This is a genomic window from Streptococcus sp. Marseille-P7376 (genome assembly GCF_902460385.1).
In the GTDB taxonomy this organism is placed as follows: Bacteria; Bacillota; Bacilli; order Lactobacillales; family Streptococcaceae; genus Streptococcus; species Streptococcus sinensis.
The window spans coordinates 1-57,671 of record NZ_CABPTS010000001.1 but is presented as its reverse complement, the minus strand read 5'-3'; the positions used below and the strand labels follow the sequence as shown (position 1 = coordinate 57,671).

General features: G+C 40.1%; 49 protein-coding genes, 4 pseudogenes and 1 CRISPR repeat array (1 of these 54 running past the window's edge). Of the genes and pseudogenes, 37 read left to right on the top strand and 16 right to left on the bottom strand.

Translation table 11 applies throughout. The annotated features are described in order from the left end of the window. The 8 genes from FZ952_RS00265 to FZ952_RS00230 all read left to right on the top strand — a co-directional run. Nucleotides 1–205: the 3' portion of a sensor histidine kinase gene (locus tag FZ952_RS00265; RefSeq protein WP_148880163.1), read on the top strand. 1,499 nt of this gene lie to the left of the window's left edge; the window shows 205 of its 1,704 coding nt (coding positions 1,500–1,704); its start codon lies off the left edge, out of view; it ends in the stop codon at nucleotides 203–205. Nucleotides 206–590: 385 nt separating this feature from the next. Then, a CRISPR array of direct repeats spans nucleotides 591–1,250; the repeat unit is 29 nt; unit sequence GTTATACCTTACCTATAAGGAATTGAGAC. 227 nt (nucleotides 1,251–1,477) lie between these two features. Continuing rightward, complete coding sequence (locus tag FZ952_RS00260) at nucleotides 1,478–3,214, top strand: ABC transporter ATP-binding protein (protein ID WP_148880162.1); 1,737 nt, start codon at nucleotides 1,478–1,480, stop codon at nucleotides 3,212–3,214. 9 nt (nucleotides 3,215–3,223) lie between these two features. After that, nucleotides 3,224–4,996: an ABC transporter ATP-binding protein gene (locus FZ952_RS00255; protein ID WP_148880161.1), complete on the top strand. Its 1,773-nt coding sequence runs from the start codon at nucleotides 3,224–3,226 to the stop codon at nucleotides 4,994–4,996. 646 nt (nucleotides 4,997–5,642) lie between these two features. Further along, on the top strand, nucleotides 5,643–6,971 hold the full coding sequence (brnQ, locus tag FZ952_RS00250) for a branched-chain amino acid transport system II carrier protein (protein WP_148880160.1): 1,329 nt from the start codon (nucleotides 5,643–5,645) through the stop codon (nucleotides 6,969–6,971). Between the two features lie 337 nt (nucleotides 6,972–7,308). Beyond that, nucleotides 7,309–7,815, top strand: a complete 507-nt coding sequence (locus tag FZ952_RS00245; protein ID WP_262366303.1) for a GNAT family N-acetyltransferase — start codon at nucleotides 7,309–7,311, stop codon at nucleotides 7,813–7,815. 18 nt (nucleotides 7,816–7,833) lie between these two features. Next, nucleotides 7,834–8,172 (top strand): ATP cone domain-containing protein, encoded by a 339-nt coding sequence (locus tag FZ952_RS00240; RefSeq protein WP_037617483.1) that lies wholly within the window; start codon nucleotides 7,834–7,836, stop codon nucleotides 8,170–8,172. A gap of 315 nt (nucleotides 8,173–8,487) precedes the next feature. Then, entirely contained in the window at nucleotides 8,488–9,426 is a 939-nt protein-coding gene (locus FZ952_RS00235) for a metal ABC transporter solute-binding protein, Zn/Mn family (protein WP_148880159.1), read from the top strand. A 9-nt stretch (nucleotides 9,427–9,435) separates the two neighbouring features. Then, the gene (locus tag FZ952_RS00230) at nucleotides 9,436–12,711 is read left to right on the top strand and encodes a pneumococcal-type histidine triad protein (RefSeq protein WP_148880158.1); all 3,276 of its coding nucleotides are present in this window, start codon (nucleotides 9,436–9,438) and stop codon (nucleotides 12,709–12,711) included. 187 nt (nucleotides 12,712–12,898) lie between these two features. Here FZ952_RS00230 and pepT read toward each other — a convergent pair whose 3' ends face one another. Further along, the gene (gene pepT / locus FZ952_RS00225; RefSeq protein ID WP_148880157.1) at nucleotides 12,899–14,125 is read right to left on the bottom strand and encodes a peptidase T; all 1,227 of its coding nucleotides are present in this window, start codon (nucleotides 14,123–14,125) and stop codon (nucleotides 12,899–12,901) included. A 378-nt stretch (nucleotides 14,126–14,503) separates the two neighbouring features. Between pepT and hemH the strand changes: the two genes are divergently transcribed. Further along, nucleotides 14,504–15,598: a ferrochelatase gene (hemH, locus tag FZ952_RS00220; RefSeq protein ID WP_187423844.1), complete on the top strand. Its 1,095-nt coding sequence runs from the start codon at nucleotides 14,504–14,506 to the stop codon at nucleotides 15,596–15,598. 605 nt (nucleotides 15,599–16,203) lie between these two features. On the opposite strand, the gene FZ952_RS00215 is transcribed toward hemH, so the two are convergent. After that, nucleotides 16,204–17,019, bottom strand: coding sequence for a Cof-type HAD-IIB family hydrolase (locus FZ952_RS00215; RefSeq protein ID WP_062199252.1), 816 nt, complete (start codon nucleotides 17,017–17,019; stop codon nucleotides 16,204–16,206). A 136-nt stretch (nucleotides 17,020–17,155) separates the two neighbouring features. On the opposite strand from FZ952_RS00215, the gene lepA reads away from it, so the two are divergent. From lepA to FZ952_RS00175, 7 genes are all read left to right on the top strand, one after another. After that, entirely contained in the window at nucleotides 17,156–18,979 is a 1,824-nt protein-coding gene (gene lepA / locus FZ952_RS00210) for a translation elongation factor 4 (RefSeq protein ID WP_148880155.1), read from the top strand. 617 nt (nucleotides 18,980–19,596) lie between these two features. After that, nucleotides 19,597–20,235, top strand: coding sequence for a hypothetical protein (locus FZ952_RS00205; protein WP_148880154.1), 639 nt, complete (start codon nucleotides 19,597–19,599; stop codon nucleotides 20,233–20,235). Nucleotides 20,236–20,331: 96 nt separating this feature from the next. Next, the gene (locus FZ952_RS00200; protein WP_148880153.1) at nucleotides 20,332–20,826 is read left to right on the top strand and encodes a YkgJ family cysteine cluster protein; all 495 of its coding nucleotides are present in this window, start codon (nucleotides 20,332–20,334) and stop codon (nucleotides 20,824–20,826) included. A gap of 86 nt (nucleotides 20,827–20,912) precedes the next feature. Further along, nucleotides 20,913–21,746 carry an AraC family transcriptional regulator gene (locus FZ952_RS00195; RefSeq protein ID WP_148880152.1) on the top strand — a complete coding sequence of 278 codons (834 nt, stop codon included), beginning with the start codon at nucleotides 20,913–20,915 and terminating at the stop codon, nucleotides 21,744–21,746. A gap of 52 nt (nucleotides 21,747–21,798) precedes the next feature. Beyond that, a complete protein-coding gene (locus tag FZ952_RS00190; protein WP_148880151.1) occupies nucleotides 21,799–22,725 on the top strand; it encodes a DNA repair protein RadC in 927 nt (308 codons plus the stop codon). 626 nt (nucleotides 22,726–23,351) lie between these two features. Then, nucleotides 23,352–25,013, top strand: coding sequence for a hypothetical protein (locus FZ952_RS00180; RefSeq protein ID WP_148880150.1), 1,662 nt, complete (start codon nucleotides 23,352–23,354; stop codon nucleotides 25,011–25,013). A gap of 393 nt (nucleotides 25,014–25,406) precedes the next feature. Further along, nucleotides 25,407–25,943 (top strand): hypothetical protein, encoded by a 537-nt coding sequence (locus FZ952_RS00175; RefSeq protein ID WP_148880149.1) that lies wholly within the window; start codon nucleotides 25,407–25,409, stop codon nucleotides 25,941–25,943. A gap of 49 nt (nucleotides 25,944–25,992) precedes the next feature. On the opposite strand, the pseudogene FZ952_RS00170 reads toward FZ952_RS00175, so the two are convergent. Continuing rightward, nucleotides 25,993–26,175: pseudogene (locus FZ952_RS00170) on the bottom strand (DUF5960 family protein); the annotation flags it as partial. Nucleotides 26,176–26,207: 32 nt separating this feature from the next. On the opposite strand from FZ952_RS00170, the gene FZ952_RS00165 reads away from it, so the two are divergent. From FZ952_RS00165 to kphA, 4 genes are all read left to right on the top strand, one after another. Beyond that, entirely contained in the window at nucleotides 26,208–26,627 is a 420-nt protein-coding gene (locus FZ952_RS00165; protein WP_148880148.1) for a recombinase zinc beta ribbon domain-containing protein, read from the top strand. Nucleotides 26,628–27,087: 460 nt separating this feature from the next. Then, the gene (locus FZ952_RS00160; protein WP_148880147.1) at nucleotides 27,088–27,774 is read left to right on the top strand and encodes a YjjG family noncanonical pyrimidine nucleotidase; all 687 of its coding nucleotides are present in this window, start codon (nucleotides 27,088–27,090) and stop codon (nucleotides 27,772–27,774) included. Nucleotides 27,775–27,898: 124 nt separating this feature from the next. Next, nucleotides 27,899–28,171: a 30S ribosomal protein S16 gene (rpsP, locus tag FZ952_RS00155; protein ID WP_062199236.1), complete on the top strand. Its 273-nt coding sequence runs from the start codon at nucleotides 27,899–27,901 to the stop codon at nucleotides 28,169–28,171. 19 nt (nucleotides 28,172–28,190) lie between these two features. Beyond that, the gene (gene kphA, locus FZ952_RS00150) at nucleotides 28,191–28,430 is read left to right on the top strand and encodes an RNA-binding protein KphA (RefSeq protein WP_005590445.1); all 240 of its coding nucleotides are present in this window, start codon (nucleotides 28,191–28,193) and stop codon (nucleotides 28,428–28,430) included. A gap of 110 nt (nucleotides 28,431–28,540) precedes the next feature. Here the strand turns inward: kphA and FZ952_RS00145 are convergent, their stop codons facing one another. Further along, nucleotides 28,541–29,485: a polysaccharide deacetylase family protein gene (locus FZ952_RS00145; protein ID WP_148880146.1), complete on the bottom strand. Its 945-nt coding sequence runs from the start codon at nucleotides 29,483–29,485 to the stop codon at nucleotides 28,541–28,543. 133 nt (nucleotides 29,486–29,618) lie between these two features. Here FZ952_RS00145 and FZ952_RS00140 point away from each other — a divergent pair, with 133 nt between their 5' ends. From FZ952_RS00140 to FZ952_RS00075, 15 genes and pseudogenes are all read left to right on the top strand, one after another. Further along, nucleotides 29,619–30,905: a homoserine dehydrogenase gene (locus FZ952_RS00140; protein WP_148880145.1), complete on the top strand. Its 1,287-nt coding sequence runs from the start codon at nucleotides 29,619–29,621 to the stop codon at nucleotides 30,903–30,905. 1 nt (nucleotide 30,906) lies between these two features. Then, complete coding sequence (gene thrB / locus FZ952_RS00135; protein ID WP_062199231.1) at nucleotides 30,907–31,773, top strand: homoserine kinase; 867 nt, start codon at nucleotides 30,907–30,909, stop codon at nucleotides 31,771–31,773. A gap of 248 nt (nucleotides 31,774–32,021) precedes the next feature. Further along, on the top strand, nucleotides 32,022–32,822 hold the full coding sequence (ucpA, locus tag FZ952_RS00130) for an SDR family oxidoreductase UcpA (RefSeq protein WP_148880144.1): 801 nt from the start codon (nucleotides 32,022–32,024) through the stop codon (nucleotides 32,820–32,822). A 425-nt stretch (nucleotides 32,823–33,247) separates the two neighbouring features. Further along, on the top strand, nucleotides 33,248–33,802 hold the full coding sequence (locus FZ952_RS00125) for a GNAT family N-acetyltransferase (RefSeq protein ID WP_148880143.1): 555 nt from the start codon (nucleotides 33,248–33,250) through the stop codon (nucleotides 33,800–33,802). A 110-nt stretch (nucleotides 33,803–33,912) separates the two neighbouring features. Continuing rightward, complete coding sequence (locus tag FZ952_RS11885) at nucleotides 33,913–34,089, top strand: hypothetical protein (RefSeq protein ID WP_222861951.1); 177 nt, start codon at nucleotides 33,913–33,915, stop codon at nucleotides 34,087–34,089. A 91-nt stretch (nucleotides 34,090–34,180) separates the two neighbouring features. Continuing rightward, a complete protein-coding gene (locus FZ952_RS11880) occupies nucleotides 34,181–34,396 on the top strand; it encodes a hypothetical protein (protein ID WP_222861954.1) in 216 nt (71 codons plus the stop codon). Further along, on the top strand, nucleotides 34,393–35,742 hold the full coding sequence (locus tag FZ952_RS00115; protein ID WP_148880142.1) for a TrkH family potassium uptake protein: 1,350 nt from the start codon (nucleotides 34,393–34,395) through the stop codon (nucleotides 35,740–35,742). Before FZ952_RS11880 ends, FZ952_RS00115 begins: the two co-directional genes overlap by 4 nt. Nucleotides 35,743–35,752: 10 nt before the next feature. Continuing rightward, nucleotides 35,753–36,431: pseudogene (locus tag FZ952_RS00110) on the top strand (potassium channel family protein). 345 nt (nucleotides 36,432–36,776) lie between these two features. Further along, complete coding sequence (locus tag FZ952_RS00105; RefSeq protein WP_148880141.1) at nucleotides 36,777–37,949, top strand: IS110 family transposase; 1,173 nt, start codon at nucleotides 36,777–36,779, stop codon at nucleotides 37,947–37,949. Between the two features lie 284 nt (nucleotides 37,950–38,233). After that, nucleotides 38,234–38,620: pseudogene (locus FZ952_RS00100) on the top strand (GNAT family N-acetyltransferase); the annotation flags it as partial. Between the two features lie 39 nt (nucleotides 38,621–38,659). Further along, nucleotides 38,660–39,079 (top strand): YbgA family protein, encoded by a 420-nt coding sequence (locus FZ952_RS00095; RefSeq protein WP_148880140.1) that lies wholly within the window; start codon nucleotides 38,660–38,662, stop codon nucleotides 39,077–39,079. Next, nucleotides 39,048–39,410 (top strand): TIGR02328 family protein, encoded by a 363-nt coding sequence (locus FZ952_RS00090; RefSeq protein ID WP_148880139.1) that lies wholly within the window; start codon nucleotides 39,048–39,050, stop codon nucleotides 39,408–39,410. The genes FZ952_RS00095 and FZ952_RS00090 overlap by 32 nt, the downstream gene beginning before the upstream one ends. A gap of 94 nt (nucleotides 39,411–39,504) precedes the next feature. Continuing rightward, nucleotides 39,505–40,023: a ribosome maturation factor RimM gene (gene rimM, locus FZ952_RS00085; RefSeq protein WP_148880138.1), complete on the top strand. Its 519-nt coding sequence runs from the start codon at nucleotides 39,505–39,507 to the stop codon at nucleotides 40,021–40,023. Further along, a complete protein-coding gene (trmD, locus tag FZ952_RS00080; RefSeq protein WP_148880137.1) occupies nucleotides 40,013–40,744 on the top strand; it encodes a tRNA (guanosine(37)-N1)-methyltransferase TrmD in 732 nt (243 codons plus the stop codon). Before rimM ends, trmD begins: the two co-directional genes overlap by 11 nt. Before the next feature lie 168 nt (nucleotides 40,745–40,912). Beyond that, complete coding sequence (locus FZ952_RS00075) at nucleotides 40,913–43,348, top strand: CAP domain-containing protein (protein ID WP_148880136.1); 2,436 nt, start codon at nucleotides 40,913–40,915, stop codon at nucleotides 43,346–43,348. A 51-nt stretch (nucleotides 43,349–43,399) separates the two neighbouring features. Here the strand turns inward: FZ952_RS00075 and xerS are convergent, their stop codons facing one another. The 7 genes and pseudogenes from xerS to FZ952_RS00040 form a co-directional block, all read right to left on the bottom strand. Next, entirely contained in the window at nucleotides 43,400–44,470 is a 1,071-nt protein-coding gene (gene xerS / locus FZ952_RS00070) for a tyrosine recombinase XerS (RefSeq protein ID WP_148880135.1), read from the bottom strand. A gap of 195 nt (nucleotides 44,471–44,665) precedes the next feature. Next, nucleotides 44,666–44,794: pseudogene (locus FZ952_RS00065) on the bottom strand (acetylxylan esterase); the annotation flags it as partial. Nucleotides 44,795–44,885: 91 nt separating this feature from the next. Beyond that, complete coding sequence (locus tag FZ952_RS00060) at nucleotides 44,886–45,629, bottom strand: CPBP family intramembrane glutamic endopeptidase (protein ID WP_148880134.1); 744 nt, start codon at nucleotides 45,627–45,629, stop codon at nucleotides 44,886–44,888. Between the two features lie 84 nt (nucleotides 45,630–45,713). Further along, nucleotides 45,714–46,490 carry an alpha/beta hydrolase gene (locus FZ952_RS00055; protein ID WP_148880133.1) on the bottom strand — a complete coding sequence of 259 codons (777 nt, stop codon included), beginning with the start codon at nucleotides 46,488–46,490 and terminating at the stop codon, nucleotides 45,714–45,716. A gap of 78 nt (nucleotides 46,491–46,568) precedes the next feature. Next, nucleotides 46,569–48,137: a signal recognition particle protein gene (gene ffh / locus FZ952_RS00050; RefSeq protein ID WP_148880132.1), complete on the bottom strand. Its 1,569-nt coding sequence runs from the start codon at nucleotides 48,135–48,137 to the stop codon at nucleotides 46,569–46,571. A 55-nt stretch (nucleotides 48,138–48,192) separates the two neighbouring features. Further along, entirely contained in the window at nucleotides 48,193–48,525 is a 333-nt protein-coding gene (locus FZ952_RS00045; RefSeq protein WP_148880131.1) for a putative DNA-binding protein, read from the bottom strand. 117 nt (nucleotides 48,526–48,642) lie between these two features. Next, a complete protein-coding gene (locus tag FZ952_RS00040; RefSeq protein WP_148880130.1) occupies nucleotides 48,643–49,341 on the bottom strand; it encodes a GntR family transcriptional regulator in 699 nt (232 codons plus the stop codon). Nucleotides 49,342–49,592: 251 nt separating this feature from the next. Here FZ952_RS00040 and guaA point away from each other — a divergent pair, with 251 nt between their 5' ends. Next, nucleotides 49,593–51,152 (top strand): glutamine-hydrolyzing GMP synthase, encoded by a 1,560-nt coding sequence (gene guaA, locus FZ952_RS00035; RefSeq protein WP_148880129.1) that lies wholly within the window; start codon nucleotides 49,593–49,595, stop codon nucleotides 51,150–51,152. Nucleotides 51,153–51,304: 152 nt separating this feature from the next. Here the strand turns inward: guaA and FZ952_RS00030 are convergent, their stop codons facing one another. The 5 genes from FZ952_RS00030 to FZ952_RS00010 all read right to left on the bottom strand — a co-directional run bounded on the left by FZ952_RS00030 (nucleotide 51,305) and on the right by FZ952_RS00010 (nucleotide 57,178). Further along, on the bottom strand, nucleotides 51,305–52,513 hold the full coding sequence (locus FZ952_RS00030) for a tyrosine-type recombinase/integrase (protein ID WP_148880128.1): 1,209 nt from the start codon (nucleotides 52,511–52,513) through the stop codon (nucleotides 51,305–51,307). Nucleotides 52,514–52,519: 6 nt separating this feature from the next. After that, entirely contained in the window at nucleotides 52,520–52,705 is a 186-nt protein-coding gene (locus tag FZ952_RS00025) for a DUF3173 family protein (protein WP_148880127.1), read from the bottom strand. Nucleotides 52,706–52,710: 5 nt separating this feature from the next. Further along, nucleotides 52,711–55,485 carry a DUF927 domain-containing protein gene (locus FZ952_RS00020; protein WP_148880126.1) on the bottom strand — a complete coding sequence of 925 codons (2,775 nt, stop codon included), beginning with the start codon at nucleotides 55,483–55,485 and terminating at the stop codon, nucleotides 52,711–52,713. Nucleotides 55,486–55,618: 133 nt separating this feature from the next. Further along, nucleotides 55,619–56,536, bottom strand: a complete 918-nt coding sequence (locus FZ952_RS00015; RefSeq protein ID WP_262366302.1) for a hypothetical protein — start codon at nucleotides 56,534–56,536, stop codon at nucleotides 55,619–55,621. A 102-nt stretch (nucleotides 56,537–56,638) separates the two neighbouring features. Then, nucleotides 56,639–57,178 carry a DUF1643 domain-containing protein gene (locus tag FZ952_RS00010; RefSeq protein WP_148880125.1) on the bottom strand — a complete coding sequence of 180 codons (540 nt, stop codon included), beginning with the start codon at nucleotides 57,176–57,178 and terminating at the stop codon, nucleotides 56,639–56,641. 384 nt (nucleotides 57,179–57,562) lie between these two features. On the opposite strand from FZ952_RS00010, the gene FZ952_RS00005 reads away from it, so the two are divergent. Continuing rightward, nucleotides 57,563–57,671: transposase (locus tag FZ952_RS00005; RefSeq protein WP_026216338.1), on the top strand; the 109-nt coding region annotated here is incomplete at its 3' end.

Sequence of the window (57,671 nt, the reverse complement as noted above, 5' to 3'; positions counted from 1 at the left end):
ACTGTCTATCTATGATAACGGCCGAGGATTTGATGTTAACGCTCCTATGGATGCGACTCTCCTTCACTTAGGTGGTGTCGGTCTGAAAAATGTCGATCAACGCTTGAGATTGCAGTTCGGAGACGACTATCATATGGAAATCCAGTCTGAAGCAGATAAATTCACCCAGATTAGTCTTTATTTGCCGCTAGATTCAGATGATTAAGTTCGCTAATCTTCAATATTAAAGAGTCTGGGACAAAAGTCCTAGCCTCTCAATTGTCTTTGGATTGTCGAGCAAGACGCAGTGGTTGAGTGGGCCTACTACGCTGATTTCATCAGCTTTTACAGCCCTACTCAACTGTGCGGAGGTGGGACGACGAAATCGAATTCTAACGAATTACCGATTTCTGTCCCACTCTCGATTTTTCTGATTTTATCTTTCAAAAAGTCGGTCGATCTTTTCGATTTTTTGCCTCCTTTTCAAAAGCTGTCAACCAAGCGGTTTATAAGCGCTAGGACAAAAAAGATCGACCGACTTTTTTCATTGAAATCTTGAAAAAAGCCCTATTTTTTGATACAATCAATCTAGAAACAGCGAAAATGCTGTTGTTATACCTTACCTATAAGGAATTGAGACCTTCATACTGAGGCCTTTTGGCCTGTTCTTCAACAGTTTTGCGGGACGTTATACCTTACCTATAAGGAATTGAGACTTCTTTCCTCACCCGGATTGATCGTTATTACATCATCGTTATACCTTACCTATAAGGAATTGAGACCTTACCCCACAAGCCATTTGTTTCAGCGTCGAAACTGAATGTTATACCTTACCTATAAGGAATTGAGACAATTCATACTGAGGTCTTTTAGCTTGTGCCTCAGCAGTTTTTCTGCGTTATACCTTACCTATAAGGAATTGAGACAAAATATAGTTATTATTACTTACGAACCAGGAGACTGTTATACCTTACCTATAAGGAATTGAGACTCTTTTGGTTGCTCCTCGAGGCGATTGTTCGCGCAGAAAGTTATACCTTACCTATAAGGAATTGAGACGAGGTCTTTGTGTAGACCTTCTATAGTGTCTTTACCGGCACAATTTGTGTGTTATACCTTACCTATAAGGAATTGAGACAGACCCGGAATCATCCGCATCTTAATGATCGAGATGGTGTCATACCTTACCTATAAGGAATTGAGACTATTTGTCGTATACAACTTTATTTTCTTTGTGTACCGGTTATACCTTACCTATAGGGAATTGGCTGTGTGTCTTTGTCTGTCTCTAAGGCACCAAAAAAGCGAGCAAATTCATGTCTGCTGGGAAGCATGAGAATTTGTTCGCCTTTTGTTTGGTAGGAATATTTGAAATTTCTGTCATGATTTGCTATACTAGTAGCAGTTAGAGATTGTAGCGGAGCTGTTGCCCCCTACATGGATAATCAAGAAAAGTACTCTTCAGTGCTTTTTTATTGTTATAGAAAATGGAGGGATTATGCTTTACATTTGGTCTTATTTGAAACGCTATCCCAAGTGGTTGGTACTGGATTTTGTGTCGGCCATCTTTTTTGTAGTGGTCAATCTAGGGCTGCCAACGGTTTTGGCGCGCATGATTGACGAAGGGATTAACCAGGGCGATCAGGAACGCCTGTATTTCTGGGGCTTTATCATGCTGCTGGTTATTATCCTTGGGATTTTGGGGCGGATCGTCCTTTCCTATGCCGCTGGGAAACTAACGACCAGCATGGTGCGGGATATGCGGAATGATCTCTATGACAAGCTGCAGGAGTATTCCCATCATGAGTACGAGCAGATCGGCGTTTCTTCGCTGGTGACGCGGATTACCAGTGATGCCTTTGTCCTTATGCAGTTTGCTGAGCAAACACTCAAAATGGGAGCTATCACGCCTATCATGATGCTGTCTTCCATCCTCATGATTTTCCTGACCAGTCCGTCCATGGCTTGGATTGTGGCGATTTCAGTGCCTTTTTTGGCAATCGTAGTCTGGTATGTGGCGGTCAAGACGCGTCCCCTGTCTGAAAAGCAGCAGAAGACGCTGGACAAGATCAACCAGTATGCTCGGGAAAATCTGACCGGTCTGCGGGTTATTCGAGCCTTTGCTCGTGAGGAATTTCAGGAAGAGCGCTTCGCTAATGAAAATGAAATCTATGCGGACAATTCCAACCGTCTCTTTAAATTGACAGGTTTGACAGAGCCTCTCTTTGTGCAGATTATCATTGCCATGATTGTGGCTATTGTCTGGTTTGCCCTGAAACCACTAGGCAGCGGCGAGTTGAAAATCGGGGATTTGGTTGCCTTTATCGAGTACAGTTTCCATGCCCTTCTGTCCTTCCTTCTCCTGTCCAGTCTCTTTACCATGTATCCACGGACAGCGGTCTCTAGTGAACGGCTGAAGGAAGTCATGGATATGCCGATTTCCATCGATCCAAATGAGAATGGGATCACGGAAACTGCGACTCAGGGCTATTTGGAATTTGACAATGTAACCTTTGCCTATCCAGGTGAGACAGAAAATCCTGTCCTGCATAATATCTCCTTCCAAGCCAAACCGGGGGAAACGATCGCCTTTATCGGCTCAACAGGCTCTGGGAAGTCTTCCTTGGTTCAGCTGATTCCGCGTTTTTATGATGTGACCTTGGGCAAGATTTTGGTGGATGGTGTGGATGTCCGCGCCTATAAGCTCAAGGCTCTCCGTCAGAAGATTGGCTTTATTCCACAGAAAGCTCTGCTATTTACCGGGACGATCGCTGAAAATATCCGCTATGGTAAGGAAGATGCTAGCTCTGAAGAGCTCAATCAAGCAGCAGATGTGGCTCAGGCTCGCGACTTTATCGAGAGCAGAGAAGAACGCTACGAGACGCATTTGGCTGAAGGCGGTAGCAATCTATCGGGTGGCCAAAAGCAACGGCTGTCCATTGCGCGTGCGGTTGTCAAGGAGCCGGATATTTATATCTTTGATGATTCCTTTTCGGCGCTGGACTACAAGACGGATGCGACTTTGCGCCGCCGACTCAAGGAAGTGACACAGGATGCAACGGTTCTTATCGTGGCTCAGCGGGTCGGAACCATTATGGATGCGGATCAAATCATTGTCTTAGACAAGGGTGAAATCGTGGGTCGCGGCCGGCATGAGGAGCTGATGGAAAATAATGCCATCTATCGCGAAATCGCCAATTCCCAGCTCAATAGCCAATCATTAACAGAAGAATAGGAGGAAGAGATGAAAGAAAATAGTTTTGTCCGCTTATGGGGCTATCTAAAAGTCTATAAAGCAGCCGTGCTTCTTGCAGTCTTCCTCAAGATTGTCAGCGTGGTCATGAGTGTCTTAGAGCCTTTTGTCCTAGGGCTTGCTATCACAGAGCTGACGCAAAATTTGCTGGATATGGCCAAGGGAGTACCCGGTGCAGCCATCAATAGCAGCTATGTGGCTTGGATCATGCTGCTCTACTTCATTCGTGCCCTCTTTTATGAGATTGGTTCTTACTTTTCTAACTATTTCATGACCAATGCTGTGCAGAGCACTGTCCGCGACATGCGCAACGAGCTGAGTCATAAGATCAATCAAATTCCTGTTTCGTATTTTGACAAGCACCAGTTCGGTGATTTGATTGGGCGCTTCACTAGTGACGTGGAGACTGTCTCAAATGCTCTCCAACAAAGCTTTTTGCAGGTGGTCAATGCCGTCATGACCCTGATTTTGGTCATCGGGATGGTTCTTTATCTGAATGTCCAGCTGGCCTTGATCGTTATCGTCAGCATTCCTCTGACCTATATGGGAGCTAGATTTATCCTCAAAAAATCCCAGCCTTACTTTAAGAAGCAGGCAGATGCTTTGGGAGCCATGAATGGCTTCGTTCAGGAAAATCTGTCAGGTTTTAATGTTCTCAAGCTTTATGGTCGGGAAGAGACTTCGGCTGAGGATTTTCGAGCTATTACTCAAAATTTGCAGGAAGTCGGCTTTAAAGCCAGCTTTATCTCGGGGCTCATGATGCCCGTCCTTAATGCGATTTCTGATTTAACCTATCTCATCGTCGCTCTGGTAGGCGGTTTGCAGGTTATTGCTGGTCAGCTAACTATCGGGAATATGCAAGCCTTTGTCCAGTACGTCTGGCAGGTCAATCAACCTATCCAAAACCTTACCCAGCTGGCAGGTCAGCTCCAGAGTGCCAAGTCTTCGCTGGATCGGATTTTCCAGATTTTGGATGAGCCAGATGAAGTCATGGATAATACTATCCAGCTAGATAAGGACTTGACTGGTCAAGTCAGCTTCAAAGATGTAGACTTCCAATATGTGGCAGACAAGCCGCTGATTCGCAACTTTAATCTGGAAGTTCAGCCTGGTGAAATGGTGGCTATTGTCGGGCCGACTGGAGCTGGTAAGACGACCCTGATCAACCTGCTCATGCGTTTCTACGATGTGACCAAGGGCTCTATCAGCGTAGACGGCCACGATATTCGCCAGCTATCCCGTCAAGACTATCGCAAGCAATTTGGTATGGTCTTGCAGGACGCTTGGCTTTATGAAGGGACTATCAAGGAAAATCTTCGCTTTGGTAACCTTGAAGCTACCGATGAGGAGATTGTGGAAGCGGCCAAATCAGCTAATGTAGATTACTTTATCCGCACCTTACCAGGTGGCTACAATATGGAAATGAATCAGGAATCTAGCAATATCTCGCTAGGGCAAAAGCAGCTCCTGACGATTGCACGGGCTCTCTTGGCCGATCCTAAGATTCTAATTTTGGACGAGGCGACTTCTTCAGTTGATACTCGTTTGGAGCTGTTGATTCAGAAAGCCATGAAAACTCTCATGCAGGGGCGGACAAGCTTTGTCATTGCTCACCGCTTGTCCACTATCCAAGAAGCAGACAAGATTTTGGTGCTCAAGGATGGACAAATCATTGAGCAGGGCAATCACGAGTCGCTGCTGGCCGACAAGGGATTCTATCATGACTTGTATATGAGCCAATTTTCAGACAAGAAAGAAGCCTAGATATATATAAAAGGAAACTCAGCTGAGTTTCCTTTTAAAAATGACGAAAAATATTGAAGAATTTGACTGAGATTTGGGTGGGGAATGTTTAAGAAAACTCATATCTATCTGGTTTTACGATAGGACAGTTCCACGTCGTGTGGTGCCTAGAGCAATTGTCATATAAAAAAATTGATGATTAGCTATATATTTTAAATTTGTAAAAATAAGGGATTGACTCCTGAGCTGAACGAAAGCAGGAGTAAGAGTTCAAGGAATATGTAGACCAGTTGCAGTAGAGGATGAAAAGGTAGGTAATTTCTTGAACACAAGCAAATAAGTGTAGCAACAGAAAGTCTCCAGCGTAAAATTATGTTCCTAGTACATCATAAAAACATTTTGAACAAAGAAAACGATTCGATATAAAACGAACAAAAAGTTTTTAAAATTTAAAAGAGAAGTGCTATATCCTTGAAAAAGCTGCGATTATCAAAAAATGCTCTCTAAATATTCAATTTAAATCAAAATTAATTTCATGAAGTTCGTATTAAAACATATTTTGTATTATAAATCCCTTTTATTCAGTATAACTTATCCAAATATCTTGCAGAAAAGTGAGTTTATAGTTATAATGGAAAAGCATTTTAAAGTGGGAGAGGAGTTTCTAATGATTAAAAAGGGTGCTTTAACAGGCTTGCTTTTATTTGGAATGTTTTTTGGAGCTGGAAATCTAATTTTCCCCCCTCAGCTTGGGTTGGAATCGGGTCCTCAATTTTGGGTAGCGATTGCAGGGTTTGTTTTGTCTGGAGTTGGGATTGCCATCTTGACTTTGGTTGTCGGAACTTCGAATCCTAAAGGTTATATGGATGAAATTTCACAAAAAATTGCTCCTTGGTTTGCAATTGCTTATCTTGTGGTTCTCTACCTTTCGATTGGTCCTTTCTTCGCCATTCCACGGACCGCTACAACAGCTTTCTCTGTCGGAATTGAGCCAATGCTGCCGGCAGATTCTCATACGATTTGGCTTTTTATCTTCACCACAATTTATTTTGTGTTGGCGTATATCATCGCTCTTAATCCATCAAAGATTTTGGACAGTATCGGCCGCTATCTGACTCCAATTTTCGCGATTTTGATTGTCGTTTTGGTTGTTCTTGGGGCGTTCAGATATGGAGTGGCTGCTCCCCAGCCCGCTACTGCTGAGTATGCTGGATCTGCTTTTGGCGCAGGTTTCCTTCAAGGCTACAACACTCTAGATGCTCTGGCCTCAGTTGCTTTTAGTGTGGTTGCTGTAGCGACCCTAAACCAGCTCGGATTTAAAAATAGAAAAGAATATGTTTCAACAATCTGGGTGGTTGGTATCCTCGTAGCCATAGGCTTTAGCGTCCTGTATGTTGGCCTCGGATTTTTGGGGAATCATTTCCCGCTTGATACAGCTCAACTGCCTCAAGGGGCGAATATTGGAGCGTCTGTTCTTTCCTCAGCAACTCAGGCAATTTTTGGTCCAGCGGCTCAGATTTTCCTAGCGGTCATGGTAACGGTGACTTGCTTTACAACGACAGCTGGTCTCATTGTCTCAACTGGTGAGTTTTTCCATAATACTTTTCCTAAATTATCTTATAAAGTGTATGCGACTGTCTTTACTTTGATAGGCTTTGTTATAGCCAATCTTGGGCTCAATGCCATTATCCAGTATTCACTCCCAGTTCTGATGATTCTTTATCCAATTACGATTACCATTGTTATGATTATGATTGTTAATAAAATTTTGCCACTTTCGAAACCTGGGATGCAGTTTACGATTGCCATAGTTGCTTTGATTGCTGCGGCCAGCGTTTTGGCGCCCCAGTTTAAAATAAAGGGGCTAGAGAATATGATAAATTCTCTGCCTCTTGCCGGAGCCTCTCTTCCTTGGTTGCTCCCAGCCATAGCAGGTATTATTCTTTCACTTTTTCTGCCAAATAAACAAAAGAGTGAGCGTTTTGAGCTAGATTGATTCTGCAAAATCTAAGTTCTTAAAAAACCAGTGAAATTTCGATATTCGCTGGATTTTTCTTTTTCATTAAAAATAGCATAATATTAATGGCTTTTAGTGAATAGAGGTCAGCAATGAGGATAATCTGCATATGGGAAAATGGTTGTGAACTGGGGAGTTCTTCCAGTTTTTGTGCTGAATCAGTAAAATGGGGGAATTAAACTTGTTTATAAGAGCTAATGTTGCTGTGATTGTTTTTCATCATTTGGTTATTATGCAGATAGGGAGTTTCTTTTGAAAAATAATGAAAAAGATTGTATAATGAAAAGGTGATCATTAGCTTTGAGGTCTGGAGGTGATGGTGCTGCTTATACGTAAAGCCAGTGAAGAGGATTGGCAGATTATTCAGGACATTTGTACCGAAACTTGGCTGAGCACTTATCAAAAAATCTACTCATCTCAGTACATCCAGCGAGTTTTTGAAATATTTTACAGTCAAGAGCGCTTAGTAAAGGACTTGACCGAGCTCTCTCCTGAATGGAATGGCTACTGGCTGGCAGAAGTAGATGGTCAAGCTCTCGGATGCATTGGAGGCGGTATGGGGGAGGACGGTAGAGCTAATATCTATGTTCTCTATGTTTTGCCTCGAGCTCAACGATTGGGAGTTGGTCATGCCTTGGTCCGTACCTTAACGGATTATCAAAAATCGGAACATCAAGCTGTGGAACAAGCTGTCACAGTGACCGAAGGAAATACTCTCGGTATTTCTTTCTACGAAAAAGAAGGCTTTGGCTTTGAAAATGCTACTAAAAATTGGATTGATAGTAGTCAGGCCAGGGATTTACACTATTTCAGAAATATTTAAAAATAAAAAGGAGCATTTATGCAAGTTATTAAGCGTAGCGGTGAAGTTGTTGAATTTGACCCAGATAAGATTTATCAAGCTGTTTTGAAGGCAGCACAGACTGTGTATGTTCTGACGGACGATCTCCGTCAAAATCTGGCTTTGGTGACTAAAAAAGTTGTTTTAGATTTGGAAGAAGCCAAGGTAGAGCGCGCGACTATTAGCATGATTCAGTCCATGGTAGAGAATCGTCTTTTGGGAGCGGGCTACATTACCATTGCTGAGCATTACATTTCGTACCGCTTGCAGCGTGATTTGGAGCGTAGCGGCTACGGAGACCATATCGCTGTCCATCTGCATTTTGAGCAGATCCGATAAAAGTAGTTCCTCATACAACTGTATTGTGGGACGTAGGTGATGCTTGGTCTGAAATGAGGGTATCAACGCTATTTAGCTCGAATCTGAAAATATAGGAGCGAGGGAAGTGAGAATCGATGGGTTGTTGCACCTCATTGTCAACTGTAGCGATTAGAGAAAAGCTAAAATCTGGAGAGGATCAAACTGATCTTCTCTTTTTACTGTCCTTCTTCCTCTTTTTCTTGGATATTTTTCAAAAAAACTTGACAAAAATATTGACAAAGTGTATGATATTAACCAGTTAATTAACTGGTTAATGATAATCAAGGAGATTTTATGAAACAAAGTAAGAGAATTGCAACTTGGCTAAGTTTGCTGGCTCTGGCCCTATGTCTATTGGGCTGTCAGTCTCAGAAGGAGTCTGGCAACGCTAATCCATCCCAAGGCTTGAAGATTGTGACGAGTTTTTATCCTATCTATTCTATGGTCAAGGCTATATCGGGGGACCTGAATGATGTGCGCATGATTCAGTCTAGTAGCGGCATTCATGATTTTGAGCCTTCAGCTAATGACGTGGCAGCTATCTATGATGCAGATGTCTTTGTCTACCACTCCCGGACTTTGGAGTCTTGGGCAGGCGAGCTCAATCCGAGTTTGCAGCATTCTAAGGTTCAGGTCCTTGAGGCTTCTCAAGGTATGGAGCTGGATCGGGTCGTAGGCTTGGAAGATGTCCAAGCAGGGCAGGGAGTGGATGAGAAGTCGCTCTATGATCCCCATACTTGGTTGGATCCTCAGAAGGCTGCGGAGGAAGCTCAGATTATTGCCGACAAGCTGTCGGAGCTGGATAGCGACCATCGAGATACTTATCAGGCTAATGCTCGAAAATTTCAAGAACAGGCCAAGGAGCTGACCGAGCGTTACCAGAAGATTTTTGATAAGGTATCCAACAAGACCTTTGTCACCCAGCATACAGCCTTTTCTTATCTAGCCAAGCGTTTTGGGCTGACCCAGCTGGGCATTGCTGGTATCTCACCAGAGCAGGAGCCTAGTCCACGCCAGCTGACAGAGATGGAAGACTTTGTCAAGGAGCATAAGGTGCGGACCATTTTTGTGGAAAGCAATGCTTCCTCGAAAATCGCCCAGACTTTGGTCAAGGCGACTGGTGTAAAAATTAAGGAGCTGAATCCTCTGGAAGCAGACCCAACCAATCAACTGTCTTATTTAGAAAATTTAGAAGAAAATCTAGCTGTTTTAGCTAAAGATTTGAAAGAATAAAGGAGAATCATGAAAAAGAAATATTTTCTTGCTTCTGTCGCTGTCCTAGCTCTCGGATTCGGAACTTATGAGCTCATCCAATGGCAAGCTCAATCCCGACCCCAGACCAAAGATAACCAAGTAGCCTATATTGAGGACAAGACTTCGGGCGACAAGACGGATAAAAATAAAAATTTGACATCTGACCAAATCAATGACGAGGAAAGTATTGAAGCGGAGCAGATTGTCGTGAAAATCACAGATCAGGGCTATGTCACTTCCCACGGAGACCATTATCATTACTTTGATGGCAAGGTGCCTTTCGATGCTATTATCAGTGAAGAGCTGATTATCCGAGATCCTAACTATACATTGCAGGAGGCAGATATTGTCAATGAGGTCAAGGATGGTTATATCATCAAGGTGGAGGGGAAGTATTATCTCTACCTCAAGGATGCCAAACATACCAGCAATGTCCGTTCGGTGGAGGAGATTGCCCAGCAGAAGAAGCTGCATAAGACCAAGGAAGAAGGCGATAGTGGCAAATCCTCCACTACAAAATCAAGCAGGACTCGAGATTTCAGCCAGCCCAGCAAGTCCCTAGCTGCGGGAAAGACAGTCGCAGATCTTGCAGGAGTTTCTTACCAAGGTCAAGGGGGATATAGGACGGATGATGGTTATACTTTCAGTCCCTCTGACGTCATCGAGGATACTGGCGATGCTTTTATCGTGCCGCATGGCGGACATTTTCACTACATCCCGAAGAGCGAGCTGTCGCCAGCAGAATTAGCGGCGGCTCAGAGCTACTGGAATAGTAGACAGGCCGGCGGACGGGTGAATCCGCCTAACTACGCTTCTTCTAATAATTGGAATCAGAATAGTACTAGCAGTCAGGCTGGGGCTGTGTCAAATCCGAGTCCACAGTTGCCAAATCATTCAAAGATTGAGCAGCCAAGTCCTGGCTCAGCGATTACTCAGCCAAGTCCATCCAATCCGCTCCAGCCGTCTCAACCATCTCAGCCCTCCCTCCCTAGTTTGCTGCAGCAACTCTATGCCCTGCCCTTGTCTCAGCGCTATCATGAAGGGGATGGCCTAGTATTTGACCCGCTGAAAATCAGTCGCCGGACAGACAAGGGGGTTGTTATTCCACACGGAGACCACCATCATTTCATTCCTTATGACAAACTGTCAGACTTGGAAGGGCGGATTGCCCGCTTGATTCCTATAGGTTATACCTATCAGCCGCTGGGAGATCCTCTGCAAGCTTTGAAGCCTCAGCTACCGTCTCAGCCTGAGCACGACCATGGTTTTCATGCGGAAGCTGTCATCTCAAAAGATGAGGAAGGTTATGTTGTCCAACATGGAGGTCATGCTCATTACTTCTTTAAAAAGGATTTGACGGCAGATCAAATTGAAGCAGCAGAAGCTAACTTGGCTAAGCAAAAACATTCAAGCCAGTCCAGTCCAGTCAGCGCAGAATATGATCGCTATTCTCGCGATGCCAGTGATGAGGAAAAGATGGTTTATATCTCCAAGACTTATGGTGTTCCGCGCGAAGCGATTAAGATTTCCAAAGGCTTCTTCGTCTTTAACAATCCAGATCAAGCTTATGACCCGACTCATATCCACCCTTATGCTGTCAGAAAAGAGCATGTCCGTATTCCTTTAGAAACTGGGAATCCTGAGCTGGACTTTTTAAATGAGCTCTATACAACGGCTCTGCGTTCAGGTTTGTCGCCTTACAGCATTCAAGTAGAAAATGGTCAGTTTGTTATTCCCCATGGGGACCACAATCATTACATTCGTGTACAGTCTAAAGGTGTTGACTTAGGTCTAAAGAATAAACTGCCAGCCTTACAATCGGCTTATCAAGCCGGTGCTTATAGTGAAAAGCCTGTTTTAGAGAAAGTGGAAGCTCTGCTTACAGCGAGTCGAGCGATTTATGCTGACGATCTGTTGATGCAGCGTCGAATTGAGCTTGCTTTAGGAAACTTTGTAGAAACCATGAAGCAATTGCCAAGTAATTCGACAGCTGGCTATTTGGCTAGTTTGGAGCAGTTTGATAAGCACTATATTCACGTAGATAAGAGCGCTCAAACTGAGAAGCTGACGGAAGTAGATAAAAAATATCAGGAACTGGTCGATAAAATCAAACGTCTGGAAACAGACAGCTACAATGTCAATAAGACTTCCTTGCTCAGTGACTTACAGATGGCAAAGATTGAGAAAAATGAAGTTAAGATAAATGAAATCGATCAACTGCTGACCAGTCTTCAAGATTATCAAGACAGGACAGGGGTAACTTCTGTTGAATATCTAAAGGCCTTCTATCTAGCCGTCGATGATGCACGATTGCAGCCAGAGCTTCGTAAAAAAGTTGCAGACTTAGCTATGAAGCTCTACAAGTCACAAGCCTTTATCGAAGCGGTTGATTTGAAAGCCTTGTTCTTGGATCTCTATCAGACGAAGCTAGAAGTTGATAAAGCTCTTGCTAGTGGTGAGACGGCTCCAGCAAAGGGTAAAACAATTCTAGATACAGAAAAGACTGATGATCAAAACTACAAAACAGCTATCTATGGCTTCTTGAAAGAATTGTACGGTGAATTTGCACCGCAGCCAAAAGTAGAGATTCCGGATGAAACTTTTCAAGCTCTCTTCCAGCAAGGGCAAACGCTTTTAGAAAGAATCAAAGATTCTGCTAGTCAGGAAGATTATAAGAATCAATTAACGGTACTCCAAACTGATTTTCAAGCAGCTAGCAAGGATAGAGAAGCTATTTTAGCAGATGGCAAGATTCTATTGGCTAAGATGGTTGAGACCATCAAAGCTCAGCAAGCAGAAAGCAGTCCGAAAGACCAAGAGCTCTATAAGAAAATCTATGTCCTCCTTATGGCTGCCCATAAGTTGCTTGAGGAACAAAATGCTTCAGATGAAGTATTTACTAAGCTAGAAGCTTTATTTGATAAGCTTGCGGATAACAAGGTCAATAAAGAGGAATTGCTTACAGAAGTTCAGATTTTTATCGAAGGTCTTCAACATCCGGACAAAGCTGAAAAACCAGTCTCTGATGCGGGTAAATCTGAAGAGAAAGATTCCGAAGCAGGGAAATCTGCTGAAACATCTATGGAAGCTGCTTCTGCTAAGGTGTCAAGTGAGACTCAAGCTTCAGCAAGCATCAGTCCCAATCAAGCAGTCTCTGATAGCACTGCTCCAGAATCAAAAGATCAAGGGGGCAATACCGTGCAAGAAAAGTCGGATCAGTCTTCTGTTCAAGATCCTTCAACAAATGAAGTAGCAGGACAATAAGAGGTAGGCAGTTTAATCAATGCTGTCTCTCAGGAAAACTTCTGTGTTCCAGAATGTGTTGGAGTAGGTTCAACAAGGATAAATTTTACTCTGGAAATTGGATCAGAATTAGGAAAATAGAATGAAAAAGCGAACATACTAATTTCGTGGGAGATTAGCTGTGTTCGCTTTTTATATTCATTAAAGTTTATTTTTCTTGATAAGAGACGATGCCGATAATGGTATCGACAGCACGTTCCATTGTTTCTAGGCTGACATATTCGAAGCGACCGTGCATGTTTTCACCACCAGCAAAGAGGTTAGGTGTCGGAATGCCCATAAAGGAAATTTTTGAGCCATCAGTTCCACCACGAATCGGCTCAATAATCGGCTGGATGTCCAGACTTTCCATGACTGCCTTGGCGATATGGATCGGTGTCATGTCCTTTTCAATGATCTGCTTCATGTTGTAATACTGGTCTTTGAGGGTCAAGATGACGCGCTCGCTACCCAGCTCTTGGTTTATCTTATCAGCAATGACCTGCATAGCAGCTTTGCGATTTTCAAAAGCCTCTGTCTCAAAGTCGCGGACAATGTAGCTAGCCTGAGCTTCTTCGACAGTCCCGGTCAGGTTCATCAGGTGGTAGAAGCCTTGGTAGCCCTCAGTCTTCTCTGGTCGGTCGGCTTCTGGTAGCTGGTTGTGGAAGTCAATAGCCAGCTGAAGAGCGTTGACCATTTGGTCTTTGGCAGTTCCTGGATGGACATTGCGGCCTTGGAAGGTCAATTCTGCTCCAGCAGCACTAAAGGTTTCGTACTGGAGTTCTCCTAGAGGGCCACCATCTACTGTGTAGGCAAAGTCTACATCAAAGTCTTCTGCGTCAAACTTATCAGCACCGATACCGATTTCCTCATCTGGTCCAAAGCCAATTCGGATTTCTCCATGTTTGATTTCTGGATGGGCAGACAGGTATTCGATAGCGGTCATGATCTCAGCAATACCGGACTTGTCGTCTGCTCCCAAAAGGGTTGTTCCGTCAGTCGTAATTAAGGTTTGGCCCTTGTATTTATGGAGACTGGCAAAGTCAGCAGGATCTAGGTTAAAGCCGGATTGCCCAAGCGGAATCACACCGCCGTCATAATTCTCAATGACCTGTGGCTGGATGTTTTCTGCGTTGAAATCTGCAGTATCCATGTGAGAAATAAGACCGATTTTGCGCGTGAAACTTGGGTCATTTGCAGGAAGAGTACCGATGGCGTAGCCGTTAGGTAAGTAGTAGACATTTTCCAAGCCGACCCGCTTCATCTCAGGGATGAGGATATTAGTCGCAAAGTCCACTTGACTCTGGGTGCTGGGAGTAGTAGTGGAGGTCTCGTCTGAGCGTGTATTGACTTTAACATAAGTCAGAAAACGGTTTAAAAGATTAGGGTATTTCATAAAAACTCCTCTTTCATTTATTCAAATCTATTTTAGCATAATTGGGGAAAGGTGAGAAATATTTTTTACTGCTGTCGCTTCTAACTAACGTCTTAAAAACCATTTTATATAAGCGTTAAAAAATATGAATTTCACAGGGAAGGCTTTAAAAGATGAAGTCGCAAACTATTTTTCAGTTTTGGAGAGCAGCAGTCCGTTCTGTTTTATTTTTGTTTTTCAATTGTTAAAATGTCTGAATTATTAAATTTGTATTTTCTTCGTAGAGAATGGGATTTTAGGCTATTCAAGTCTTTTTTAAGATGTTAAAATGAAAGAAATTACAAGTAAACCATTGAAAGGCTAGTTTGGTTTTCACAAGGTGATTGAAGAGGAAAGATGATGAAGAAAGCAGTTCTAATGATGACTTTTGGCTCGCCAGAGGAGATTAGCTTTGAGGGAGTGGCTGAATTTTTTACCAATATTCGCCGCGGTGTCAGGCCGCAAGACCATGAGATTCAGACCCTCTATGATAACTATGTCCTCATTGGCGGAACGCCTCTGCAGCGTATCAGTCTAGAAGAGGTGGAAAAGGTCCGTCAGCGTTTATCTGGTGAGTATGCGGTTTATTTTGCCAATAAATTCTCACGTCCTTTTATCCCAGATGTGATTGAGCGGATGGAAGAGGATGGTATTGAGGATTGTATCTGTTTGATCCTAGAGCCGCATTTTTCTTACTATTCTGTTATGGGTTATGAGAAGTTTATCCAGAGTGACTCCATCCGCTTTAATATCATTAAGGAATGGTATCAAGAAGAAGCTATTCTTGATTATTGGGCAGAGGAACTGAGAAAGATTCTTACAGAAGAGGTTGGAGAGGAGACCTTCAAGATTTTCTTCTCAGCCCACAGTGTGCCTATTCTGGCCTTGGATTTCGGAGATCCTTACATTGATCAGATCTATGACAATGCCCGTTTGATTGCTGAAAGGTTAGGTCTGACAGAAGAGGATTATCTCAATGTTTGGCAAAGTGAGAGTGACATCGGACTCCCTTGGATCAAACCTGACGTGCTGGACTACATGCGCCAGCAAGAAACACATCCGCAGCATTATATTTTTGTGCCGATTAGCTTTATCAGTGAGCATATAGAGGTCCTTTTTGACAATGACGTGGAGTGTAAGGAACTTTGCGAAGATCTGGGTGTTGCCTATCATAGACCGCCTATGCCCAATGCAGATGACCGTCTAATTGACGCTCTGATTCAAAGTATCCACCGCCATAAGCATGAACCTTTCAAAGAATGTTTTCCAGAAGAAGAAACATTTGATGAATTGCAGCCGTCGGAGGAGAGCAGTCAGATTCTGGCAGAAGGTGCAGAGCTGAAAATGCCAGATTTTGTCAAGAAATTGATTGAGAAAAAAGGCCGCGAAAATGTTAAAATGCCATACTTTGTCAAGAAAATGCTGGAGAAAGCAGGAAAACTGCCTAAAAGCTGATTATGCATTTTCGTTGCTGACTTTATAACATGATTTCAGAAGGGAAATTCGCGATACTTTGGCACCAAGATTTGATCAGGGAACTGCTTTGCCAGTAGTCTTTGTGCCAGCACTAAGAATATGTAACTTTACATGGAGGAAAGCCGTTGCGATGGCCAATTATGTTTTTGGACATAATCCTTATCGGCTTTATGTTTATCATTTTCTAATTATGGAGGAGATGTAGCGGAGCACTCTGGTTGGATTAGGATCATTGTGTTAAGATCTGTTTACTGCACCGTATCAGCAGCTTTTTGACAGGAGCTAGGCACTCCCATCTTACCAGCCACCTGCAAGTATACTGGAAAATGTGAAAAAAGAAGGGAATAGAGATTTTCTAATCTCGATACTTTTTAGATTGCAACAAAAAAGGCTGAGACACTTTTGTTTCAGCCTCGCTTTGTTCTGATCAACAGTTTCCCAGACTGTTTAATCTAATAAGGTAATAAAAGATAAACTAAGTGATAACAAAATAATGTCTGAAAGATCCTTTTAATCTCAGTCTAGAGGCAAGAGGATGAAGTAAAATTTTAAAAAATTACTTCTGTCCCACCATCTTTTATATCTCATTGATTCAAAATAAACTTTTCAATAGCTGCGGCGACACCGTTCGCATCATTGGTATCTGTCACATAATTGGCTAGTTTTTTAACATAGTTGCTAGAATTGCCCATAGCCACGCCAAGACCTGCAAATTGGATCATTTCAATGTCGTTGTTGGCATCACCAAGTGCCATAATTTCTTGAGGTTCAATCTCTAAGTGTTGAGCTAATTGCTTAAGAGCTGTTGCTTTAGTAGTGCCCTTTGGCATGGCTTCGTAAATGACCGGTTGTGAGCGAACACCGCTGAAACGTTGAGAAATCTGCGAACCAAATTGTTTTTCAAAGGTATCTAACTCATTAGGCTGGGCTAAAAACATAGCTTGAAATATAATATTTTTACTGCTGATAGCTTCTTCGAGACTGATTTCTGTTGGGGTTGTGAAGACAAGGCTAGCATCATAGGTGACTAGGTCGCTTGGTTTTTCGTTAACTACTAAATAGCGTTCTTCGTCAAAAAGAGTCAGTTGGGCAGGAGTTTGCTTGGCGATTCTATCCAGATAAAGCATATCCTCTGCACTTAGCTCTTTCCAATTAACAAGCTTCCAATCCTTTGTTTGATGAGTGGAGCAGCCGTTATTGATAATGACATATTCATTATCTCCACTCAGTCCTAATTGTTCATAATAAGGTTTCACTCCGACTAGAGGGCGACCTGTACAAAGAACCAGCTTTACTCCATGTTCGACAGCTTGATGAATCGCTTGAATATGTGCTTGGGGAATTTCTTTTTGACTATTTAAAAGCGTACCGTCCATGTCTAATGCGATTAGTTTAATCATAGCATTCTCGTTTCTGTAAATGTATTTATTTTTATTATAGCATAAATGAAACGGAATATGGTATGCCTTTTCAGGACTGGTAAAAGTCACCTTTCTTATGTTATAATAAATAGAATACCCGAAAAGGAAGAGAAAAATGAATGTAGATGAATTAAAAAAGCGGCAGGAGCGGATTCGGAATTTCTCCATCATTGCTCACATTGACCACGGTAAGTCAACTTTGGCAGATCGAATTTTGGAAGCGACGGATACTGTATCCAGCCGGGAAATGCAAGCTCAACTTTTAGATAGTATGGATTTGGAAAGGGAGCGGGGCATTACTATTAAGCTCAATGCGATTGAACTTAATTATAGAGCTAAGAACGGTGAAACTTATATTTTTCATTTGATTGATACACCAGGGCATGTGGACTTTACTTATGAAGTATCGCGATCATTGGCAGCCTGTGAAGGGGCTATTCTGGTGGTCGATGCAGCACAAGGTATTGAAGCACAAACTTTAGCCAATGTTTATCTTGCTTTAGATAATGATTTGGAAATCTTACCAGTTATCAATAAAATTGACCTTCCAGCTGCTGATCCAGAGCGAGTTCGAACAGAGATTGAAGATGTCATTGGTTTGGATGCAAGCGAAGCTGTGTTGGCTTCGGCTAAAGCTGGTATCGGAATTGAAGAAATCCTCGAACAGATAGTGGAAAAAGTTCCAGCTCCGACTGGAAATGTTGAAGCACCGCTCAAGGCCTTGATTTTTGACTCAGTCTACGATGCCTATCGTGGGGTAATCCTGCAAGTGCGGGTGATGGACGGTGTGGTCAAGCCAGGAGATAGCATTCAGCTCATGAGTAATGGCAAGACCTTTGATGTAACTGAGGTCGGCATCTTTACGCCCAAGGCCGTTGGTCGTGATTTCTTGGCTACTGGGGATGTTGGTTATATCGCAGCCTCTATCAAGACGGTACAGGATACTCGGGTCGGAGATACAGTGACCTTGGCGGACAATCCAGCTGCAGAGCCACTAGCTGGCTACAAGCAGATGAATCCTATGGTCTTCGCTGGTCTCTATCCTATCGAGTCCAATAAATACAATGACCTGCGTGAGGCTCTCGAAAAACTCCAGCTAAACGATGCCAGTCTGCAGTTTGAACCAGAAACATCACAGGCATTAGGATTTGGTTTCCGTTGTGGATTCCTGGGCTTACTGCACATGGATGTCATTCAGGAGCGTTTGGAGCGTGAGTTTAATATCGATCTGATTATGACGGCGCCATCCGTTATCTATAAGGTCAATATGACAGATGGTACTTCGCTTGATGTGTCCAATCCGAGCGAGTTTCCGGACCCGACCAAGATTGATTCCATTGAGGAGCCTTATGTCAAGGCGCAGATTATGGTGCCACAGGAATTTGTCGGAGCGGTGATGGAGTTGGCTCAACGCAAGCGCGGTGACTTTGTGACCATGGACTATATCGATGATAATCGGGTCAATGTCATTTATCAAATCCCACTTGCTGAAATCGTCTTTGACTTCTTTGACAAGCTCAAGTCCTCTACTCGTGGCTATGCTAGCTTTGACTATGAAATTTCTGAGTATCGCTCGTCCAAGCTGGTGAAGATGGATATTCTCCTCAATGGCGACAAGGTTGATGCTCTCAGCTTTATCGTTCACAAAGAATTTGCCTATGAGCGCGGTAAGCTGATTGTGGACAAGCTCAAGAAAATCATCCCGCGCCAGCAGTTTGAAGTACCAATTCAGGCCGCTATCGGTCAGAAAATCGTGGCTCGGACAGATATCAAGGCCCTGCGTAAGAACGTCTTGGCTAAATGTTATGGTGGTGACGTTTCTCGTAAGCGCAAACTCCTAGAAAAACAAAAAGCTGGTAAAAAACGGATGAAAGCTATCGGATCTGTTGAAGTTCCGCAAGAAGCCTTCCTCAGTGTCTTGAGTATGGATGATGAATAACATCCAGTGGATGTTATTCACCCGATTCAAGAGATAAATTAAATGACAGTTTAAAATCCTAGCAAGCTAGGATTTTTTATGTATCGTGTAAAAATGAGCTAGAACAAGATGGAATGAAACTACTATGATGAACAGAAAAGTTGAAAGAAGGGCTTTTCTCACACAATCAATCCCTTACAAAAGAAAGATATACTAGAAAAATCGCTTGAATTTGTTCAAAACTTTTCGTTTCGAGGCTGTCGGAGATGGTTATATTACGTTGTATAGTGCCTCTGGGATGTGTGAGTTAAAAGTGAAACTTTCTTTTTAAAAAATCTTAAAAAGAAGCAGTCTATCAACTTGAGAATGTTCTAAAACAGTTTGTAACAAAAATACCAGAATCAAGCCAGAGTTGGTAGTTCTGACAAAAATTAAATCTTTAGTCAGGTCCAGAGGGGCTAAAATCGGAAGTGTAGCAATCAAATGGAGATATTATTTTTAACTTCGTATAGATTACACCACAATGACGCTCCTTGTCTTTAGTTATCAGATTAGACAGTAAATGTTTTTTGCAAATGGATAAATATGGTAAAATATAGTTATTGGTACAATTTACTCTTGTGGAAAGGAGTTTTTCTATGAAAAAGAAATGGATTTTATTGCTTATGATGGGCTTAATAGGCTTGACATTGAGTTCCTGTGTATTATTTCCTAGGAAAACGGGGAGAGTTAAGTCGTTTTCAACGAGTGAGACTTTCTCTTTAAGAGGTGATAGCAGCTCAAGCTCCAGTGCGGATGATAGTTTGGTCACTGCAGAAACCAAACGTGTCGGTTCAGATGACTATGGCTACATCAGCATTCCAAAGAACTGGGTTAAGTTTACTGATTTAGGTGGTGGAGACAGTATCCAGTATACAGATGGTTCCGGCTACAACATTGTCAGTATGAATGCCTATACGAAGGAAAAAGCTAATATTGGAGAAGGTGAGGATTTCACGGCCGAGACAATCGCAAATCGCATATATTATAATTGGAGCGAGAATAAAGAGGCTGAGAAATTTTGGGGAGCAAAAACGACTGTTTCAGGAAATGATGCTTATCAAGTAAATGTCAATATGAAATCTGGGCAATACCTCACTAGCTGGATTTTCAAACAAAAGGATAAGATCTATCTCATCTCCTTTGAAGGGGACTCAGATACTCTCGGTAAATTCGTTTATTATATTGAATACACTTGGGATGAAAAGCTAGAAGAGTCAGGAAAATCGAATATCTAAAAATGAAACAGCAGTTTTTATTAAAAGCTGCCGTTTTTTTATTTTATGGTATAATGCTAAGTGTCAAATGCCTATGAATAGAGAGAATGAGAGACCATGCCTCAAGAAATTGACCTTGAAAAGTACCACCAACTAGCCCTGCAAAAGCAGAAAGAACACCGAAAATTTTTAGCCAGTCTCAAGAAAAAGCCACCAAAAAACCTCGATAAGATTGCCCAGCAGATCCATGATGAGGTCTTTGAAGAGATTGACTGTACAGCCTGTGCTAATTGCTGTAAGACTTTAGGGCCAGACTTTAAGGAAGCTGATATTGTCCGTATTGCCAAGTATTTTAAGATGAAGCTGCCGGCTTTTGAAGAGGAATTTCTGCAGGTGGACGAAGACGGCGACAAGGTTTTCAAGGCGATGCCTTGTCCGTTTTTAGGCGGAGATAATCTCTGTTCTATCTATGATGTTCGTCCCAAAGCTTGTCGTGAATTCCCTCATACAGATCGTAAAAAGATCCACCAAATCAACCATCTGACCATTAAAAATACCCTGACCTGTCCAGCGGCTTATCTCTTTGTGGAGAAGCTGCGGGAGAGATTGTAGAAATCCCCTAAATCTTGTACAAAAATTCTGGGGCGAAAGTATCTTAGAACTGCTAGACTATAGTTAGGAGGTAGGCAGAAAAGAATATGATGCATCAATTCAATCGAACCATAGAATATCTGGAAAGTAAGTTGGACGCAGAAGTGGATTTGCAGAAATTCCAGCAGCTATCGGGCTATTCTTATGCTCTCTTTAGCAGGCTCTTTTCCATCCTAGCAGATACGACTTTAGCAGAATATTTGCGCAATCGCAGGCTGTCAGAAGCTGTGACAGACTTGCGGGAAAGCTCTGAGAAAGTTATTGATATAGCACTCAAATACGGCTATGAGTCTGCGGATGCCTTTAGCGCAGCTTTCAAGAAATTCCATGGTGTAACCCCCTCAGAAGTTAGGAATGGAAAACCTTATCGGGTCTTTCCTAGACTTCAATTATCCTTAAAGATTACAGGAGGAAAGAACATGGATATCAAGATTCAAAAAAAACCTGCTTTGACCGTGGCAGGCGTCCTATTGGAAGCTATCGACAATAGCCAGTGCCCATCTGATTGGGAGCAGCTCTATGCAAATCACAGCTTTGAAAGCTTAGAAAGTATGGGCAGTGGCCAATCCTTTGGCCTCTGCTCTGATGTCAAAGAGGGTGAAATCATTAACTACATGGCGGCTTATGATGTGACGGATAAAGCGAAAGCAGAAGCCCTAGGCCTTTCTATCAAGGAAATCCCAGCAGCTGAATATGCCATCGTACCAGTCAAGGGGGCTATACCTGCCAGCATCCACCATGCTTGGAAATATGTTTTGGAAGTCTTCTTCCCAGAAACAGGTTATCGCCACTCAGGAGCACCAGACTTTGAAGTTTACACCGAGGGAGACATGTCCTCGCCAGACTATCAAATGGAACTCTGGATACCTGTGGTGAAATAAAATGGTGATTGCAAGTCATTTTTTAGGTGTCAATTACAGAGGAGGAGATGCTATGCAAATGTATTTTGGGGACGTTTCTCTCTGTTATACATATTCACTTGCAATGGCGCTGCATTCGTATGGTTATGATGTTCGCCCTGAGTTTTTGGAAGCCATTATGGTGATGGGAAATGGTGCTAGTATTATAAAGGAAGATGAAAAGCACCCCTTAGTCTTCTTGGATAATGGGATGCCAGATAGTTCTATCAGCCATTCTTTAAACATTCTGGGCTTTACATATGATGAATACTATATAAAGGATTCAAATGCTGTGAATCATATCTCTATCAGAGAGAGCTTAAGTAAGTTCTTGCTCAGCGGACCAGTTGTTCTTGGCCCTTTGGACATGGGGTATCTGACTTATAATCCCAATCATATTCATTTGTATGGGGTGGACCATTTTGTTTCAGTTTATGATCTAGATGATGAGTTTATCTATTTCCATGATCCAGCAGGTTTTGCTTGTATGAAAATGACTTTCTCAGAATTTTCGAATGCCTGGGAAGCTAAAAATATCGACTATAAAAGAGGTTCTTTCTCCATGTGGGGAAACTTCCAAAAAATCAAATCTCCAACTTCCAAAGAGATTTACCAGAAAACATCTATACTGATGAAGCAACGATATGAGCACGGCGAGGAGAATGTGATAGCAAGATATGCCAAGTCGGTAGCGGACAATAGCTTGAATGAAGAACAAAAACATCTTCATCAATACTTTAGCTTCAAATTAGCTTCTATCAGAAATCTATACATGAGCAACTTCTTAAAAGACCACGATACGGTCAGATCTGAAATAAAAGAAAATTTAGCAAGATTATTCAGCCAAGCTCATCTATTTTGTATCAAGGAAGATTATCAGAAACTGTCAGAAGTCTTGTATGATATTGCAGCGTTAGATAATAAATTTAGAGATTTGTGTATTCACTATAAAGAAGAGTAGAAGAAGTTAGAAAAACGAAGATGCTGTTTGGGAAATAAAAGAATGTAATGCAGCAGGATCAAAACCAGAGTCACCAGACTATCAAATAAATCTCTGGATACCAGTGGTGAAATAGATTAGAAATCAGCCGTTTATTTTTGAGCGGCTGGTTTTTTATGTATTGTGGTATAATGAAGCTACTACAGTTACAGAAAGGATTTCGATTTTGTCATACAAATTTCTACTTTTTGAAATCAATAGTGATTAGCTGATACAACTAAATGATTAAAAAGCCTTGAAATAGCGTGGTTTCAGGGCTTTTTCTCGCATCTTAGAGGTTAATCAAGACTTTTCTAAATAGTAGTTTGGTAGAGCAGGAGCTAGTTTTCGATTGAAAATGAATAATCGTTTGGATAGTATCAAATCGTTAGAATGTAGGAGATACATTACCACTGACTTACCAGACGGAATGTGTGTTTCCATGCTCCTAAAAGCCCAGAAACCTTTGAACGAAAGGGGATAAGAAAAGCGATACTCTTTGTAGGGACTTCGGTAATATTATAAGAACAGCAACCTGATGAGGTTTGTTGTTTTTTAGTACCTTTAATGGTATAATAAATCAGAAAATAATTGTAGGAGTAACCATAATGGCCAGAGCAGATGTTGAGTGTAGATTGAAAAAGATATCTATAGAAGATGATGGAGTTTTATGCTACAATGGGAAGCAGTTTTTAACTGAAAATAGACTACCAGCTTTTCAAAATATAGAGTTTAAGCGGGTTTTATCTAATGGTGCGAACGGTATCACTTTCATTGTATTTCATAAGTATTTAAAAATTGAACAATTGGTTAAACTATACTTTATCACAGATGATAAATTTGAATTCAAAGCAATTGAGGAAACTAAGAAAAACAGCAATGTGAAACTTGGAGATACTATTGCAAGGGTATACGATAGTGGTAAATTGATTTTTCCAGTACCCGTATATTATTCGATAATGGAATTAGTAGAAAACTCTATAACATTAAAGGATTATTTGAAGGCCAGAGCAAGTCTTATATCAGTGTTACAAGAGATATCCCCATCTAGTAAGGAACTGAACAAAGACTCCGTATTTGATTTTATTCTTCAAGAGGGATTGAATCTGTGCATTTATTTCTTGAGAGATATTTCGTATTTGATAAAGTATAAGATTAGGCATGGAGATTTGAATCCAGGGAATATTATGATTGGAGGTTCAATATTAACTGAACATCTTATTAGATTACTTGATGAATATAACAAAATCAAGAAAAATAAAGAAAGTGATCCAGTTGAGTTTGAGAAAATCAAAAAGGAAATATTATTTTATAAAAAGAATTGCTTTCAAAAAATATCTGTCGGTGAAATCAGGCAAGATAGTTTACAGGTTAAATTAATCGATTTAGGTACTAGTCATGTAAATCCAAGTACTGTTAAAAAAACTAATCAGAGGGATTCATGGTTTATTTTCTCTACAATTCGAAAGATTTTATCACCGATATTTGATGAGTTGTCAATTGATTTTCATGATTATTTTTATTTGAAACAAGTTGGTGAAAGCCATGTGAAAAAATTAGAATATAATTTCAAACTAGAAGAGTATTCTGAATTAAGGGACTACTATGAATCTAATCTGTATCCTTTTGTTCAATTTCATGTTGAAAATGGTAAATTGGATTTATCAACTCTTTCTGTTGATGAAAAATCTAGTATTATACAGCAATGGAGCACTCACAATTCATTTTCTGATGAGTTAGATGTACTAATTCAAGAGTATACGAATAGTCCTCTATCAACAGTTTCAAAGGTTGATGATATAATTATTAAAATGTTAATCGAAGAAGGAGAAATTTTCAACAATTTACAAATCCTACCTCATAAATTGCAATTTAAACTGGTTTCGAAGGAATTGATGTTTGAGAGTAGTACTCAATATAATGGACAGATTCCTTATCAAATGTTAAGTTATGAAATGTTCAAGTTTGTAGCGGTTACGAACTTACTACTTGGCTTAATATTTCATCAAGGAAACTTTGATTCGTTAGGAGTCCAATCTAATCCAATTTATAGAGATCTAGCAAGTATTATTAATTATAATAATGTATCTTCAGTTGAAGATGTTTCACATAGATTTTTTATTTCAGATATTTTTGATTATAAATTTTATGAAACAGGTAGTATACTTTTAAATTTAAATGAAGATAAGAAGCTATGGTCTAACAATATTTTAATTGATTTCGATTCGTACATTAATGATTTTATACAAGCTGTTGAATTAGTCAAATAGTATGAAACCAACTTTTTTAAGACTATATTTCGACGTAGTATAGAAAAACTCTTATCACATGTGGAGTGTTAGTCTGCTCGTAAAAGTTTATTAACACTTGAACAAAATGGATTATGAAAAGTCTTGATACCAAGGCTTTTTGTCGTATAGGTTGTAAGTATCAGGGTAAAGACCAAAGGTGAGTGTCTAGGTCTGATAGTATAGTCACAGGGAGATTTATTCCCTTTTACACATGGGGTATGCTTTTGTTTCCATTGACAAGGGAAATATGTAAACGAACGTATCCTGATAAGTTCTTCAACCATAGTAGAGCAGTTTTTAGAACAATTTTTGATACAATATTCATTCTATGATATACTTTACTAAATATTGTAGGATACGAGGAGGCTAGATATGTTAAATTGGAATAGCGACGGTCAATATTATGATGTTACTGTGTTTCCGAGTGTGGATTATTCGGTTTTAAATGAGCCGAAATTTGAAGGTGACTCTTTACGGAAAGTGGTATTAAGAAAGATTCCCCTAAAAAATTATTTTGTAAACGTATTGCAGAATGTATTGCATGATACTAGACCTAAGATTGATGGTAAAGACCGTGGACACTTAATTGCAGATAGTTTTCAAAATTACCTACTCACTCAGCCCGAAATTGATGAACATCAAAGTGATGTAAATCAATTTTTTGGAAAAGGAAATAATGTGAATATAAGGGCACAGTCTCCTGAGTCAAATAGAAATTCAACAAAACTTGCTGGTCAATTAAGGTTTGAACAACTTGTCATCGATTACTTAAAAAAATCAAGCAAGGGTGAAGTGTATTTCGAAATTGAAGAGACTACCATTGATGAAATATTCGGTCGTCGCATCTTTATCAAATTCTTAAACTCTGATGAGAGTGATATTCACGTTTTTATTCCAGAGGAGAGATAATAGTGTTTTACTAATCTTTTAAAGTATCCATGATTAAAGGCATGAGGAGCTATCTCACGCTTGTTACAGTCTTCTGGTAACTGTACTTCTTAGTTAGCTTACTTTCTGTAAGTTCCTCAACGTCAAAGATGAAGTAGTGGTCACGGTTATCTTTAGCGTTCTCTTTATTGAGCTTGAAGTAGTTCTTTCGTGACTTGTGCATGGTAAGCATAATGTCATCTGTTAAAAAAGTACAAAGGAGATGCATTACTTCAAAAGACATTTGTGACGGATTTCCTGACTAAATCAAGCAAAGTCAATGAAGGGGAGTTACCCCAGTACTATGTTGAGAATAATCATGAAGCCATCATTGCAAAAGAAGTTTTTGAATTAGTACAAGCTGAGTTAAAAAAACAAACTTACAGGAAAAGTTCTAAGGCTGTTTTTTCAGGAAAACTTATATGTGAATCATGTGGATCAGCTTTCGGTAGTAAGGTTTGGCATTCGAATACAAAGTATCGACGTGTGATTTATTGTTGTAATCATAAATATGATGGGGAGAAAAAGTGTAGCACTCCACACGTCACTGAAGCTGAAGTCAAAGAGTGGTTTATTCAAGCATTGAATAAACTTATAACTAATAAACAGGAAATCATTAATAATATGAATGCCTTGCTTAACATAGAGAAGGAACCAGAAGATTAGATAGAGAGATTCTGATACTTGAAAAGAAACTAAATGCATTGGAGAGTGAGGTTGAACAATTCATTAGAAGTAACACCATAAAAGTTCAAGAGCAAACAAGCTTTCAAGAAAATTATCAGCATCTATGTGAACTGTACAATACATCAAAGGCGAACCTTGAGAAACTAACAGCTGAAAAGAATGATAAACAAAGTCGAGTGATGAAGCTCTCTAATTTTGTTAGTTCCCTCTTTCGGCAAGAAGAGCTTATAAATGAGTTTAATGAAAAAAATTGGCATACATTTCTCAAGCAAGTCTTCATCACAGACAATAAAACTGCAATCTTTACTTTCAAAAGTGGGCAGGAAATAGAATTATGATAGTAGTCAACTAGAGAGGTGACTGCTATTTTTATGGTATAATGTAAACATATTTGGACAAAATGTTAAATTTTGCCCCCCTAGAAAGGAAACTTCCCAAATTGTATTACAAATTTCTACTATTCGACCTTGATCACACGCTATTAGATTTTGATACGGCAGAAGACATCGCGCTGACTCAGTTTTTGGAGGAGCAGGGCGTGACGGAGATTCAGACCTACAAAGATTATTATATTCCCATGAACAAGGGGCTTTGGCGGGATCTGGAGCAGGGTAAAATCACCAAGCCAGAGCTGGTCAATACGCGCTTTTCTCGTCTTTTTGCTCATTTTGGCATTGAGAAAGATGGCGCCGAGTTAGCCCTTCTCTATCAGCAGCATATTGCTCAGCAAGGACAAACATATGCTGGTGCTAGCGAGCTTTTGGACAGTCTGACAGCAGCTGACTATGAGATTTACGGAGCGACCAATGGCATCACGGCTATTCAGACCGGCCGCATGGCCAATTCCGATATTTCTCCTTATTTTAATCATATTTTTATCTCGGAAAAGATGGGGACTCAGAAGCCTGAAGTTTTATTTTATGAAAAAATAGCAGAGCAGATACCAGATTTTGATCTGTCTCAGGCTTTGATGATTGGAGATTCCTTGACAGCAGATATTGCTGGCGCCAATAATGCAGGACTGGACTCTCTCTGGTACAATCCCAAGCGGTTGGTAAATGAAAGTCTTGCTCAACCGACTTATACCGCTTCCTCTTATGAAGAAATTAAAAAATTGCTGATTTGAAAAAATTTTTAACTCTGTCAAGAAAAAAACTTGACAGCTGTTTTTAATCTGCTATAATAGAACATGTGCTTAATAGCTCGGCTATTTCACCGAAATAAAAAATAAGAAAAGAGATATTTTAAAAATGGCAGTAAAAATCCGTTTGACTCGTATGGGTTCTAAGAAAAAACCTTTCTACCGTATCAATGTTGCAGACTCACGTTCACCTCGTGACGGACGTTTCATCGAAACAGTTGGAACTTACAACCCACTTGTAGCTGAAAACCAAGTGACTTTGAAAGAAGATCGCGTTCTTGCATGGTTGGCTGATGGAGCTCAACCTTCAGATACAGTTCGCAACATCCTTTCAAAAGAAGGCGTATTGAAGAAATTCCACGATTCAAAATACTCTAAATAATAGAAGTGCAGGTTGATATATGGACACGATTGAAAATCTCATTATTGCGATAGTGAAACCTTTGATTTCACAGCCAGATGCCTTAACTATCAAGATTGAAGATACACCTGAGTTTTTAGAGTATCATCTTGATCTTGATCCAAGTGATGTTGGACGTGTAATCGGTCGTAAGGGGCGTACTATCTCCGCTATAAGGACGATTGTTTACTCTGTCCCAACCGAGTACAAAAAAGTACGCATCGTCATTGATGAAAAGTAAAAGCAACGAATTTTCGTTGCTTTTTTAAGTGGGCAAAAGAGGATCTTCACTTATTGTTACTGTTGATAAAAGTTTTTTAAAAGCTGCTTCATATAGAGCAGCTTTTTAATCTAATTCGTTGCGATTTCATTTAATAAATCGTCAGCAGTGGTTGTTGGATTGATGCGAACACGATTGAGTGAGAGTAGACCATCAGCAAGTGAAGCAAGGCCGTGATTGGTTGTTACGCCCATCTTATAGCCGAGGCTTTCAGCTATTTGCAGAGTAGTATCGCTGTAGCGTCCGGATGGATAGGCAACAGTTGTGGTGTTTTGTGAGAGATTGTTATCCAAAAAGGCTTTTGAATCTCGTAATTCAGTGGTTTGCTGATCAGCTGATGTAGCAGAAAGGTCAGGGTGGTTGACAGTATGATCCTCAAAAGACATGCCTTGTGCTTTCATCTCTTTCATCTCTTCCAGAGTCAACATATCCTCTCGACCTGCTTCGACAAATCCAGTGATGACATTGTTGGTGGCCTTCATCTGGTACTTTTGAAGCAGCGGGAAGGCATTGGTGTAAAAGTCTTTTAAACTATCATCAAATGTCAGCCAGACTACTTTTTTATTTTCAGGCAGGACATTTTCTGTCAAGACCTTGTAGGCTTCATCGGGAGTTAAAGTATAATACCCAGCTTCTTTCAGAGCTTGCAAGTGGCTTTCAAAAGTGCTTGGATCTACAATTAAACCTGCATTTGTAGCCTCAGAGGGATCCATCACATGGATAGCATGATACATTAAAATTGGAATTTTGACTGGCTGATCCTGCTTTACCCATTTTACGGTTGAAGCCTTGCTCGAATCATCTTCATTTGTGACATTAGAAGCAGGTGTAGAGGTGGATTGCACTGTCTGACTACCTTCAGTGGTCTGTTTGTTGAAGGAGAATTTGGTATTCCAAAGATAAAATCCTCCTATGACCAAAACGAGGAGTAAGAAGAGGTTGAATATAGCTAAAAAGATAGCTCTTTTCTTAGCTTTGCGTCTTTGCATGCGATTTCCAGTGTGTTTACCTGCCATAATATCTCCTTCTAATCTTATGAACTTTTAAATTTTTACCTATATTATAACAAAACTACAAATAGATTTGTAGGCATTTCTATATAATTTTGTTATAATATTTTTTATATAAGAAATATTCAAGGAGTTCTTCATGTCTGTTAAAATTGCTTTACTTGGTTTTGGAACGGTTGCCAGCGGTGTTCCTTTCTTACTGAAAGAAAACGGAGAAAAGATTGTTCAGGCTGCCCATTCAGAGATTGAGGTAGCTAAGGTCCTAGTTAAGGATGATGCTGAAAAGGAACGTCTATTAGCTGCTGGGAATGATTTCAACTTTGTGACCAATGTGGATGAAATCTTAAATGACGACGAGATTGCTATTGTAGTGGAGCTGATGGGGCGGATTGAGCCAGCTAAAACCTTTATTACACGTGCGCTTGAGGCAGGTAAGAATGTGGTAACTGCCAATAAAGATTTACTGGCGGTTCATGGTTCGGAATTGTTAGATATTGCTCAGAAAAATGGCGTTGCTCTTTATTATGAAGCTGCTGTTGCAGGCGGTATTCCAATTTTGCGTACACTGGTCAATTCACTGGCATCTGATAAGATTACTCGCGTTCTGGGGGTAGTCAATGGAACTTCTAACTTCATGATGACCAAGATGGTAGAAGAAGGCTGGTCATACGAAGCTGCCCTTGCAGAAGCACAACGTCTAGGATTTGCTGAAAGTGATCCGACCAACGACGTTGATGGAATCGACGCAGCTTATAAAATGGTCATTCTCAGCCAATTTGCTTTCGGCATGAATATCAAGTTTGAAGATGTTGGCCACCAAGGCATTCGCAATATCACGCCTGAAGATGTCGCAGTTGCTCAGGAATTGGGCTATGTGGTTAAATTAGTCGGGTCTATCGAGGAAACACCATCCGGAATTGCTGCTGAGGTGACACCTACTTTCTTGCCTAAAGCACATCCCCTAGCTAGCGTAAATGGCGTAATGAATGCGGTCTTTGTCGAGTCAATCGGTATTGGAGAGTCTATGTATTATGGTCCAGGTGCGGGTCAGAAACCAACTGCTACCAGTGTTGTTGCAGATATCGTCCGTATTGTCCGCCGTCTAAACGAAGACACTGTCGGCAAAGCCTTCAATGAATTTAGTCGTGAGCTAGTTCTGGCTAAGCCTGAGGATGTGAAGAGCAGCTATTATTTCTCTATTTTGGCTCCAGATGCTAGAGGTCAAGTCTTGCATTTGGCTGAAATTTTCAATGCTGAGGAAGTATCATTTAAGCAGATTCTTCAAGAAAGCAGCGATGGCGAAACAGCTCGTGTGGTGATTATCACACACGCTGTTAGCAAAACTCAGCTAGAAAATGTAGTGGCTAAGTTGCGTGAGGTACCAGAGTTTGAATTGCTCAATACCTTTAAAGTATTAGGAGAATAAGATGAAAATTATTGTACCAGCAACTAGTGCCAATATTGGGCCTGGCTTTGACTCAGTTGGTGTCGCTGTCTCCAAATATTTGGAAATTGAAGTCTTGGAGGAGAGTCAGGAGTGGGTCATTGAGCATGACATCAATCCTAGAATCCCAACTGATAAACGTAATTTACTAATTAAGATTGCCCTGCAATTAGCCCCAGACCTTCATCCTCGCCGTCTGAAAATGACCAGTGACATTCCTTTGGCGCGTGGTCTTGGATCGTCCAGCTCCGTTATCGTTGCAGGAATTGAACTGGCCAATCAACTAGCAAATCTGAACTTATCTGATCATGAGAAGCTTAAGATTGCGACAAAAATCGAAGGTCATCCTGATAATGTTGCTCCTGCAATCTACGGGAACCTCGTGGTTGCCAGTTCCTTCCACAATCAGGTCTCAGCAGTTGTATCAGACTTTCCAGAGGCTAGCTTTATCGCTTTCATCCCTGATTATGAGTTAAGAACAGTTGAAAGCCGCCGTGTCTTGCCAAACCGTCTGTCTTATAAGGAAGCAGTTGCAGCGAGCTCCATAGCAAATGTGGCCATTGCAGCACTTTTAAAGGGAGATATGAAAACAGCTGGTCGTGCCATTGAATCAGATCGATTTCATGAAAGGTACCGTCAGCCGCTCATCAAAGAGTTTTCTGATATCAAGTTTTTAGCCAGAAAACAGGGCGCTTTTGCGACCTATATCTCTGGAGCTGGACCGACTGTTATGGTCTTATCTCCGCGAAATAAAGCTGAGCAGATTTACAAACTAATCAAGGAACAAGGTTTTGACGGTCAGGTTTTCCAGCTGCAAGTGGATACTCAAGGTGTACGTGTAGAAGAGTAAAAGCGATCTAGAGAATATTCATAGATTTTGTTGCTGTAATAGCTGACAAATTTTAACATTGAGAGAGAAGGCAGCTTCTCTCTTTTTTATAGTTCAATATGACTCATTTAAGTCCTTAACAAAGCTTTTATATGATAGTGTTCATTGAATATTTCATAGTCTATTAATATTTGACAAAGGTGTTTTTTTAGACTACACTTAGGTTGAAAACGTTTTTCTTATACTATTATTTAGAAAGGATGTTGAAAATGGCGAAATTAGATAATAAGGTAGCTTTAATCACAGGAGCTGCTGCTGGACTTGGAAAAGGGATTGCCCTTGTTTATGCTAAATATGGAGCGAAATGTTGCTTGATTGATCTTGATTCAATAGAGCTGGAAAAAACTGCTCAAGAACTTCGAGATTCTTATCAGGCAGAGGTCATTACTTTTGTCGGAGATGTATCGAAAAAAGAAGATATGGAAGCAGCGGTGAGAAAGATAGTGGAGCAATTCGGTTCTTTGGATATTGCATGTTGCAATGCCGGTGTTTGTCAGTTGGCTCCGTTTGAGGAAATGAGTGACCAAATGAGAGATTTCCATATTGATGTGAATATTAAGGGTGTTTGGAATACCTGTCAAGCTGTTATCCAACCTATGCTCAGACAAGGAAAAGGTGCGATTGTTATTGCTTCTTCAGTGACAGGAGACATTGTAGCTGATGCCGGAGAAGCGGCCTATGCTATGACTAAGGCAGCTCTTGTCGGTTTGACAAAATCCTTGGCTGTTGAATATGCTGATCGTAATATTCGGGTCAATTGCACTCAGCTCGGCTATGCTCGTACACCTATGGTGGAAAAGATGGCAAAAGAGTCAAATCCTGACGATCCAGAAAGTGTTATCAATGACATTGCCCGTGGTGTACCAATGAAACGTCTGGCAAAACCAAACGAGGTTGGTGAACTTTTTGCATTTCTAGGAAGCGATGAATCCTCTTATTTAACAGGTTCTCAAGTTGTTATTGATGGAGGTAGTACTTTGCCGGAAACCATGAGTATGGGGACAAATTAGAAAATTAAGAATTTGTATTTATGAAGGTAGCTTTAGCAGACGAAGGGTTATCAATCAAAAAATTCAAAAGGTGTTGGAATTGTTACTGCGGTTTCGATACCTTTTATTTTGTACAGAGGAAAGCGATAACCTAAATCCTGAGCATCCATGATTATGATTTCTTACTACTACAGAGTTGATGTTAAACAAATAACCCCCTTGTCCAGATAGTTACAGTAGAAAGCGGTGGACCCCCCAAGGATGAAATCAACAGACTAATGACCAATCAGGGAGGTTTCCAGTGCAGGTTAGTGTAGGCAAGTAAATAATCAATCAGCAAGCCAAGATGTTTCCCTTGATTTTCATGAACTCTTGCCAACTAGTTTGCTCGTTTTTGAAACCCTTTGCAAAATTTGTTATACTATCAATAGAAAAGGAGTGATTTTATGAGTTTAACCAGCCAGCTTATTACAGCAGATTTTCCGGATTTGGACAAAGTAGAAGCCTTGAATATTGAGGCTTTTCCGGAAGAGGAGAGGGTGTCGCTCAGTGAGTTTTTGCGTTATGAAGATCAGGAAGAGGCTAATTTTTTCGCTTTTTATCATGAAAATGAGTTTGTTGGATTTGCTTTTGCTATTTCCAATGAACAGGCTTTTTATGTCAGTTTTTTTGCCATTATGCCTCACCTGCGCAGCCATGGATATGGTGGGGAAATCATTGATAAGCTGGTAAATTTTTATCAGCGAACCATGCTCTTAGAGATTGAGCGTCTGGATGAGCTTTGTGACAATCCTGAGCAACGCCAGGCTCGCTGGGACTTTTATCAGCGTAAGGGATTCCGCTCAGCCAATGCTTTTTTGGAATATGACGAGCTTAGTTTTGAAATCCTTTATCGAGGAGAATCTTTTGATGAGGAAGCCTATCGAGATATCTTCCGCCGCCTTCAGGAGGAGCATTATTTCGACTTTGAAATCAAGCACAGACGTTTCAGCGACTACTAAAAATAGAGTTTATTGGTAGAAACTGTCGCCTTTGCTTAAGAAAAAGGATGAAAGTAAAGTTATAGTTCAGCTTATTTAGAAAAATAATCGAACAGCAAGGAAGAGATATAATGGATAAGGATATTAAACTAGTGGCAGTAGATGTAGATGGAACCTTTGTCCGTTCAGATTATACTTATGATGTGCCACTCTTTAAGCGAATTTTAGCTGCGATAGATAAAGAATGTCCTCTGCGGACTAGAAAGTGCCTATTGCGAGCGAGGGACAATCAGTCAAGATTTTTATGAGCTGACCAATCACTATTATCATCGCCTGCAATGGGTAGATGATTTCAAGGACGTACAAGATACTATTCTTAAGTTTTCCCCGACAGTTCCGGTGGATAAGACCTATGACTACTATGATCTCTTTCGAGAAAAGCTAGCTGGGAAGGTCGAGCCGACTACCAGTGGCCATGCTATTGTCGCAGTAGATTATGCCATCAAAGTTAGAAACTTGCAGAGTCCAGATGATTTGCAGCGGGCTGTCAAGGAAAGAGAAGGGCAGATAGAGCTAGCCTCTGCTTTTATTAGATCAGGAAAGGAAACTTTATGAAGCATTTATTTTCACGCTTGTCACCAGCGCAAAAGATTATCTTGTCTTTTCTTCTGGTGATATTCTGTGGCTCCTTGCTACTCAGTCTGCCTTGGGTGCAGACGGCAAGTTCCCAAGCGGGCTATCTGGATCATCTTTTTACAGCTGTCTCGATGGTCTGTGTGACAGGGCTTTTTACTCGATCGGTTGTGGATACATACAATGTCTGGGGCCAGCTCCTTTGTATGCTGCTTATTCAGATTGGTGGATTGGGAATCCTGACTTTTATCGGATTTTTCACCATGGAAAGTCGGAAAAAGCTCAGCCTCAAGGATCGCTGTATTCTGCGGGATAGTTTTAGTTATGGGCACAATCGTACCTTAGGTCAATTTGTCCGTTCGATTTTTATCACGACTTTTACTATCGAAGGACTGGGTGCGCTCCTTCTCATGATTCGCTTCATTCCCAAGTTTGGTCTGAGAAAAGGGATTTTTAATTCTATCTTTTTAGCCGTTTCTGCATTTTGTAATGCGGGCTTTGATAATTTTGGCAATGATAGTCTACTAGGCTTGCAGACAGATGTTTTGGTCAATATCACCTTGGCTCTCCTCATTATTACTGGAGGACTTGGCTTTATGGTTTGGTTTGACTTGGCGACTAAATTGGGAGGAAAACAGAAGGGGCTGCACTTTCATACTAAGGTAGTCTTGCTGCTGACTGCTGGTCTCCTCGTTTTTGGGACGGTCACGAGTCTCTGGACGGAGTACAATAATCCTGGAACGATTGGCAATCTTTCCTTTGGCGATAAGCTACTGGTTAGCTTTTTCCAGACAGTCAGTATGAGGACAGCTGGCTTTGCTTCCATAGATTATACGGCTGCTCGTCCAGTAACCCTGTTTATCTATCTGCTCCAGATGTTTCTAGGAGGGGCTCCGGGTGGTACAGCGGGCGGTCTGAAAATTACGACCTTCTTAGTTCTTTTGCTTTTTGCCCGAAAGGAAATTCTGGGCTTGCCTCATACCAATATGGGGCGGAGGACACTAGCTCCTCAGCTAGTGCAGAAGGCTTTTGGTGTGACAGTGATTTTTCAGCTGACATTTCTGCTTGGTCTTTTGGCTCTTGGGCTAGTGACCGATAGCAGTCATCGCTTTATTTACTTGATATTTGAGACTGTGTCGGCATTGGCTACAGTTGGTGTTACGGCCAATATCACTACCAGCCTCAATACAGCTGGTATGATTATGATTATGCTGCTGATGTTTATTGGCCGGGTGGGGCCGCTGACGCTTATGGTCAGTCTTAACCATTATCAACCGAAGAAGGCAGCTACCTTGCATTATAGCAAGGCGGACATTATGATTGGATAGGAGAAAAGAAATGGCAAATCAAACAGTTGGAATCCTCGGCTTGGGGATTTTTGGACAGAGTATCATTGAGGCCTTGATTTCTCAAGATGTAGAAATCATTGCGATTGATAATCACGAAGAGACAATCAATCAGTATGAAGACATGATTGCCGTCGGTGTGATCGGGGACATTACCGATATGGAGCTTTTGGAGGCGGCAGACGTCGGTTCCTGTGATACGGTGGTCGTAGCGACGGGAGAAAGTCTGGAATCCAGCGTCCTAGCGGTCATGCACTGCAAGGCATTGGGCGTAAAAAATGTCATTGCCAAGGTCAAGGATGAAGTAACCCAGCAGGTGCTGGAAAAGGTAGGAGCTGATCTAGTTATCCTGCCTGAAGTGGAGGCTGGTATTTCATTGGCCAAGACCATTCTCTTTAACCATTCTCTTTAACCATTCGATTGAGGTTTTCCAACTGGATGATGATGTAGTGGTGGCTGAGTTTGAACTGCCTGCTAACTGGGTCGGGAAAACGGTCCGTGAAGTAGATGCTCGTAGGCTTTATCATCTTAATATTATCGGCTATCGTCTGACAAAAAATCAGCCTTTGGAAAGCCAGTTTACTCCAGACTTTGTTTGGCCAGAAGGCGTCAGCATTATGGCTGTGACTGATAACCAGCATTTGGATAATTTACGTGAAATAGTGAAGTAGTAGCTAGAATAAGATCTCTTCGCTGGGAGTCCAACCGATTCTAACTAGGCATTCGGCACCTTTCTATTATATGAAGAAAATCGATACATAGAGAGTGGGACAGACAGCCATGACGACATAGCCGTCACCCACAGAAACACGAAAATAAAGAAAACAGCCCTCATTTAGAAGTATAATATAAGTGAGGGCTTTGTGGTTGATAATTTCTTGAATATCACTTTCGCGGGACAAACTGATCCACTCTACCGACGAGTACCCCAAAATATCGCCTTGAGCATGAGTATAAAAATACGACAATGTTATCGGTAGACAAGCTCTCTGACTTTATAAATGGAGGGAATCACAATGGATGTTCTCTATCAATCTTGTGCAGGTATTGATGTCCATCAAGCTACTGTTGTGGTTTGTATTCTACATGGGCCGCTCACTTCTACTCGTCCAAAGCGTGAAATGGCTCAGTTTGATACAACGACAAAAGGATTAAAAGCCTGTCATGATTTTCTCAGTCAATTTCATGTAGAAGCCGTCGGCATGGAAAGCACAGGAGTTTACTGGAGACCTGTCTGGCATGAACTCTGTGATGACTTTGAACTCATCCTAGCACAGCCTGCTCATATGAAAGCTATTCCAGGTCAAAAAACAGATAAGAAAGATGCTCACTGGATTGCCCAATTAACACGAATCGGCCTGCTTCCTCGCAGTTTCGTTCCTGATGAAACCATTCAAGAATTGAGAGAGCTAACACGACAACGGAAACACTATGTAGAGAGCCGTAATCGTGAGACCAATCGGATCCATAAAATCCTCCAATCAGGAGGTATTAAGCTGACAACCTACATAGAAGATATCATGGGTGCTTCTGGTCGAAACTTACTGCAACTGCTTATTGATGAGACGCCCGTTACCCCAAGAATGATCCATCAATCTGTTTATACCAGTTTGAAAAGAAAAGTTCCCCAACTCCTTGAGGCACTTGATGGGTACTTTTCGGCTCATCATCGTTTTATGTTAGGTCAGTCCTTGGAGATTTACGATTTTTATCAAAAACAAATCGATTGTTTGGAAGAGCGTATGAACGGCTATCTAAATCTCTATGAGAGACCAGTGGAAATCCTAGATTCTATTCCTGGTATTGATCTCATTACAGCCTCTGTGATCATATCGGAAATTGGGGTAGACATGAGCCAGTTTCCAACAGCTGGACATCTCGCTTCCTGGGCTGGTTTGTGTCCTGGAAATAATGAAAGTGCCGGTAAAAAGAGGAGCACAAAAATCAGACATGGCAATTCCTATTTAAAAAGGTGTCTCTGTCAAGCAGTTTTTGCTGCAAAAAGACAAAAAGGAAGTCCACTAGCAGAGCGTTATTACCAGATTCAAAGCAGGAGAGGACCGCAAAAAGCAACTATTGCACTCGCACATCAACTTCTTAAAATAGCTTATATCCTTTTGAAAGAAAATCTTACTTATCAGGAGTTTGTGCTACAAAAAAAGGCTACTAGAGACGAGCCAGTAGCCTAATACAATTTTTTCACTTTCATTATATCACAAGGGGAGTCTTTTTGCGCTCTTTTGAGTTTTCGTATAAAATCGGTAATTCGTTAGAATTCGATTTCGTCGTCCCACCTCCGCACAGTTGAGTAGGGCTGTAAAAGCTGATGAAATCAGCGTAGTAGAGCCCACTCAACCACTGCGTCTTGCTCGACAATCAAAAGACAATTGAGAGGCTAGGACTTTTGTCCCAGCCTCTTTTTTGAAACCAGTTGCAAAATTTGTTATACTATCAATAGAAAAGGAGTGATTTTATGAGCTTAACCAGCCAGCTTATTACAGCAGATTTTCCAGATTTGGACAAAGTAGAAGCCTTAAATATTGGGGCTTTTCCGGAAGAGGAGAGGGTACCGCTCAGTGAGTTTTTGCGTTATGAAGATCAGGAAGAGGCTAATTTTTTCGCTTTTTATCATGAAAATGAATTTGTTGGCTTTGCTTTTGCTATTTCCAATGAACAGGCTTTTTATGTCAGTTTTTTTGCCATTATGCCCCACCTACGTAGCCATGGCTATGGTGGAGAAATCATTGATAAGCTGGTAAATTTTTATCAGCGAACCATGCTCTTAGAGATTGAGCGTCTGGATGAGCCTTGTGACAATCCTGAGCAACGCCAGGCTCGCTGGGACTTTTATCAGAAACAGCATTAAAAAACTGGATGATTAAAAACTAGAAAGAAGAAAATGAGATTACGAAATGACCGCCATGAGTGTGAGCGACTATGGGCTCGACATAAATACTTGGTTTTGAGCCATTCGGCTGTGATTTATAAAGAAATACGTGAATATTTAAAGCAAGATACGGTTTTTGTAGAAGATATTCGGCATTATATTGAGCAGGCAGTAGCCTTACCAGAAAGCAGGGGCCAAGTTATCAATGCTTTTCAGCATGTCTGGGGGTATTTTAAGAAAAAGGCCAGCCAAAAAGAAAGCGAAGACTTCATGTATCTGCTTAGTCGATATGAGTATGGCAAAATTCCTCAAGATCAGCTGATTCTAGCAGTGCGAAATCTTTTAGAAAATTATCCGAATCCTTATTTGCAAAATTCATCTTTACTATATGGAGGTTACGATGAGACTCTGGCATCAAGAACTGATTCCTAAACTTCCCCGTCCACAACTGCTTGGGCAACATCGTGAATGCTGTGCTCTTCGTGGCAATGGTTGGGGGAAGAAACATGCGACCGTTGACTATGTTTTTACTCACTCTCCTTACTTGCTTTATCGCTACCATGAGCTGATTATGGAGGAGATGAGCAAGCGAGGTTATCGTGTATCGCCAGAATGGCTGGAGCGGGACTATCGTGGCAAGGCTTGTCCGGCTTATGTGCATCTGGAAGAAGTACCTGTCACAAGGCCTATTTACCCTGAGCATGATGCAGCATATTATGAGGAATGTCTGCAAAACCTCAAAGAAAAAGGTATTGCCTTATAGGCTTTTCTGTCGTCTGAGCCAACTGCCTGTCTTGAGAAAAAGCAAGCAAAATGATACAATAAAACGAATAGTAAAATGATTAACTGGAGCAAAAATGAATTATTTTAATGTTGGGAAAATCGTCAACACCCAGGGGCTGCAAGGTGAGATGCGGGTTTTGTCAGTGACGGATTTTGCAGAAGAGCGTTTTAAAAAAGGCAATAAACTGGCCCTTTTCGATAAGAAGGACCAGTTTGTCATGGACGTGGAAATTGCTAGCCACCGCAAGGTCAAGAACTTTGACATTATCAAGTTCAAGGGGATGTACCATATCAATGACATCGAGAAATTTCGTGATTTCACTCTGAAAGTCCGAGAAGAAGACTTGGCTGATTTGGAAGATGGGGAATTTTACTACCATGAGATTATCGGCCTTGAAGTCTATGAGAATGATGTTCTGCTAGGTACGATTAAGGAAATTCTCCAGCCAGGAGCCAATGATGTCTGGGTAGTCAAGCGTAAAGGTAAGCGCGACTTGCTTCTTCCTTATATTCCGCCAGTGGTGCTGGGGATTGACATTGAGCAAGGTCGGGTTGATGTAGAGATACCGGAAGGACTGGACGATGAAGATTGATATTTTGACCCTCTTTCCGGAGATGTTTGCGCCCTTGGAGCACTCGATTGTGGGTAAAGCTCGGGAAAAAGGCCTCTTAGAAATCAACTACCATAATTTTCGAGAACATGCGGAAAAATCTCGGCATGTGGATGACGAGCCCTATGGTGGAGGTCAGGGCATGCTGCTGCGGGCTCAGCCTATTTTTGATGCCTATGATGCCATTGAAAAGAAGCAGCCGCGCGTGATTTTGCTGGATCCTGCTGGTCGAACTTTTGACCAAGCCTACGCTGAGGAGCTGGCCAAGGAAGAGGAACTCATTTTCATTTGTGGTCACTATGAAGGCTATGATGAGCGGATCAAGACCTTGGTGACGGACGAGATTTCGCTAGGTGACTATGTCCTGACCGGAGGAGAATTGGCGGCTATGACCATGATTGATGCGACCGTTCGCCTGATTCCAGAGGTTATTGGCAAGGAAGTCAGTCATACAGATGATAGCTTTTCGTCTGGGCTCTTGGAGTATCCTCAGTACACTCGTCCCTACGACTATCGGGGCATGGTTGTTCCGGAAGTTCTCATGAGTGGGCACCACGAAAATATCCGCAAGTGGCGTCTCTATGAAAGTCTGAAAAAAACCTATGAGCGTCGTCCGGACTTGCTGGAAAACTATGAATGTACAGCCGAAGAAGCAAAAATGTTGGAAGAAATTCGTTTGGAACATTCATCAAAGAAGGGATAGAAGGTCAGCTGGTGACTAACTGTTTTCGTCATAAAACTGTAACAAAATTTCTATCAAAATGATATTGTTTTGACTGGTGAATCCGGCCATTTTATGTTAGTATTATAGCATACGATATTTGTGTCCGATATATGTAAGGGATACTACAAGAAGGAGAGAGTACGATATATGGAAAAAAGGATTGGGAAATCCGTTGTAGCAACTGGTATCGCAGCGACAACGATCATCTCTGGCGGACTCAGTCATCAGGTAAAAGCTGAAGAAATTGTTAAATCAACTACTGTAGAACCAAAATCAACAGCAGTTACAGAGAAGCCTATTACCACTGCAGATGTGGCAGAAGCTAAAGAGCAAGCTGACGCTGCTAAAGCAAATGCTGATCGACAACAAGAACAAGCTGATAAGGCTCAATCTGATGTTGAAGCGGCAAAAAATGCAGTTACAGAAGCCGAAAAATCTGTAGAAACAGCGACAGAGAATGAAAAAGAAGCTACAGACGAAGAAATTTCTCAAGCAGAAGAGCATGTAAAATCTACCGAGGAAGAAGCGGCAGCTAAAGCAGCAGCAGTAGAAAACGCTGAGACAGCTGTTGCTGACGCAAGTCAGGCTGTAAAAGATCAGGAAAATAAAATTGCAGCCCAACAATCATTGGTAGATGTAGCTGAGTCTGAACTCAATAAAGCTAAAGAACCAGTTCATGCAGAAGAAGAAGCTGTAGAAACAGCTAAAAATCAGCAAAATCAAGCACAGAACGCGTTAGAACATGCAAAGAATGAGTTAACAAAAGCGGAACAGGATGTGAAAGACTCGCCACAGGCTCAGTCAGACATCCAAAGTAAGATCAACAAAACACAGGCTGAGTTAAATCAGACTGAGCAATTGATTACTTCAACGAATACAGAGTTAGCTATTGAACAGAAAAATGCTGCAACAGCACCGGTTGATCTTCGAAATACTAATTATTCCCAATTCCTAGAGAATTTGCGAAATAATGCTCCGAGTCAAGCTGTAAGGGATGCAGCTACTAATGCTTTGGCAATGTATCAACGTGGTCAGCGAGAATATGGCATTACAGTTGGAACGGATCCAACTAGTCCGGCAAGCCTTGAGAACAACCTCCAAGCCCTTGAATTGGTTAAAGCTATCAACGCTTACCGACGTAACGCTGGTCTTCCAGAGCTATTAGTCGATCCTTATGCTAATGTAGCCAGCCAAATTCAAACAGTCTACTTTGAAAAAGCTAACTGGCACATGGGCAAACTAATTGGAAACGAAAATGTGGCCATCAGTTTCACCCCGCAAGGTGCTGTTAATTTCTGGCACAGTGAAAAGGCTTTGTACCAAAAAATTGCTGCCCAATATGGATTGCCAACGGATGAAAGACAGATTGATGCCAACGCAATTTATATGAAAGTTGGAGCAAGTGTATTTGCTCAAATTGGTCACTATGTTCAAATGATGGATAACAAGGCTAATGCAATCTCTGCAGCCTATGATACTCGTCCGAACCAGTGGGGAACTCCATATGGTACTTCAGAAGTAGGTTTCCACAATATTCGCAATTTCAATGAACGTGTGAATAATGGGACTTTGATGAGCGCTGATGCGCTAGCTCAATTACTTCGTAGCGGTGGTGGACGTTCTGCAGGTTCTAGTGCTAATGTTACTGCTTTGAAAAATCGTTTGGCAGGATTGCAAGCTCAAAAAGTTAGTCAAGAATCCACGATTAACATCCTAAATTCTCAGTTGGCTGATGTACGAAATAGCGAAGCTGCTCGCGCAACGGCACTAGCAAATGCGAGAAAACAAGTTGATGAAGCAGAAACAAATCTAGCTGTCACGAAACAAAATGTGGCTGATAAAAAAGCTGCTTTAGCTGCTGCTACAACCAGAATTTCTAATGCTCTAGCACCATATCAGGCAAAATTAGCAAAAGCCCAAACAGTTCTGGGAGAAGCCCAAACTCAGTTAGTTGCTTTGAAAGCTGCTGAACAAAAGTTGCAGAGTGGATTAGGCAAAATCAAGGAAGAATTAACTGCTGCTCAAGAGCGTGTGTTGGCTGCTCAACAAAGAGTGGTCAGCTTGAAAGAAGCTCCTCAGCAGTTAGCAAAAGCTAAACAAAATCTGGTTGCTGCAAAAGCTGATTTTGAAGCTAAAAAGTCTATCGCTGAAGAAGAAAATATGAAATTGCTCGGCTTACAAAGTATTTACACAGATCTTCAGGCGAAACATAGCCGCCTACAATCAAACCTCCTTAAAGAAGAAGGTAATAGAAATGCTAGTCAGCTCTCTTATAGAGGTGCTGCAGCTGGTGGCAAAGATACTTCTATTGAATATCGTTCAAATGCAGGAGCTCCGTCTACAAATGGACTTCCAACCGCAAGTTCAGATGAAGGAAATAATTTGGTAACGACTGGAACAAACACTCAGGGAGTAAAAACAGCAACTCAAGTTACTCCACTTGCTTCAGCTTCTGCGACGACGACAACTTTACCTAATACAGGTTCAGGTTCGGAAGCTGAGCGATTGGCTGTTCTTGGAATGGCAATCGGTGCAGCAACGCTCGTAGGAGCAAATAAACGACGTCGTAGAAATAGCAACTAAATATGATAATAAAATCCGTATCACTTAAAATGATACGGATTTTATTATCTATCATAAACTATCCAGAGCATTTTTTTGCTCGTCGTTGACAATATGAGTGTAGAGGTCTGTCACCTGAGTACTGGCATGACCTAGCTGGTGGCTGACGAGAACTTGAGATTTGGTTGCATCATATAAACGTGTAGCAAGTGTGTGGCGGAGCTTGTGAGGCGTCACTCGCACCTTGAAGTCCTCAGAATACTTGGCCACCATTTTTTCGACACTGGAAGCATCGATTCGATTCGGAGTACCACGGTATTCAGTCAAAAAGAAGGCTGTATCCGTCTTTTCGGCCTTGTACCGTTTATTCCGAATGCTCAGATATTCCTCTAAATAGGGCTTGGCAAAGGCAGCAACATTGACAGAGTCTCTTTTTCCGCCTTTTCTTGTTACCTCAATGACCATCATCTTGAGATTGATGTCTTTTAGATCCAGATTGACAGCTTCAGACAGACGCACACCAGAGGCAAGCAGCAAGGCAATGATGGCTAGATCACGTTCTTTGTTCTTGTTAAAGGAGGACAAAGCGCGATTAGAAAGCTTCTTAGGGTACTCCGTATTGATATATTGGAGAAAACCTTCTGTCTCATCTCCTAAAAAGAGCTTCTGTTTGATGTTCTCTGCACGAGCAGCTAAGGTTTCCTTTTTCTTCTTGGTAGCGACTTTCTTCATCACATTTCGATAGAAGTAGGGCTCCCCCTGCTCGTTTTCCACTTCCTCAGTCAAATATTTGTAGAGGCTGGACAAAGCCGAAAGAGTCCGGTTGATGGTTGTCTGGGAAACACCGTTTTGGGTCGTATTAGCATTGAGGAGCGGCCGCTCTCGCAAATAAAGAATGAAAGCTTCCATGTCTTTCTTGGTCATATTTTCCAATACCGAGAGAGGAATCTCAGCAATCTCTGAAGCGTCAGATATACCAGAGTCTAAAACCCAGCAAAAAAATCGATCGTATTCTTTAAGATATTCATACAAGGTCGTAAAACTATAAGGCACTGCCAGTTTGGACTGGTAGTATTCTAGAACGTACCAGGGCATAGTGGCTTTGAGTTTGTCAATTCTTTCTAACAGCAATTCACGTCTCATTACAATTCTCCGTTTTTTCTATAATAGTAGTATAGCATATCCAGCTATATTTTTCAAGAAAATTATAGTTTTTCGGAAAGATATCATAGGGGATATATAGGACTGTTTTGTTTTCCTTTCTATAATCTATATCTTTTAAAAATGATAAAATCAGCAAATCTTACGGATCTACTGATTGTTATTTTATTCTGTAACTTATTTTTCTACATATCGAAATGGAATTTTGCTACCACAGAGAAAATTATAGACTCGATCATTGACTTGAACATTCATAGCTTCGTGGGCATATTCTGGCATGATTAAATGCTCTTTTAGACACTCTAATATTTATGCTGCTTATTCAGATGTATCAATGGTTTAACTCTTATTGTGTCTATTGTATACATAAATATAATGTTTTAAATCATTTTAAGTACTAAGCTGTTTTATGTTTAACTTTGCTGGACTTGGCCAGATAACATGATGCAAGAATGACAATAATTCTGATTAGATAGATTTCGGAACGATCGTCACTGATAGTTAATTGAGAAAGAACATTTATAATTGAATGTGTCATAACACAAATCCAGAGATTTCCTGTTTTTAAATAAAGAGCTGAAAGCATGAAAGAATTTGTAAGCAATCCAAATAAAAAAGGAACAATCTGAAGACCGACTAGGGAACCATCTATATAAAAGAATAATAAATGCCAAGTTGACCAGATAAAAAATATTAAGATTGTTGCTTGAAAATATTGCAACTTTTCTTGTAAAATCGGCTGAAATACGTATCTCCAACCTATTTCTTCCAAACCACCATATAAAACAAATTTTAAAAACATCAGAAAAGGGAAAAACCAAATAAATTGTTTGATTTTTCCACCAAATAATAGAAAAGAGAAATCAAGAATAACTAGCAAAAATGCTAATAAATAATGTTTATAACTAGTATGAATGTTAAAAAAATCTTTTATTATTTTCTTTAAATTAATCTGATAATACCGAACGGCAACTATACTTCCCCATAAGGATGTCGAAATGCCACCTATCATAATTCCAAAAAAATTTACTAAATTTGAATGAAAACCGTAATAATTCAAAGAAAATACAACTAGGCAAACCGATAACAACTGGCTAAAAGTTCCTATCAAATAAACTAAAAGAGCCTTGTTTCTTTTCATTGGAACTCCTTTTAATAGCTTTAAAAACATTTTAAAAATTATACAAGTATATCAAAAAAATACATAACTTAAATTATGCGATATCTATAGATTTAAAAATTGACTTAATTGTTTCACCAATTCTGGATTGGTTGGCAAGGCTGAATGATGAGCCTTACGACCTTTTAGATTCACTTCTGAATAAGTTTGATTCTCAAAAATTGATTTTGCTGCTTGTGCACTAGAGAGAGGAACGATGCCGTCTGATTTTCCAGCAAAGCTACCGACAAAGTTAAGGACCTCTACTTCTTTTTCTAAGCGATGTTTCCACCTTTGAAAATCGTTATACATCTCTTGGTTGAATTTGTAAGGACTTCCAATAATGGCCATCTTGCTTGCGGCTAACTTCTTTTTCTCTAAAAAGCCACTTTCCAATAAACCAGTCAAAACTAGTCCACCATTGGAGTGCCCTACTGCCTTAAATTCTGTGAAATAATAGTGGTCAAGAAGGTAGGTTAAAGCGAGCTTAAGGGATTCGATTTGCTGCTTTATATTTTCATAACCATCACGATTATTTTGAAAGCCAACCACAAAAATAGGATTTCTGTCCTTCCGCTTCAAATGCCCCCGATAAGTCATGTGTCCATCATTCCAGACTTTAATCCGAACAAGACTATGATGTGAATGCTGATTTCGATTGAGCTTTTTAACCATTCGATTAAAACGATTCTCAGTCGCAGAACTACCTGGAATCATGATAATAGGATGTATTTTGACCTTGCTGGCAGGTAGATGAGAAATAGGGTGGGAAGGCAGCTTATTCAATAATTTTTGAAAGGTTTTAGCAAGTCGATGAATCAATTGAGTCAAAAAAGGCTTCATTCTAGTCTCCGTATCTGAATCTGATGTTTTCAAAAACAAGCCACATAAAACTTAGTTATGCGACTTGTTTTTTTGTTATTACTTCCGCTTCTTCTTGTTTTTCTTCATTTGCTTGGCCATTTTGTTCATGCTGCGGCGCATGAGAAATTCTCCAGCTTTCCCTTTGAGGCCACCACCAAACATTTGGCTCATATCTGGCATTCCTGCTCCGCCTAGGGCAGATAAATCTGGCATACCTCCTTGACCCATCATGCCTTCTAAAGCTGACATATCATGCATACCGCCCGGCATATTTTTAGGCAGATTGTTAGGATTGAGCCCCATCTGTTTCATCATTTTGTTCATATCTCCAGATAGGACTCCCTGCATCATCTGTTTGGCTTGGTTAAAGTCCTTGATAAACTTATTGACTTCGACAAAACTATTACCAGAACCAGCTGCAATCCGACGACGACGACTTGGGTTAAGCAGGTCTGGATTTTCCCGCTCGGCTGGTGTCATAGAGGATACGATGGCACGTTTACGGGCAATTTCTTTTTCATCTACTTTGATATTTTTCAGAGCAGGATTATTGGCCATACCTGGCAGCATCTTGAGCAGGTCTTCCATAGGTCCCATGTTCTGAACTTGGTCTAGTTGGTCGATGAAATCGTTGAAATCAAAGGTGTTTTCCCGCATTTTTTCAGCCATTTCAAGCGATTTTTTCTCATCGTACTCTTGAGAGGCCTTTTCAATCAGGGTCAGCATGTCCCCCATACCGAGTATACGGCCAGACATACGGTCTGGGTGGAAAGTTTCGATATCGGTAATCTTTTCACCAGTACCAGTAAACTTGATTGGCTTGCCAGTGATCTGACGGACAGACAGAGCCGCACCACCACGGGTGTCCCCATCAATCTTGGTCAGGATAACCCCAGTTACTTCCAGCAGATTGTTAAATTCACGGGCTACATTGGCTGCTTCCTGACCAATCATAGCATCGACAACCAGCAGAATTTCATTTGGTTGCGCTAGAGCCTTGACATCAGCTAGCTCCTGCATGAGTTTTTCATCAATTTGTAGTCGACCAGCTGTATCAATCAGGACATAGTCGTTGTGGTTAGCCTTGGCTTGCTCCAAACCTTGACGGACAATCTCTACTGCTGGGAGTTCAGTACCTAAGGCAAAGACTGGCACATCAATCTGTTGCCCCAGTGTTTTCAACTGATCAATAGCGGCGGGACGGTAAATATCTGCCGCAATCATGAGCGGGCGAGCATTTTCTTCTTTTTTGAGTTTATTAGCCAATTTACCCGCAAAGGTCGTTTTACCAGCCCCCTGCAAACCGACCATCATGATAACAGTCGGAATCTTTGGTGACTTGATAATCTCAGCAGTATCAGAACCCAGAATGGCTGTTAGCTCTTCGTCTACGATTTTGATGATCTGTTGAGCTGGATTGAGTGTGTCAATAACTTCGTGTCCGATAGCTCGCTCACGAATCTTTTTAATAAAGTCTTTTACAACAGGTAGGGCAACGTCAGCCTCCAAGAGAGCAAGACGGATCTCCTTGGTCGCTTCCTGGATATCGCTCTCAGAAATTTTCCCCTTTCTGCGTAGGTTTTTAAAGACGTTCTGCAAGCGTTCAGTTAAATTTTCAAAAGCCATAAATATTTCTCCTCTTAATTATCAAATGATGGAAATGGATAGGTTGCTATCCGTTTTATTCTCGGTTATCAATGCTGGACAAAACCGCAAGCTGCTCCTGCAAATAGGGATCATCAGGATATTTCTCCATAATTTGATCAAAAATCTGACTTCTGACGATATAGTCAGAATACATATGCAGCTTCATTTCATAGTCTTCCAGAATTTTCTCTGTCCGCTTGATATTGTCATAAACAGCTTGGCGGCTAACGCTAAATTCCTCAGCAATTTCAGCTAGGCTGTAGTCGTCCGCATAGTAGAGCTCGATATAGTTCATCTGCTTATCGGTCAGCAATGCCGCATAAAACTCAAACAGAGCATTCATTCGATTTGTTTTTTCAATTTCCATAAGGAATATTATATCAAATAATCCCTTTAAACTCCACTCTTTCAGTATATTTGAAAATAGAGATTTGCAAAAAAACTGTCGATTCGACAGTTTTGTAACATAATTTAATTTACGTAATCAATTATTCTCTAAATAGAATTCAAAGCGTTCGCCGACATATTGACTTTTTACATACTCGAAAGCTGTTCCATTATCAAAATAAGAAACTTGTGTCAAGCCTAAAATGGCATGACCGCGAGGGATTCCCAAATACTTAGCGATTTTTTCCTTGGCCAAACGAGCATAAATAGTCTGTTGAGACTTGCCAATTTTATAGCCGTGCTCTTGTAGAGTTTGAAAGAAATGACTAGTCACTTCTTCTTTTTTGAAATTCTTTATAAATTTCTCTGGAATAGAGGCGACTTCATAGACGACAGGAACATCGTCAGCATAGCGAACCCGTTCCATCCGAATGACATTCTCTGTCTTGTGAATGCCTAATTTTTCGACTTCCCGCTCACTAGGCAACGTCCGTCGGTAGGAAATCAGTTGGCTGGATGGAGTTTTCCCCTGGGACTTCATGATTTCTGTAAAACTAGTCGTTCCACGCATCTTTTCCTGAACGCGTGTGCTAGCAACGTAAGTACCACTACCGACACGCCGCTCAAGAACTCCCTCTTCGACCAAGAGAGTGATAGCTTGGCGCAAGGTCATGCGGCTAACTTTAAATCTCTCAGCCAAGTCTCGCTCGCTAGGCAATCGTTCGCCAATTTCCCAAATTCCTTCGTCAATTTCTTTTTTTATTTGATCGTGAATTTTGATATATGCGGGTAACATATTGATTCTTCTTTCTTATTTGATACCTTCCTTTATTTTAATACCAAATACTTCAAATGTCAAACTAAATATGAAGGATTAGTGTTTAAAAGGCTAGTTTTTCCAGAATTTTATTTGATTTATCGAACGAAGAAGATTTTACTGTCTCTTTTAATCGTTTTTCACCACTCTTGTTTCTTATCGCCTTGGAAAAATTCCTATTTTGTGTTAAAATGAGGGGAAAAGATTACTTCTTTTAAGAAAGGGAAAAGATGACAACTACAACTGAATTGCAAGATGTTGAAAAAATCATCGTGCTTGATTACGGCAGCCAGTATAACCAGCTGATTTCACGCCGCATTCGTGAAATTGGTGTTTTTTCTGAACTAAAAAGCCACAAGATCACAGCGGATGAAGTCCGTGCTATCCGTCCTGTTGGGATTATCCTCTCAGGCGGACCTAACTCAGTTTATGAAGAAGGTTCATTTGATATTGATCCAGAAATTTTGGAGTTGGGTATTCCAATTTTGGGGATTTGCTACGGTATGCAGCTCCTGACTCATAAATTGGGTGGGAAAGTGGTGCCCGCAGGTGATGCCGGTAATCGTGAATATGGGCAATCCACACTAAGGCGTACTGCTTCTCCTCTTTTCGAAAGTACTCCAGAAGAGCAGCTTGTCCTGATGAGCCACGGTGATGCGGTGACGGAGATTCCTGCTGATTTTGTCCGCACAGGTACGTCTGCTGACTGTCCTTTTGCGGCTATTGAAAATCCTGACAAGAAAATCTACGGTATCCAGTTCCACCCAGAGGTTCGTCATTCTGAATATGGTTACGATATTCTGCGCAACTTTGCTCTCAATATCTGCGGGGCTAAAGGCGACTGGTCTATGGATAATTTCATAGACATGGAAATCAACAAAATCCGCCAAACCGTTGGTGACAAGAAGGTGCTGTTGGGACTTTCTGGTGGTGTAGACTCTTCTGTCGTCGGTGTTCTCTTGCAGAAAGCAATCGGTGATCAACTAATCTGTATCTTTGTGGATCATGGTCTTTTGCGTAAAGGCGAAGCTGATCAGGTCATGGATATGCTTGGCGGCAAATTTGGTTTGAATATCGTGAAGGCAGACGCAGCTAAACGTTTCCTTGATAAACTAGCCGGTGTCTCAGATCCAGAGCAAAAACGTAAAATTATCGGAAACGAGTTTGTCTATGTCTTTGACGACGAAGCCAGCAAACTGAAAGATGTGAAATTCTTGGCTCAAGGGACTCTCTATACAGACGTTATCGAATCTGGTACTGACACTGCTCAAACTATCAAATCTCACCACAATGTTGGCGGCCTGCCAGAAGATATGCAGTTTGAGCTGATTGAACCGCTAAATACACTTTACAAGGATGAAGTCCGCGCTCTCGGTACAGAACTTGGTATGCCTGATGAAATTGTTTGGCGCCAGCCGTTCCCAGGACCAGGTCTTGCTATTCGTGTCATGGGTGAAATCACAGAGGAAAAATTGGAAACCGTCCGTGAGTCAGACGCTATTCTCCGTGAAGAAATCGCCAAGGCTGGTCTTGACCGCAACATCTGGCAATACTTTACTGTCAATACAGGTGTCCGTTCTGTCGGTGTCATGGGCGATGGCCGGACTTATGACTACACGATTGCCATTCGTGCTATCACTTCTATCGATGGTATGACAGCTGACTTTGCCAAGATTCCTTGGGATGTTCTGCAAAAGATCTCTGTCCGCATCGTCAACGAAGTAGACCACGTCAACCGTATCGTCTACGATATTACAAGCAAACCACCTGCAACTGTGGAGTGGGAGTAAGTATACCTCTGTCCTAACCTTTTTTCAATTGATTTTATAAGGATTTATCAATAAGTTACCCCACTTATCGCAACTTTTAGTTAACTTATTCCCTGCCTCTCTCCCTGCTTTTAACCCCCAACGCTAACCTTTATGCGTTGGGGGTTATTTGTTTATTTTTTCTTTATACTTTGATTTCCTTTAAACTTCACCTTACTTTCTATACTATGCTTAATAGTAATGTCATCCTCTATAGCCTGTGCTACACTTTCGTCATTTCTAGACCATAGGTGAGCGTAATGTTTTAGCGTTATCTCAGGACTTGAGTGTCCCAATCTTCTAGAAATCACTAAGACATCAATGTTATGCTCATTAATGAGATAGCTTGCATGACTATGCCTTAGCCCCTTTGCCTGTATTGGGTGGACACCACTAATATCGGCATGGCGTTTGATAATTCTATTAATTGTTGAACGGTGTAGCGGTGTTTTTGAATAACTGAGGATGAAAGGAGCTATGTGCTGTTTTTCCTGTCTCTGTTTCCATTTCGTCAACAGTTGGACAGTTGTATCATCTAAAGAGATAATACGTTGACTGCTTATAGTCTTCGTATAGTTCTTTACTTCAAATTCTGCTCTTCCTCTTCTCTCCAAAGTACCGTGTATCCGCAACTTTTTATTTTCTAAGTCTACATCCGTCCACTTTAGTGCTAACCCTTCAGACACTCTTATTCCAGTCATGTAGTATAACCAAACTGCAATAAAAGACATGTGTTCATAGAGGTCATCAATATAGAAGCTTGCCAGTACCTTTTCAAATTCTTCCTTAGTCCAATAAGCTACAGTTACTCGTCCTTTAGAAATTGCATCCGTTTGTTTGGATACATTTACTTCGAGGTATTGTATCTTGACTGCATAGTCCAAAGTTTTTCTAAATGCTCCATAAATCATGGAAGCGTAGTTTTGAGAATATTGGTCATGAGTCAAGAGATAGACTCTAAATTTCTCGCAGTTTGTTAGTGTGATGTCCCGTAGTCTAATTTTTCCAAACCTCTGAATTAACATTTTTAAGGCAGGCTGTTTAGAGATCCATGTCCCTTTTTCAACACTTTTCTCATACATTGGCAAATAGTGTTCTTCCATAAATCGTTCATAGGTTATATCATAATCGCTGTAATTTTTCACTTTATGATATTCTAATTTGATTTTGGTAACTTCCTCGTAAGCTTCTTTGGCTGTACGAAACGGATTCCCTTTTTTCGATTTAGAAGATTTTTTCTGAATTCGTTTTCCAGTTATCCTATCTACACCTAATTCAACACTGTAGTAGTAGAACCCGGTTTTATCATTTTTGAATACACAAGGATATTTTGTCTTACTCATTATAACTCACCTCTCTATTTTAATTCCTATTATTTTTTCTACAGCGTAGGCTGGAACAATACCGCAACGTTTATTTAGATAAAATTCATATCCATTTTCAACGAGCCAGCATTTAGCTTGTCTAATGATATTTTTGGCTGTATGCTGTTTATAACCTAAGTCTATTAATACCCTGTAGTCAATTGTTTTCATCAGTATTATTCCTCCCCAAATATCCCTAACTCGATTGCAGCTTGTTTCCACTCTAATGGCAACTCAATACAATACATAGGAATTCTGTTTTTTTCGATGGTCATATATTTGACGAGTCGTCTTTTGTCTTTTATTAGTTTATTTTGCATGTTTAATAGCTGAAGTGCTTTTTCTATATTTGATATAGAAAATTCCTTTTTCAATAACTTCTCGAACTCATCTCTGAAGAAAAAGACTCGATATGTTTCTTTATACAATTTAATCACTCCTATCTTATTTCCAGTCCTAGTGTAACTGTCTTTGATATGGAATAATCCGGCATGTGATAAAGTATATTCCACTAAGCTAGTGTATAGATTAGTGGGGATTTCATCTCGTTTATCTAGCAATCTTTTTTCTGTAGATACTAAGAAATCACATACCCTTTCTGTATTTATATCTATATCTAGCAATTCTTTAATTAGAAATGCTGAGCTGTAGATCGTTGCATACAATACACCGATACGTGTTTTAAATCTAGTTTCTGGAAGTTTCTTAACTAGATCATTGTATGCTGTTTTATAGACTTCATTTATATATTTAACGCTTTTTTCGTGATTAAATATTTTTTCCATGAAATATTCACTAGCTACACCATAACACTTCGAACATCTTAGTTTTATCTGATCAGCAGTAGGTGCATCTTTAGTCCATCCGTTTTCTGATGTTAACTCTATGTATCTCATATGTAGCCCTTGATTTGAATTGAGATAATTTGCCATTGGTACTTCTGATGTTGTGGCGATTACAGTGTTAAATTTAAATTGCTCTTTAAAAGTGGAATCGGAATTCAACCTCAATCTACTTTGACCTTGTCCTATCTGATACAACAATTCGGAGAGGTCGGTACTTCTTGAGGCAGATAACTCATCTATTGTCGTTGCTACTCCCATATTTCCATTTAATATGGCAAGTAGAGCGTTCTGCGTAGCACTAAAAGAATACATAGTATTTGCTGGATTAGAATATATACTATTAATTAAATGGAGAGCAGTTGTTTTACCACTTGTAGATTGACCATAGAAATTAATAATTAAACTTCCAATATCTGGTTTATAGTTTATTGCTAAATATCCCAGAATGATTGAGCTGAATCCAACACATAATGCTATTTCTAGGTCACTTCCTAGTACATTATTTACCACCATTTGTTTCCATTCACTATATGTCCCTTTTGATGATAATTTTAAAAATGAGTTATCTGCTAATATGCTTGATTCATTATCGCCGTAATTTTTATTAAGCCTAAATGTTAGCATATTTAAATGGTTGATTTTCCATCCTATAAATGAGTGAATATTTTTTACAGGTGCAGATTTTATCTGATAATTCAAATATTCAATTGCTTTTTGAGGTGTTGATGCTAGAAGAATACCAAATTTTGTTAGATCAGATATTTTATTAGGTGACAACGTGCTTGCTGATATTTTCTGGGTACCTTTCTTGCCTTGAAATAAATATTCTAATTCATATTGAAAATAACCTGTATCTGTATTGAGATAGCATTGAGATATAAAGAAAGGGTTAGATGAAATAACCTCTCTCTTTTTGTCGTTGTATTTTATAATCCCTGATTTGCTAATCTCATAGTTTTCATAAGTATATTTCTTACCGTCAATCAGTCCATCTAAATTTGGTAGCTCTTTGCTTGTAACATTTTCTAATAATAAGAGTTCATCAGGACAAGGATATTTATCCATGAAATCAATTATAGTCTTGTCTGAGCAACTAGCATGAAGACACTTAAATCTACATCTTCCGTAACGGGTAATGGTGAAACACGCCCCACTGTCATTGTTTGAATGGTCTTTTAGTGGACAATGTTTGAATGGATATAACTTATTTCCGTATTTATCATCCTTAGATGAATAGTATTCTAGGTTATAATACCTTAACCATTCTTCACCTTTCGCTAATATATAAGGTTTCTCATCAGTAAGTTCCCCATTTTTAGTCGCTGTTTTGGTTTCTTGGTTAGGGAGTGATTCTTTTAATTTAGAAATTAATGTATTTAAATTTTCTTCTGTTAAACCGTCTGACATTTTATCAGGAACATAAAGTAATTTACTTTGACGATACGGTCTATCAGAAGTATTATCTCCCTTACAATTCAATGTTCCGTATAATCGAGTAATTCGACTAGGATTATATACTGTAACATCAATTTTAGAATGTTCATTTGAAAATTTTTGATCCAGTAAGTTTAATACTAATTTTATTTTATCTTTAGTCTTATCTGACGAGAGGAAATTTAAGGCTATTAGTAAGTGAATGCCATTTCCTGAATCCGCAACAATTATATGCTCCATTGTGATCCCATTAACTTGAAGCCATTGAAGAATATTATCAGCCATGGTTATGCCAGATTGTTTTTCTTCCTTTGTAGCACACACCCCGCTCGGACGCTCAGGATCAATGTCTATCAACATAAATCGGTACGAAGAAATATCGCTATCTTTAATAGCCCTATTTCCAGCTTCACAATGATCATGAATCTCATTAAAGGTAGTATAGTAAGCATAATTTGCATCACTTGAGACACCCGTAGATACATCAAAATCAGAAATTTGGCACACTTGGTTTTTAGGTGCTTCTTTACCTAAAAAACGCAGATTAATTTTTTGAATACCATAATTGCATAATACTCTTAAAGTTCGTCCTACTTCTGAAACAATTGCATCATTTGATATTTCATTTTGACACACTTGCCACACTAAGTCATTAATAAAGATATTTTTCATATTTAGATACCTTCCATTTTTTTTATATAATTTCTCTTGCGCAAGATGTCTATATTTTATGATGTATCTCAGATAAAGAAAACCCCAACTCAAAATGGAGTTGGGGGGTTGACACTTCTGGAATTTTATGTTATTAGAAAAAGGGTTTCAATTTACAAGATATGTTTTTATCTGCAAAGGTAGTGGCAATATCTTCATCTATATAGCGATAAATTTGTTCTAAAACCTGAAGTTTCATATATTCATTTAAATAATTGAGATTATCATTTCTTGATGTCTCAAGAGCTTCAGATAAAGTAATCCTATTACTAGAGATATATTTACCATGCATTGAGGTTTTATATATTTCCTTAGGTAATTCTTTTGAAATTTTAAACACAAATAAACTTAATATTAAGGCTTCAGTTTGCATTCTCTCTTTTGTTGTCATGTCTCTTAAGTAAGTAAATAATTTATTTTCCTCTAATATTAGTTTATCATCATCTTCAATCAAGAAGTTATCCGCTTTAATACTCCTACCTAACTCACTGGTGACTTTTAGTTTGTTGCTCTCAATCACTTGATGGTAAAACTTTTGCTTTTCTATGTATCTATCTTGAAGGGACTCAAAATAATCTTTGGATGTCACGCTTAATTGCAATTCATCAAGACCAAAAATAAGCATACCTAATAAGAAGTCATCTTTTATTAAACTATCCCAATTTTGGATTTCGAACTGTTGTTTTTCATATGTAAAGGTACGATTAAATATCAAACAGAAATCATTCAATAGGTTATTTAGGTTATAGAAAGAAATAAGAAAAAATAAAAGATAAGCAACTGGCTTACTAGGAATTTCTATAGCATCTATATTTTTTTTATTAAAACTTATTTTGTCTCTTATTCTTTGTAAACTACTTAAAGAATCAGGGGAACGAACCTCCTTAATTATTTTTTCAAAAAAATCTGAATGGTATTTTTGAAACTCTCGAGAATGGTTTAATATAATTATACAAGCTAGTAATCTACGTTGAAAAGAATCTTTTTTATTATCAAATATACCAACTCGCACCTTTCTTATTTTTTTTCTCGAGAATTATTATCTTTAACTTTCTCACAAAAATTGTGTACATAAAAAATATTTTCTTTTATGTCTCTTATAGTTATATTATCATTATTGTTCGTCATCTGTCTTATTCCTTTTTTTACTAATATTATACCACTTTTTCCTTACTTGACTAGCCAATGGATGAAAACATATTTCTTCCTGTTCATCTGTTAAGTATGTTATTTTATCATCTAATTTATTATTTAAAAGCAACTGATATAATTCATTAAGACGGTGTGCCACTTGTTTATTTTTTAGAGGCAATGAACCATAAGCAAATATTATTTTACATGATTTTTTCGCGCATTCCAATATGTGGTCGTCATTGTCAACATTGGTTGCTTTCAAATAGTTTTTCCTATCAATCTTATATTTAGAAAACAAATTAACACTATAGAAACCACCATACCCTAATTTATAGACATTATTTGTTATCAACATCATAGTCATGTCATCCTCCACTAAATTACTAGAACTGGGATACAGAGTTAGAACTGTTACCATAGGTTTATTACTCCATTGTTTAGTGAGAACATAGCGATGGTGTCGATTACTAGATTCTATAATCTCTATTTTGATGCTAACATTTGACTGTTTTTTGACCATTGAATTCCTCCACTTTTTTAGCTTAATTTTTAAGAGTTCAAAATTTTGATAGGTTATCGATATAGTGTTGTCTCTGCCAATCTTCATCTACTCCAATTTTATGATATATTAACATATATTTTGTGTATTGCTACTACAAAAATTTTTCATGTCGATTATGACAAAAATATCACTTACAGATTAACTCATTATAAAAGACACAGTACTTTTTCGAAAGAGTACTGTGTCTTTTATATTATTGACTTTCAGTCTGTCTCGCTCCGCTAGGTGCGAGACAAATAAACCACCCGCTATGCGGGTGCGCATCAAAGGTTATACCAAAAAAACTCCAAACGCGATACAATAAAGGTGTTCAAGCCAATTGTGAAGCGAAAGGAGAAAAATATGGCACAAAAGGCACATAGTTTATCACACACAAAGTGGATGTGTAAATATCACATTGTGTTCACCCCTAAGTATAGACGAAAAGTAATCTATAATCAATATCGAAGTA

Excerpts from the sequence above, each read along its gene's own strand:
- FZ952_RS00090 (WP_148880139.1), top strand. The coding sequence starts at position 39,048 with ATGAGACTCTGGCATCAAGAACTGATTCCTAAACTTCCCCGTCCACAA.
- xerS (WP_148880135.1), bottom strand. The coding sequence starts at position 44,470 with ATGAGACGTGAATTGCTGTTAGAAAGAATTGACAAACTCAAAGCCACT.
- FZ952_RS00075 (WP_148880136.1), top strand. The coding sequence starts at position 40,913 with ATGGAAAAAAGGATTGGGAAATCCGTTGTAGCAACTGGTATCGCAGCG.
- FZ952_RS00175 (WP_148880149.1), top strand. The coding sequence starts at position 25,407 with ATGTTAAATTGGAATAGCGACGGTCAATATTATGATGTTACTGTGTTT.
- FZ952_RS00255 (WP_148880161.1), top strand. The coding sequence starts at position 3,224 with ATGAAAGAAAATAGTTTTGTCCGCTTATGGGGCTATCTAAAAGTCTAT.
- FZ952_RS00025 (WP_148880127.1), bottom strand. The coding sequence starts at position 52,705 with ATGAAAACAATTGACTACAGGGTATTAATAGACTTAGGTTATAAACAG.
- FZ952_RS00240 (WP_037617483.1), top strand. The coding sequence starts at position 7,834 with ATGCAAGTTATTAAGCGTAGCGGTGAAGTTGTTGAATTTGACCCAGAT.
- FZ952_RS00055 (WP_148880133.1), bottom strand. The coding sequence starts at position 46,490 with ATGAAGCCTTTTTTGACTCAATTGATTCATCGACTTGCTAAAACCTTT.
- brnQ (WP_148880160.1), top strand. The coding sequence starts at position 5,643 with ATGATTAAAAAGGGTGCTTTAACAGGCTTGCTTTTATTTGGAATGTTT.
- FZ952_RS00030 (WP_148880128.1), bottom strand. The coding sequence starts at position 52,513 with ATGAGTAAGACAAAATATCCTTGTGTATTCAAAAATGATAAAACCGGG.
- FZ952_RS00045 (WP_148880131.1), bottom strand. The coding sequence starts at position 48,525 with ATGGAAATTGAAAAAACAAATCGAATGAATGCTCTGTTTGAGTTTTAT.
- FZ952_RS00245 (WP_262366303.1), top strand. The coding sequence starts at position 7,309 with ATGGTGCTGCTTATACGTAAAGCCAGTGAAGAGGATTGGCAGATTATT.
- FZ952_RS00260 (WP_148880162.1), top strand. The coding sequence starts at position 1,478 with ATGCTTTACATTTGGTCTTATTTGAAACGCTATCCCAAGTGGTTGGTA.
- FZ952_RS00190 (WP_148880151.1), top strand. The coding sequence starts at position 21,799 with ATGCAAATGTATTTTGGGGACGTTTCTCTCTGTTATACATATTCACTT.
- ffh (WP_148880132.1), bottom strand. The coding sequence starts at position 48,137 with ATGGCTTTTGAAAATTTAACTGAACGCTTGCAGAACGTCTTTAAAAAC.
- FZ952_RS00205 (WP_148880154.1), top strand. The coding sequence starts at position 19,597 with ATGAAAAAGAAATGGATTTTATTGCTTATGATGGGCTTAATAGGCTTG.
- FZ952_RS00095 (WP_148880140.1), top strand. The coding sequence starts at position 38,660 with ATGAGATTACGAAATGACCGCCATGAGTGTGAGCGACTATGGGCTCGA.
- FZ952_RS00115 (WP_148880142.1), top strand. The coding sequence starts at position 34,393 with ATGAAGCATTTATTTTCACGCTTGTCACCAGCGCAAAAGATTATCTTG.
- rimM (WP_148880138.1), top strand. The coding sequence starts at position 39,505 with ATGAATTATTTTAATGTTGGGAAAATCGTCAACACCCAGGGGCTGCAA.
- FZ952_RS00040 (WP_148880130.1), bottom strand. The coding sequence starts at position 49,341 with ATGTTACCCGCATATATCAAAATTCACGATCAAATAAAAAAAGAAATT.
- FZ952_RS00230 (WP_148880158.1), top strand. The coding sequence starts at position 9,436 with ATGAAAAAGAAATATTTTCTTGCTTCTGTCGCTGTCCTAGCTCTCGGA.
- FZ952_RS00195 (WP_148880152.1), top strand. The coding sequence starts at position 20,913 with ATGATGCATCAATTCAATCGAACCATAGAATATCTGGAAAGTAAGTTG.
- thrB (WP_062199231.1), top strand. The coding sequence starts at position 30,907 with ATGAAAATTATTGTACCAGCAACTAGTGCCAATATTGGGCCTGGCTTT.
- FZ952_RS00125 (WP_148880143.1), top strand. The coding sequence starts at position 33,248 with ATGAGTTTAACCAGCCAGCTTATTACAGCAGATTTTCCGGATTTGGAC.
- FZ952_RS00180 (WP_148880150.1), top strand. The coding sequence starts at position 23,352 with ATGGCCAGAGCAGATGTTGAGTGTAGATTGAAAAAGATATCTATAGAA.
- lepA (WP_148880155.1), top strand. The coding sequence starts at position 17,156 with ATGAATGTAGATGAATTAAAAAAGCGGCAGGAGCGGATTCGGAATTTC.
- trmD (WP_148880137.1), top strand. The coding sequence starts at position 40,013 with ATGAAGATTGATATTTTGACCCTCTTTCCGGAGATGTTTGCGCCCTTG.
- kphA (WP_005590445.1), top strand. The coding sequence starts at position 28,191 with ATGGACACGATTGAAAATCTCATTATTGCGATAGTGAAACCTTTGATT.
- FZ952_RS00145 (WP_148880146.1), bottom strand. The coding sequence starts at position 29,485 with ATGGCAGGTAAACACACTGGAAATCGCATGCAAAGACGCAAAGCTAAG.
- FZ952_RS00060 (WP_148880134.1), bottom strand. The coding sequence starts at position 45,629 with ATGAAAAGAAACAAGGCTCTTTTAGTTTATTTGATAGGAACTTTTAGC.
- hemH (WP_187423844.1), top strand. The coding sequence starts at position 14,504 with ATGAAGAAAGCAGTTCTAATGATGACTTTTGGCTCGCCAGAGGAGATT.
- guaA (WP_148880129.1), top strand. The coding sequence starts at position 49,593 with ATGACAACTACAACTGAATTGCAAGATGTTGAAAAAATCATCGTGCTT.
- FZ952_RS11885 (WP_222861951.1), top strand. The coding sequence starts at position 33,913 with ATGGATAAGGATATTAAACTAGTGGCAGTAGATGTAGATGGAACCTTT.
- FZ952_RS00105 (WP_148880141.1), top strand. The coding sequence starts at position 36,777 with ATGGATGTTCTCTATCAATCTTGTGCAGGTATTGATGTCCATCAAGCT.
- FZ952_RS00235 (WP_148880159.1), top strand. The coding sequence starts at position 8,488 with ATGAAACAAAGTAAGAGAATTGCAACTTGGCTAAGTTTGCTGGCTCTG.
- FZ952_RS00140 (WP_148880145.1), top strand. The coding sequence starts at position 29,619 with ATGTCTGTTAAAATTGCTTTACTTGGTTTTGGAACGGTTGCCAGCGGT.
- pepT (WP_148880157.1), bottom strand. The coding sequence starts at position 14,125 with ATGAAATACCCTAATCTTTTAAACCGTTTTCTGACTTATGTTAAAGTC.
- FZ952_RS00200 (WP_148880153.1), top strand. The coding sequence starts at position 20,332 with ATGCCTCAAGAAATTGACCTTGAAAAGTACCACCAACTAGCCCTGCAA.
- rpsP (WP_062199236.1), top strand. The coding sequence starts at position 27,899 with ATGGCAGTAAAAATCCGTTTGACTCGTATGGGTTCTAAGAAAAAACCT.
- ucpA (WP_148880144.1), top strand. The coding sequence starts at position 32,022 with ATGGCGAAATTAGATAATAAGGTAGCTTTAATCACAGGAGCTGCTGCT.
- FZ952_RS00010 (WP_148880125.1), bottom strand. The coding sequence starts at position 57,178 with ATGGTCAAAAAACAGTCAAATGTTAGCATCAAAATAGAGATTATAGAA.
- FZ952_RS00215 (WP_062199252.1), bottom strand. The coding sequence starts at position 17,019 with ATGATTAAACTAATCGCATTAGACATGGACGGTACGCTTTTAAATAGT.
- FZ952_RS00020 (WP_148880126.1), bottom strand. The coding sequence starts at position 55,485 with ATGAAAAATATCTTTATTAATGACTTAGTGTGGCAAGTGTGTCAAAAT.